General features: G+C 71.6%; 50 protein-coding genes, 1 tRNA gene and 1 pseudogene (2 of these 52 running past the window's edge). 24 read left to right on the forward strand and 28 right to left on the reverse strand.

What is annotated here, in order from left to right:
* The 8 genes from tmk to bldG all read right to left on the reverse strand — a co-directional run.
* Window positions 1–2,277, reverse strand: the 5' portion of a protein-coding gene (gene tmk, locus DBP14_RS15070) for a dTMP kinase (protein ID WP_129307718.1). It extends 1,029 nt beyond the left edge of the window; 2,277 of the gene's 3,306 nt are visible here — the first part of the coding sequence; the start codon lies at window positions 2,275–2,277; its stop codon lies beyond the left edge, outside the window.
* A gap of 188 nt (window positions 2,278–2,465) precedes the next feature.
* On the reverse strand, window positions 2,466–5,306 hold the full coding sequence (gene topA / locus DBP14_RS15075) for a type I DNA topoisomerase (RefSeq protein WP_129307719.1): 2,841 nt from the start codon (window positions 5,304–5,306) through the stop codon (window positions 2,466–2,468).
* 269 nt (window positions 5,307–5,575) lie between these two features.
* On the reverse strand, window positions 5,576–5,773 hold the full coding sequence (locus DBP14_RS15080; RefSeq protein WP_129307720.1) for a hypothetical protein: 198 nt from the start codon (window positions 5,771–5,773) through the stop codon (window positions 5,576–5,578).
* A gap of 351 nt (window positions 5,774–6,124) precedes the next feature.
* The gene (locus DBP14_RS15085; protein WP_129307721.1) at window positions 6,125–7,645 is read right to left on the reverse strand and encodes a class I SAM-dependent methyltransferase; all 1,521 of its coding nucleotides are present in this window, start codon (window positions 7,643–7,645) and stop codon (window positions 6,125–6,127) included.
* 448 nt (window positions 7,646–8,093) lie between these two features.
* Window positions 8,094–8,714, reverse strand: a complete 621-nt coding sequence (locus tag DBP14_RS15090; protein ID WP_129307722.1) for a small secreted protein — start codon at window positions 8,712–8,714, stop codon at window positions 8,094–8,096.
* Between the two features lie 260 nt (window positions 8,715–8,974).
* Window positions 8,975–11,380: a sodium-translocating pyrophosphatase gene (locus DBP14_RS15095; protein WP_129307723.1), complete on the reverse strand. Its 2,406-nt coding sequence runs from the start codon at window positions 11,378–11,380 to the stop codon at window positions 8,975–8,977.
* A 580-nt stretch (window positions 11,381–11,960) separates the two neighbouring features.
* A complete protein-coding gene (locus DBP14_RS15100) occupies window positions 11,961–12,398 on the reverse strand; it encodes an ATP-binding protein (RefSeq protein WP_129307724.1) in 438 nt (145 codons plus the stop codon).
* A 296-nt stretch (window positions 12,399–12,694) separates the two neighbouring features.
* Window positions 12,695–13,036 carry an anti-sigma factor antagonist BldG gene (gene bldG / locus DBP14_RS15105; protein WP_009189842.1) on the reverse strand — a complete coding sequence of 114 codons (342 nt, stop codon included), beginning with the start codon at window positions 13,034–13,036 and terminating at the stop codon, window positions 12,695–12,697.
* An 81-nt stretch (window positions 13,037–13,117) separates the two neighbouring features.
* Here bldG and DBP14_RS15110 point away from each other — a divergent pair, with 81 nt between their 5' ends.
* Window positions 13,118–15,736, forward strand: a complete 2,619-nt coding sequence (locus DBP14_RS15110; RefSeq protein WP_241740920.1) for a DEAD/DEAH box helicase — start codon at window positions 13,118–13,120, stop codon at window positions 15,734–15,736.
* A gap of 75 nt (window positions 15,737–15,811) precedes the next feature.
* On the opposite strand, the gene DBP14_RS15115 is transcribed toward DBP14_RS15110, so the two are convergent.
* From DBP14_RS15115 to ssd, 7 genes are all read right to left on the reverse strand, one after another.
* Window positions 15,812–16,225: an Rv3654c family TadE-like protein gene (locus DBP14_RS15115; RefSeq protein WP_129311877.1), complete on the reverse strand. Its 414-nt coding sequence runs from the start codon at window positions 16,223–16,225 to the stop codon at window positions 15,812–15,814.
* 188 nt (window positions 16,226–16,413) lie between these two features.
* Window positions 16,414–16,788 (reverse strand): TadE family type IV pilus minor pilin, encoded by a 375-nt coding sequence (locus DBP14_RS15120; protein WP_164992332.1) that lies wholly within the window; start codon window positions 16,786–16,788, stop codon window positions 16,414–16,416.
* Between the two features lie 22 nt (window positions 16,789–16,810).
* Window positions 16,811–16,990 carry a DUF4244 domain-containing protein gene (locus tag DBP14_RS15125; RefSeq protein WP_129307726.1) on the reverse strand — a complete coding sequence of 60 codons (180 nt, stop codon included), beginning with the start codon at window positions 16,988–16,990 and terminating at the stop codon, window positions 16,811–16,813.
* A 208-nt stretch (window positions 16,991–17,198) separates the two neighbouring features.
* Window positions 17,199–17,984, reverse strand: a complete 786-nt coding sequence (locus DBP14_RS15130) for a type II secretion system F family protein (protein ID WP_129307727.1) — start codon at window positions 17,982–17,984, stop codon at window positions 17,199–17,201.
* Window positions 17,981–18,832, reverse strand: coding sequence for a type II secretion system F family protein (locus DBP14_RS15135; protein WP_129307728.1), 852 nt, complete (start codon window positions 18,830–18,832; stop codon window positions 17,981–17,983). Before DBP14_RS15135 ends, DBP14_RS15130 begins: the two co-directional genes overlap by 4 nt.
* A 1-nt stretch (window position 18,833) precedes the next feature.
* The gene (locus tag DBP14_RS15140; protein ID WP_241740922.1) at window positions 18,834–20,198 is read right to left on the reverse strand and encodes a TadA family conjugal transfer-associated ATPase; all 1,365 of its coding nucleotides are present in this window, start codon (window positions 20,196–20,198) and stop codon (window positions 18,834–18,836) included.
* Entirely contained in the window at window positions 20,195–21,301 is a 1,107-nt protein-coding gene (gene ssd / locus DBP14_RS15145) for a septum site-determining protein Ssd (RefSeq protein ID WP_129307729.1), read from the reverse strand. The genes DBP14_RS15140 and ssd overlap by 4 nt, the downstream gene beginning before the upstream one ends.
* A gap of 582 nt (window positions 21,302–21,883) precedes the next feature.
* Here ssd and DBP14_RS15150 point away from each other — a divergent pair.
* Window positions 21,884–22,717 carry an HAD-IB family hydrolase gene (locus DBP14_RS15150; protein WP_129307730.1) on the forward strand — a complete coding sequence of 278 codons (834 nt, stop codon included), beginning with the start codon at window positions 21,884–21,886 and terminating at the stop codon, window positions 22,715–22,717.
* A 458-nt stretch (window positions 22,718–23,175) separates the two neighbouring features.
* On the opposite strand, the gene DBP14_RS15155 is transcribed toward DBP14_RS15150, so the two are convergent.
* Window positions 23,176–24,000: an oxidoreductase gene (locus DBP14_RS15155; RefSeq protein WP_129307731.1), complete on the reverse strand. Its 825-nt coding sequence runs from the start codon at window positions 23,998–24,000 to the stop codon at window positions 23,176–23,178.
* Between the two features lie 101 nt (window positions 24,001–24,101).
* On the opposite strand from DBP14_RS15155, the gene DBP14_RS15160 reads away from it, so the two are divergent.
* A complete protein-coding gene (locus DBP14_RS15160) occupies window positions 24,102–25,094 on the forward strand; it encodes an ATP-binding protein (RefSeq protein WP_129307732.1) in 993 nt (330 codons plus the stop codon).
* A 40-nt stretch (window positions 25,095–25,134) separates the two neighbouring features.
* Here DBP14_RS15160 and DBP14_RS15165 read toward each other — a convergent pair whose 3' ends face one another.
* Window positions 25,135–26,400 carry a hypothetical protein gene (locus DBP14_RS15165; protein WP_129307733.1) on the reverse strand — a complete coding sequence of 422 codons (1,266 nt, stop codon included), beginning with the start codon at window positions 26,398–26,400 and terminating at the stop codon, window positions 25,135–25,137.
* A gap of 299 nt (window positions 26,401–26,699) precedes the next feature.
* Here DBP14_RS15165 and DBP14_RS15170 point away from each other — a divergent pair.
* The 6 genes and pseudogenes from DBP14_RS15170 to DBP14_RS36865 all read left to right on the forward strand — a co-directional run.
* Window positions 26,700–28,220: pseudogene (locus DBP14_RS15170) on the forward strand (SulP family inorganic anion transporter); the annotation flags it as partial.
* A 171-nt stretch (window positions 28,221–28,391) separates the two neighbouring features.
* On the forward strand, window positions 28,392–30,347 hold the full coding sequence (gene acs / locus DBP14_RS15175) for an acetate--CoA ligase (protein ID WP_129307734.1): 1,956 nt from the start codon (window positions 28,392–28,394) through the stop codon (window positions 30,345–30,347).
* A 204-nt stretch (window positions 30,348–30,551) separates the two neighbouring features.
* Window positions 30,552–31,988, forward strand: a complete 1,437-nt coding sequence (gene nhaA, locus DBP14_RS15180) for a Na+/H+ antiporter NhaA (RefSeq protein ID WP_129307735.1) — start codon at window positions 30,552–30,554, stop codon at window positions 31,986–31,988.
* Window positions 31,989–32,065: 77 nt separating this feature from the next.
* Window positions 32,066–32,554, forward strand: coding sequence for a phage holin family protein (locus DBP14_RS15185; protein WP_129307736.1), 489 nt, complete (start codon window positions 32,066–32,068; stop codon window positions 32,552–32,554).
* Window positions 32,551–33,486, forward strand: a complete 936-nt coding sequence (locus tag DBP14_RS15190) for an alpha/beta hydrolase (RefSeq protein WP_129307737.1) — start codon at window positions 32,551–32,553, stop codon at window positions 33,484–33,486. Before DBP14_RS15185 ends, DBP14_RS15190 begins: the two co-directional genes overlap by 4 nt.
* A gap of 166 nt (window positions 33,487–33,652) precedes the next feature.
* Window positions 33,653–33,832: a hypothetical protein gene (locus DBP14_RS36865; protein WP_129307738.1), complete on the forward strand. Its 180-nt coding sequence runs from the start codon at window positions 33,653–33,655 to the stop codon at window positions 33,830–33,832.
* Window positions 33,833–33,893: 61 nt separating this feature from the next.
* On the opposite strand, the gene DBP14_RS15200 is transcribed toward DBP14_RS36865, so the two are convergent.
* From DBP14_RS15200 to nth, 3 genes are all read right to left on the reverse strand, one after another.
* Window positions 33,894–35,093 (reverse strand): MarP family serine protease, encoded by a 1,200-nt coding sequence (locus DBP14_RS15200; protein ID WP_129307739.1) that lies wholly within the window; start codon window positions 35,091–35,093, stop codon window positions 33,894–33,896.
* A gap of 98 nt (window positions 35,094–35,191) precedes the next feature.
* Window positions 35,192–35,980, reverse strand: coding sequence for a CoA pyrophosphatase (locus DBP14_RS15205; protein ID WP_129307740.1), 789 nt, complete (start codon window positions 35,978–35,980; stop codon window positions 35,192–35,194).
* Between the two features lie 103 nt (window positions 35,981–36,083).
* The gene (nth, locus tag DBP14_RS15210; RefSeq protein WP_241741237.1) at window positions 36,084–36,878 is read right to left on the reverse strand and encodes an endonuclease III; all 795 of its coding nucleotides are present in this window, start codon (window positions 36,876–36,878) and stop codon (window positions 36,084–36,086) included.
* A 344-nt stretch (window positions 36,879–37,222) separates the two neighbouring features.
* Here nth and DBP14_RS15215 point away from each other — a divergent pair, with 344 nt between their 5' ends.
* On the forward strand, window positions 37,223–37,897 hold the full coding sequence (locus DBP14_RS15215; RefSeq protein ID WP_129307741.1) for a Crp/Fnr family transcriptional regulator: 675 nt from the start codon (window positions 37,223–37,225) through the stop codon (window positions 37,895–37,897).
* Between the two features lie 170 nt (window positions 37,898–38,067).
* Complete coding sequence (locus DBP14_RS15220) at window positions 38,068–38,817, forward strand: nucleotidyltransferase domain-containing protein (protein WP_241740923.1); 750 nt, start codon at window positions 38,068–38,070, stop codon at window positions 38,815–38,817.
* Window positions 38,818–38,892: 75 nt separating this feature from the next.
* Here DBP14_RS15220 and DBP14_RS15225 read toward each other — a convergent pair whose 3' ends face one another.
* From DBP14_RS15225 to DBP14_RS15240, 4 genes are all read right to left on the reverse strand, one after another.
* Complete coding sequence (locus DBP14_RS15225; protein WP_129311879.1) at window positions 38,893–39,723, reverse strand: MBL fold metallo-hydrolase; 831 nt, start codon at window positions 39,721–39,723, stop codon at window positions 38,893–38,895.
* Window positions 39,720–40,703 carry an NUDIX hydrolase gene (locus DBP14_RS15230; RefSeq protein WP_129307742.1) on the reverse strand — a complete coding sequence of 328 codons (984 nt, stop codon included), beginning with the start codon at window positions 40,701–40,703 and terminating at the stop codon, window positions 39,720–39,722. Before DBP14_RS15230 ends, DBP14_RS15225 begins: the two co-directional genes overlap by 4 nt.
* 450 nt (window positions 40,704–41,153) lie before the next feature.
* The gene (locus tag DBP14_RS15235; RefSeq protein WP_129307743.1) at window positions 41,154–41,618 is read right to left on the reverse strand and encodes a RidA family protein; all 465 of its coding nucleotides are present in this window, start codon (window positions 41,616–41,618) and stop codon (window positions 41,154–41,156) included.
* Window positions 41,615–41,776: a DUF4177 domain-containing protein gene (locus tag DBP14_RS15240; protein WP_129307744.1), complete on the reverse strand. Its 162-nt coding sequence runs from the start codon at window positions 41,774–41,776 to the stop codon at window positions 41,615–41,617. Before DBP14_RS15240 ends, DBP14_RS15235 begins: the two co-directional genes overlap by 4 nt.
* 162 nt (window positions 41,777–41,938) lie before the next feature.
* On the opposite strand from DBP14_RS15240, the gene DBP14_RS15245 reads away from it, so the two are divergent.
* Window positions 41,939–42,916: an ArsA-related P-loop ATPase gene (locus DBP14_RS15245; protein ID WP_129307745.1), complete on the forward strand. Its 978-nt coding sequence runs from the start codon at window positions 41,939–41,941 to the stop codon at window positions 42,914–42,916.
* Window positions 42,913–44,358: an ArsA family ATPase gene (locus tag DBP14_RS15250; RefSeq protein WP_241740924.1), complete on the forward strand. Its 1,446-nt coding sequence runs from the start codon at window positions 42,913–42,915 to the stop codon at window positions 44,356–44,358. The genes DBP14_RS15245 and DBP14_RS15250 overlap by 4 nt, the downstream gene beginning before the upstream one ends.
* A 79-nt stretch (window positions 44,359–44,437) precedes the next feature.
* Here the strand turns inward: DBP14_RS15250 and wblA are convergent, their stop codons facing one another.
* Window positions 44,438–44,776 (reverse strand): transcriptional regulator WblA, encoded by a 339-nt coding sequence (gene wblA / locus DBP14_RS15255; protein WP_206739447.1) that lies wholly within the window; start codon window positions 44,774–44,776, stop codon window positions 44,438–44,440.
* Between the two features lie 550 nt (window positions 44,777–45,326).
* On the opposite strand from wblA, the gene DBP14_RS15265 reads away from it, so the two are divergent.
* Complete coding sequence (locus DBP14_RS15265) at window positions 45,327–47,657, forward strand: transglycosylase domain-containing protein (RefSeq protein ID WP_129307746.1); 2,331 nt, start codon at window positions 45,327–45,329, stop codon at window positions 47,655–47,657.
* A 417-nt stretch (window positions 47,658–48,074) separates the two neighbouring features.
* On the opposite strand, the gene DBP14_RS15270 is transcribed toward DBP14_RS15265, so the two are convergent.
* Window positions 48,075–48,542, reverse strand: coding sequence for a GatB/YqeY domain-containing protein (locus tag DBP14_RS15270; RefSeq protein WP_129307747.1), 468 nt, complete (start codon window positions 48,540–48,542; stop codon window positions 48,075–48,077).
* 116 nt (window positions 48,543–48,658) lie between these two features.
* On the opposite strand from DBP14_RS15270, the gene DBP14_RS15275 reads away from it, so the two are divergent.
* From DBP14_RS15275 to DBP14_RS15300, 6 genes are all read left to right on the forward strand, one after another.
* Window positions 48,659–49,585 (forward strand): metallophosphoesterase, encoded by a 927-nt coding sequence (locus DBP14_RS15275; protein WP_129307748.1) that lies wholly within the window; start codon window positions 48,659–48,661, stop codon window positions 49,583–49,585.
* 72 nt (window positions 49,586–49,657) lie between these two features.
* The gene (locus DBP14_RS15280; RefSeq protein WP_129307749.1) at window positions 49,658–50,449 is read left to right on the forward strand and encodes a Pr6Pr family membrane protein; all 792 of its coding nucleotides are present in this window, start codon (window positions 49,658–49,660) and stop codon (window positions 50,447–50,449) included.
* A gap of 32 nt (window positions 50,450–50,481) precedes the next feature.
* Window positions 50,482–50,555 (forward strand) — tRNA-Pro (locus DBP14_RS15285).
* Window positions 50,556–51,557: 1,002 nt separating this feature from the next.
* A complete protein-coding gene (locus DBP14_RS15290) occupies window positions 51,558–51,872 on the forward strand; it encodes a hypothetical protein (RefSeq protein ID WP_129307750.1) in 315 nt (104 codons plus the stop codon).
* A 142-nt stretch (window positions 51,873–52,014) separates the two neighbouring features.
* A complete protein-coding gene (locus tag DBP14_RS15295; protein WP_129307751.1) occupies window positions 52,015–52,236 on the forward strand; it encodes a hypothetical protein in 222 nt (73 codons plus the stop codon).
* Window positions 52,237–52,535: 299 nt separating this feature from the next.
* Entirely contained in the window at window positions 52,536–52,970 is a 435-nt protein-coding gene (locus DBP14_RS15300; protein ID WP_129307752.1) for a VOC family protein, read from the forward strand.
* Window positions 52,971–53,002: 32 nt separating this feature from the next.
* Here DBP14_RS15300 and DBP14_RS15305 read toward each other — a convergent pair whose 3' ends face one another.
* On the reverse strand, window positions 53,003–53,473 hold the full coding sequence (locus DBP14_RS15305) for an ATP-binding protein (protein WP_241740925.1): 471 nt from the start codon (window positions 53,471–53,473) through the stop codon (window positions 53,003–53,005).
* A gap of 210 nt (window positions 53,474–53,683) precedes the next feature.
* Between DBP14_RS15305 and DBP14_RS15310 the strand changes: the two genes are divergently transcribed.
* The 3 genes from DBP14_RS15310 (at window position 53,684) to DBP14_RS15320 (ending at window position 55,842) form a co-directional block, all read left to right on the forward strand.
* A complete protein-coding gene (locus DBP14_RS15310; RefSeq protein ID WP_129311884.1) occupies window positions 53,684–54,598 on the forward strand; it encodes a helix-turn-helix transcriptional regulator in 915 nt (304 codons plus the stop codon).
* Window positions 54,561–54,692: a DUF397 domain-containing protein gene (locus DBP14_RS36870; protein ID WP_241740926.1), complete on the forward strand. Its 132-nt coding sequence runs from the start codon at window positions 54,561–54,563 to the stop codon at window positions 54,690–54,692. Before DBP14_RS15310 ends, DBP14_RS36870 begins: the two co-directional genes overlap by 38 nt.
* A gap of 283 nt (window positions 54,693–54,975) precedes the next feature.
* Window positions 54,976–55,842: a hypothetical protein gene (locus tag DBP14_RS15320; RefSeq protein ID WP_129307754.1), complete on the forward strand. Its 867-nt coding sequence runs from the start codon at window positions 54,976–54,978 to the stop codon at window positions 55,840–55,842.
* Window positions 55,843–55,885: 43 nt separating this feature from the next.
* Here DBP14_RS15320 and tsaA read toward each other — a convergent pair whose 3' ends face one another.
* Complete coding sequence (gene tsaA / locus DBP14_RS15325; RefSeq protein WP_129307755.1) at window positions 55,886–56,290, reverse strand: tRNA (N6-threonylcarbamoyladenosine(37)-N6)-methyltransferase TrmO; 405 nt, start codon at window positions 56,288–56,290, stop codon at window positions 55,886–55,888.
* 118 nt (window positions 56,291–56,408) lie between these two features.
* Here tsaA and DBP14_RS15330 point away from each other — a divergent pair, with 118 nt between their 5' ends.
* On the forward strand, window positions 56,409–57,227 hold the 5' portion of the coding sequence (locus DBP14_RS15330) for a phosphorothioated DNA-binding restriction endonuclease (protein WP_129307756.1). Its footprint extends 81 nt past the window's final position; 819 of the gene's 900 nt are visible here — the first part of the coding sequence; the start codon lies at window positions 56,409–56,411; the stop codon falls past the right edge of the window.

Below are 57,227 nucleotides of genomic sequence, written 5' to 3' on the forward strand. Positions count from 1 at the left end.
GCGCAGCTTGGCGAGCTGCTCCTGGCGCTCGCGCTCCAGGCGCTCCTCCTCGGCCTTGCGGGCGGCCTCTTCCTCGGCCTTGCGGCGGGCCTCTTCCTCGGCCCGCTTGCGCGCCTCCTCCTGGGCCTTGATCTCGGCCTCGGAGAGCGGCAGGACGGTGTCGAGCCGGTGCCGGATCACCGTGGTGACGGCTTCGGGTTCCTGGGCGGCGTCCACGACCAGGTAGCGGCCGGGGTCGGACGCGGCGAGCGTGAGGAAACCGGCCCGCACGCGCGCGTGGAACTCGGCCGGCTCCGACTCCAGCCGGTCCGGCGCCTCGGTGAACCGCTCGCGGGCGGCCTCCGGCGCGACGTCCAGCAGGACGGTGAGGTGCGGGACGAGCCCGTCGGTCGCCCAGCGGTTGATCCGGGCGATCTCCGTCGGGGACAGGTCGCGGCCGGCGCCCTGGTAGGCGACGGAGGAGTCGATGTACCGGTCCGAGATGACGATCGCGCCGCGCTCCAGGGCGGGCCGTACGACGGTGTCGACGTGCTCGGCCCGGTCGGCGGCGTAGAGCAGGGCCTCCGCGCGGTGGGACAGGCCGGCCGAGGACACGTCCAGCAGGATCGAACGCAGCCGCTTGCCGACCGGGGTGGCGCCCGGCTCCCGGGTGAGGACGACCTCGTGGCCCTTGGCCCGGATCCACTCGGCGAGGGCTTCGGCCTGGGTGGACTTGCCGGCGCCGTCGCCCCCCTCCAGGGCGATGAAGAAACCGTTCGACGCGGGGGCCTGGACGGGGTCGTCGCCGCCGAGCAGCGCGTCCCTGAGATCGTGCCGCAGCGGGACGCCGGAGCGGTCGTCGACCTTGGCGAGGACCAGTGCGGCGACCGGCAGCAGCAGCGCGCCGACCAGCATCAGGGTGAAGGCGGCTCCGCCGTGCGCGAAGACGAATTTGCCGTTCTCCAGGCGGTGCGGGCCGATGAGGGCGGCTACCAGGGGCGCGATGAGGACGCCGAGCGCTATGAAGACGCGGACCACCGCGTGCAGGTGCTCGGTGGTGCGCGCCCTGCGGTGGTCCTCGGTCTCCTGGTCGAGCAGGGTGTGCCCGGTGTTGGCGGCCACGCCCGCGCCGATGCCGGCCAGCGCGACGATCAGCAGGACCGTGGTGACGTCGGGGACGAGGCCACCGGCCAGGAGGGCGACGCCGGTGAAGGCGATCGCCAGGGCCAGCAGCCGGCGGCGCGAGAGCGAGGGCAGCATCGAGGGCGCCGTACGGATGCCGACGGCGACGCCGCCGGTCAGCGCGAGGACGAGCAGGCCGTACAGGACCGGGCCGCCGCCCAGGTCCTTCGCGTGCAGCACGCACACGGAGACGGCGGCGGAGATGGCTCCCGCGACGGCGGCGCAGGCCGGGACGAGCAGCGGGATGGCGCCCGTACGGCCCTTGTCCACACCGGCGCCGGTGCGCGGGCGGCGCAGGCCCTCCAGCGGGGACCGCGCGCGCGGGGTGCGGACGCCGGGCAGCTCCAGGGCGGTCAGCACCGACAGGGAGGCGGCGAACAGACCGGCCGCCACGTACGACGCGAGGGCCGCCTGGTGCTGGTCGAACCAGTCGACGCCGGTCCCGAGCAGGTTGTTGAAGAGCGCGGCGACGACGAGCGTGGCGGCGGCGAGCGGGATCGCCAGGAACGTGGTGCGCAGCGCCAGGCGGCGCAGGGCGTCCATGTGGTCCGGCAGCGGCCGTACGGTCGCTCCTTCCGGGGGCGGGGCGGGCAGCAGCGCGGGGGCCGCGCTCTCCCGGCACACCGTCCACAGGCGCTCGGCGACTCCGGTGACGAAGGCGGTGACGAGCAGATACGCCAGCGCGTTCTGCGGCGTCCAGTCGATCCAGAGGGGCGCGATGATCAGCAGCACGGCGCGCAGACCGTCGGCGCCGACCATGGTCCAGCGGCGGTCGAGCGGGCCTTCCTTGTCGGTCAGCGCGCTGAGCGGGCCGAGGAGGACGGCCCCGAAGAGCAGCGTGGCGAGGACGCGGGCCGCGAAGACGGTCGCCACCGCGAACGCGACGCCGCGGTATCCACCGCCGAAGGAGCTCTCCGCGATGGCCGCCTGGAGGGCGAGGACGACCAGCACCAGGACGGCGAGGGTGTCGCCGACACCGCTCACGAGCTGGGCGCTCCACAGGCGCCGCAGCTCCGGTCGGCGCAGCAGGGAACGGACGGCACGCTCGCGTGAGTCCGCGACGAGGGCGTCGTCCGGTGCTGGAGTGGGGGCCGTTGGCTGCTCGGCTCGCGTCATGCGTTCAGCCTATCCGCAGCCACTGACACCACACCTCGGCCGTCCGGATGCGCGACCGCCCCGACACCAAAGCGATGCCGGGGCGTTCGTTTCGCGACGCGGCGGTGACGATCCGTCGGAGCCGACGACCGGCCGGCCGGGCCGTGAGAAGCGGACTCGGCTGGGGCTGACGGTCACCCGACGGAGTGTCAGTCCTCCGTGGAGGAAGCCGTCGTCTTGGCGGCGGCCGCCTTCTTGGTGATCGTCTTCGTCGCCGTCTTCTTGGCCGTCGTCTTCTTCGCGGCGGTCGTCGTCTTCTTCGCCGCCGTCTTCTTGGCGGCCGCCTTCTTCGCCGGGGCCTTCTTCGCGGCGGCCTTCTTCGCCGTCTTCTTGGCGGGCCCCTTCGCCCGTTTCTCCGCGAGCAGTTCGAAGCCGCGCTCCGGGGTGATCTCCTCCACGCTGTCGCCGGAGCGCAGGGTCGCGTTGGTCTCGCCGTCGGTGACGTACGGACCGAAGCGGCCGTCCTTGACCACGACGGGCTTCTCGCTGACAGGGTCGGTGCCCAGCTCCTTCAGCGGCGGCTTGGCGGCGGCCCGGCCCCGCTGCTTGGGCTGGGCGTAGATCGCCAGCGCCTCTTCCAGCGTGATCGAGAAGAGCTGCTCCTCGGCCTGGAGCGAGCGCGAGTCCGTGCCCTTCTTCAGGTACGGGCCGTAGCGGCCGTTCTGCGCGGTGATCTCCACGCCCTCGGCGTCGGTGCCGACGACGCGCGGCAGCGACATCAGCTTGAGCGCGTCGTCCAGGGTGACCGTGTCCAGGGACATGGACTTGAACAGCGAGGCCGTGCGCGGCTTGACGGCGTTCTTGCCGGTCTTCGGGGTGCCCTCGGGGAGCACCTCGGTGACGTAGGGGCCGTAGCGGCCGTCCTTGGCGACGATCTGGTGGCCGGTCGTCGGGTCGGTGCCCAGCTCGAAGTCGCCGCTGGGCTTGGCCAGGAGTTCCTCGGCCAGCTCGACGGACAGCTCGTCCGGGGCGAGGTCCTCGGGGATGTCCGCCCGCTGGTGGCCTTCGGCGTCCTTCTCGCCCCGCTCGATGTAGGGGCCGTAGCGGCCGACCCGCAGGACGATGTCGTTGCCGACGGGGAACGAGGACACCTCGCGCGCGTCGATCGCGCCGAGGTCGGTCACCAGTTCCTTGAGGCCGCCGAGGTGGTCCCCGTCGCCGTTGCCGGCGTCGGCGGCGGCGCCCGCCATCGTGCCCTCGCCGAAGTAGAAGCGCTTCAGCCACGGCACGGCCTTGGCCTCGCCGCGGGCGATGCGGTCGAGGTCGTCCTCCATGCGGGCGGTGAAGTCGTAGTCGACGAGCCGCCCGAAGTGCTTCTCCAGGAGGTTGACCACGGCGAAGGACAGGAAGGACGGGACGAGCGCGGTGCCCTTCTTGAAGACGTAGCCGCGGTCGAGGATCGTGCCGATGATCGACGCGTACGTCGACGGGCGGCCGATCTCGCGCTCTTCCAGCTCCTTGACCAGGGAGGCCTCGGTGTAGCGGGCCGGGGGCTTGGTGGCGTGGCCGTCGACCGTGATCTCCTCGGCGGACAGCGCGTCGCCCTCGGCGACCTGGGGCAGCCGGCGCTCGCGGTCGTCCAGCTCGGCGTTCGGGTCGTCGGCGCCCTCGACGTAGGCCTTCAGGAAGCCGTGGAAGGTGATCGTCTTGCCGGAGGCGCTGAACTCGACGTCCCGGCCGTCGGCGGCGGCACCGGCGATCTTCACCGTCACGCTGTTGCCGGTCGCGTCCTTCATCTGGGAGGCGACGGTCCGCTTCCAGATCAGCTCGTAGAGCTTGAACTGGTCGCCGGTCAGTCCGGTCTCGGCGGGCGTGCGGAAACGGTCACCCGAGGGGCGGATCGCCTCGTGCGCCTCCTGGGCGTTCTTGACCTTCCCGGCGTACGTCCGCGGCTGCGGCGGCAGGTAGTCGGCGCCGTACAGATGCGTGACCTGGGCGCGGGCCGCGGTGACGGCGGTCTCGCTCAGCGTCGTGGAGTCCGTACGCATGTACGTGATGAAGCCGTTCTCGTACAGCTTCTGCGCGACCTGCATCGTGGCCTTCGCGCCGAAGCCGAGCTTGCGGCTGGCCTCCTGCTGCAGCGTCGTCGTACGGAACGGGGCGTACGGCGAGCGGCGGTACGGCTTGGACTCGACGGACCGCACGGAGAAGCGGGTGTTCTCCAGGGCGGCGGCGAGGGCGCGGGCGTTCGCCTCGTCGAGGTGGAGGGTGTTCGCGCTCTTGAGTTGTCCCAGGGAGTCGAAGTCGCGGCCCTGGGCGACCCGCCTGCCGTCGACGGTCTGCAGGCGGGCGACCAGCGACGACGGGTCCGAGGGGTCCCCCGCGCGGCCGGTCGCGAAGGTGCCCGTCAGGTCCCAGTACTCAGCGGAACGAAAAGCGATGCGCTCGCGTTCCCGCTCCACCACGAGCCGTGTGGCGACCGACTGGACGCGCCCGGCGGACAGCCGCGGCATGACCTTCTTCCACAGCACCGGCGAGACCTCGTAGCCGTAGAGGCGGTCGAGGATGCGGCGGGTCTCCTGGGCGTCGACCAGCTTCTGGTTGAGCTCGCGCGGGTTGGCCACGGCCTCGCGGATCGCGTCCTTGGTGATCTCGTGGAAGACCATCCGCTTGACGGGGATCTTCGGCTTGAGGACCTCCTGGAGGTGCCAGGCGATCGCCTCGCCCTCCCGGTCCTCATCGGTGGCGAGGAACAGCTCGTCGGAGTCCTTCAGCAGGTCCTTGAGCTTCTTGACCTGGGCCTTCTTGTCGGCGTTGACCACGTAGATCGGCTGGAAGTCGTGCTCGACGTCCACCCCGAGGCGGCGGACCTCGCCGGTGTACTTCTCGGGGACCTCGGCGGCGCCGTTGGGAAGGTCACGGATGTGCCCGACGCTCGCTTCGACGACGTAGCCGGGGCCGAGGTAGCCCTTGATCGTCTTCGCCTTGGCAGGCGACTCGACGATGACGAGTCGGCGGCCGCCCTGTGCGGTCTCGCTGGTCGGGGACAACTTCGCTCTTCTCTCCGGTCGACGCTGGGGGCCTCCCCAGGCATGGTCCCGGGGTCGCGGCGTGCATGGTGGCTCGTGTGACGCTGCGGAGTGTGACGGTACATCCCGCCCCCGTGTCAAACGGGAAAAGCCCACAACGGCCACTCGAACGGTAACCCGACTACCGCCATTCCTGCCGCCCGGACCACCCGGCAGTCCGCGGCCCCTGTCCGGAGGGTGACGCTCCCCTTACTCTCGCGGCACTTCCGCGGAAGACGCGCCCTCCGACGTCAGAGGCGGGTCAGGCAGTATGCGCCCAGGCCGAGCGAGGCGATTCCGGCGGCGCTCGCGAGGGTGGCCGATGCGATCCGGTTCACACCGAGCGCCACGGGTTCGTGCCGCCACAGCCGCACCGTCGTCCACAGGCTCACGGCAGCCCCGAACAGGCAGAACGCCACTCCTCCGAAGATCGCCGACTCGCTCTCCATGGCGTGCGCCCCTTCCCCCGTCGTCCCGGTGTGCCCAGGGCGGGGAGGGTGGCACGCGCGGGAGACGGGCGGGCGACGGCCGGGTGAACGGGAGGGCACATCACAGTCGAACACGTGATCGACGTAAGGTCGGTGCGCCCGCCCAGCCGTGTTTTTCTGGTCTTTTTCCGGCCTTTTTCCGCTGGGAGGTGCCGGCGGCCCGTGCCTCCGGCATGTCCCGTGCGCTACGACGCCCTGCCACGGGTGCGCTACGACGCCCGCCGGAGCACGCGCTACGACGCCCCGCGCATCCGGCGTACGGCCGCGAGGCGGCTCGGGAGCGAGGCGGCTCGGGAGCGCGCGGCGCCGTCGTCAGGCCAGGGGCTCCAGAAAGCCCTGTTCCACGAGCAGCCGGATCTGCGCGGGCGTGCGGTCGCGCAGCAGCACCGGGTCCTCGCCGACGAGCTGGGCGATGGCGTCCAGGATGCGGCCCGCGCTCAGCGTGCCGTCGCAGACGCCCGCGAAGCCGGCGCCCACAGTGTCCACCTTCGTGGCCCGGCGCATCCCGCGGTGCTGGCGCAGCACCACGTGCTCCGGGTCCTCGGCGCCGGGCAGACCGACCTGCTCCTGGACGACCTCGGCGGCGAGCCTGAAGTGGCCCTCCAGGAGCGCGGCGTCGTCGTGCTCGCGCAGGTGGTCGACGCGGTCGAAGTGCGCCCGGATCGTCTCCCCGAGGGGCTGCTCGACCGGGTGCGGCCACTCCTCCACGACGACGGACGGCTCGGCGGCAGCCGTCTTGCGCAGGGTGATCCAGCCGAAGCCCACGGCCTTGACCTTGCGCGCCTCGAACTCGTCGAGCCAGGCGTCGTACCGGGCCTGGTACTCCGCCGGGTCGGCGCGGTGGTCACCGGCGTCCCGGAGCCACAGCTCGGCGTACTGCGTGACGTCCTGCACCTCGCGCTGCACGATCCAGGCATCGCAGCCGCGCGGCACCCATGACCTGATCCTGTCCTGCCAGTCCTCTCCTGCCACGTGCTGCCAGTTGGCGAGGAACTGCGCGAACCCGCCCTCGTTGAGCCGTTCCCCCGCCTGCTGAACGAGCGAGCGGCACAGATCGTCCCCGCCCATCCCGCCGTCCCGGTACGTCAGCCGGGCGCCCGGGGAGATCACGAAGGGCGGGTTGGACACGATCAGGTCGAACGTCTCGTCGTCCCTGACGGGCTCGAACAGCGAACCCTCGCGCAGGTCGGCGGCCGGTGCGCCGGAGAGGGCGAGGGTGAGCGCGGTGAAGTGCAGCGCGCGCGGGTTGACGTCGGTCGCCGTCACGCGCGTGGCGTGCTGGGCGGCGTGCAGGGCCTGGATGCCGGAGCCGGTGCCGAGGTCGAGCGCCGCGGCGACGGGCGTGCGGACGGTGATCCCGGCGAGGGTGGTGGAGGCGCCGCCGACGCCCAGGACGACCCCCTCCGCGCGCTGTCCGACACCGCCGGCGCCGCCGACCGCGCAGCCCAGGTCGGACACGATGAACCAGTCCTCGCCGTCGAGCCCGCCGTACGGCCGTACGTCCACGGTCGCGGCGATTTCGTCACTACCCACGCGCGTGAGCCACCCGGCCTCCAGGGCCTCCTCGACCGGCAGAACGGCCGCCACGCGCGCGTGGGGCACCGGTTGCTGCAGCAGGAAGAGCCGTACGAGCGTCTCCAGCGGGGTATCGCCCCGGGTCACCCTGAGGGCGGGCACGATCTCGCTGCGGGCCAGCGCCGCGTACGCGGGGGCGCCGAGCAGGTCGAGCAGCCCGTCGGCGGTGAAGGACGCGGCGAGCAGCGCGTCCCGCAGCCGGGCGGTGACGTCGGGACGGTCGGAGTCGGGCAGAGGGGCGAGGCCGGAGTCAGTCACGCCCCCATTGTGTCCCGCGAGGACCTCCCGGGTCGGCCACAGCACGGCCTGCCCGGACTCTCGGCCGCAGGGCACCGGTGCACCGAGAGGCACGGCGGAGCCGCCGGAAGCACGGGGCAGAGGGAAGCACCCTCTCGTGCGCACAGGTGCGCGGGGCTGCGGCGTCCGCCTCGCGTGGCGGCCCACGCGCGTGGGCTGTCAGGCAGCGCCGGCCCGCCTCACTCCCGGCGGCTCCGGGCGGGGGCGGTACGCCGAGGAGGAGGCCGGGACCGCCGCAAGCGTGCGGCCGTGTCCTGGGGCGGTCGTCGGCCCTTGCGCACTCCTCCGGCGCCTTCGAGAAGCCGACCTCAGCCCGGCGAGCACCGTCCTTGCACCGCGAGCACCGTCCTTGCACCGCGAGCGCCAGCCTTGCCCCGCGAGCACCGTCCTTGCCCCGCGAGTGTCGGCCTCAGCCCTTCGTCGACGCGCTCGGGGCCGCCGCGCTGGACGCCGTCGCGGATGCGGCGACCTTGCAGCTCGGCTGCTCGGCCATGGCCGCCTTCACATCGCCCTGCTCCAGCCGCTCCAGCGTCTTGGTGCCGGTGTCGCTCTGCTTGCCGACCTTCTTCGTCTGGCTGGCGGCGACCTCCTTGAGGCCTGCGGCGAACTTGCCCTGGTCCTTGGTGTCGAGCCCGTCGACCTGCTTCTTCAGGTCGGCGTACGACGTGGAGAGGCCGGTGAAGGTCTGCGCGGCGTCCTTCTGGCGCTTGGCGGCGTCGTCGACGCCGGGGGGCGCTCCGGCCTTGTCGAGGGCGGCGGCGAGCGCCTTGTAGCCGTCGGACATGTCCTGGAAGGCCTTCGAGTAGGTCTTCTGGGCGTCCTTGGGCGGCAGGTTGCTGTCCGTCGCGATCGAGGCGATCGACGCGTTCGCCGACCGGATCTTCGCGTCCTGCGCCGGAACCGCGTCGCACACCGTCTTCGCCCAGGCGACCAGCTTGGGGTCGGGGCCGCTGTCCTTGGTGCTGCATCCCGACAACGCCACTACCAGTACCGCACCGCCGGACAGTGCGGCCGCGAGCTTCTTGTTCACCGGATCGGTCCCTTCCATGGCTCTCGGCCCCCGGAATCTACCGGCATACCGGGACCGTCCACACGCCGAACGCCCTATAAATAGGCTTGTGCGATGATTTGCTCCGTAGGAGAGAAGGCTCACCATGGGCACGGCCGGGGCGGCGGGACGGACACACGAACGGGCGGGCGGCACGTCAGCACGCGCCGCCCGCCCGCCCGTTGAGCAGGACTCCTTGGGGGAACCCTTTGACGGGCCCTCGAAGGGCTCCTTGAGACCGCCTACGAAACCACCGCCGGATCCGCCGAGTTGGCGACCCGTTCGGTGCTCTCGTCGTCGCCGACGGAGACCCCGCGTCGCTTGGAGACGTAGACCGAGCCGGCGATCACCAGGAATGAGAGGATCGCGATCAGGATCCGTACACCGATGTTCTTGTCGTCGCCGTAGGAGAACTTGATCACCGCGGGTGCGATGAGCAGCGACACCAGGTTCATGACCTTCAGCAGCGGGTTGATCGCCGGTCCCGCGGTGTCCTTGAACGGGTCGCCCACCGTGTCGCCGATCACCGTCGCCGCGTGGGCCTCGCTGCCCTTGCCGCCGTGGTGGCCGTCCTCCACGAGCTTCTTGGCGTTGTCCCACGCACCGCCGGAGTTGGCGAGGAACACCGCCATGAGCGTGCCCGCGCCGATCGCGCCCGCCAGGTAGGAGCCGAGGGCGCCCACCCCGAGCGTGAAGCCGACGAAGATCGGCGCCATGACGGCGAGCAGACCAGGGGTGGTCAGCTCCCGCAGGGCGTCCTTGGTGCAGATGTCGACGACCTTGCCGTACTCCGGCTTCTCGCTGAAGTCCATGATCCCGGGCTTCTCGCGGAACTGCCGCCGCACCTCGAACACCACCGAACCCGCCGACCGGGACACGGCGCTGATGGCGAGTCCGGAGAAGAGGAAGACGACCGCGGCGCCCGCGATGAGGCCGACGAGGTTGCTGGGCTGCGAGATGTCCAGCGACAGACTCAGCGGCGCGCCCGGCCCGGTGAGCTTCTCCCCGACGTCCTGCACGTTGGTGGTGATCGCGTCGCGGAACGACCCGAACAGCGCCGACGCGGCGAGTACGGCGGTGGCGATGGCGATGCCCTTGGTGATGGCCTTGGTGGTGTTGCCGACCGCGTCCAGGTTGGTGAGCACCTGCGCGCCGGCGCCCTCGACGTCACCGGACATCTCGGCGATGCCCTGCGCGTTGTCGGAGACCGGCCCGAAGGTGTCCATGGCGACGATCACTCCGACCGTGGTGAGCAGGCCGGTGCCGGCCAGCGCCACGGCGAACAGCGCGAGCATGATCGACGTACCGCCGAGCAGGAACGCGCCGTACACGGACAGAGCGATCAGCAGCGCCGTGTAGACCGCCGACTCCAGGCCCAGCGAGATGCCGGACAGGACGACCGTGGCCGGGCCCGTCAGGGACGTCTTGCCGATGTCCCTGACCGGGCGGCGGTTGGTCTCGGTGAAGTAGCCGGTCAGCTGCTGGATGACCGCGGCGAGCAGGATGCCGATGGCCACCGCGACCAGGGCGAGGATCCGCGGGTCGCCGTCCTTGCCCCGGATCGCCGCGTCGGTGACGCCGTCGAGGTCGGAGTACTTCGCGGGCAGGTAGACGAAGACCGCGACCGCGACCAGTACGAGGGAGATCACCGCGGAGATGAAGAAGCCGCGGTTGATCGCGGTCATGCCGCTGCGGTCGGCGCGCCGCGGGGCGACCGCGAAGATGCCGATCATGGCGGTGATCACGCCGATGGCGGGCACGAGCAGCGGGAAGGCGAGCCCGGAGTCGCCGAACGCCACCTTGCCGAGGATCAGTGCGGCCACCAGGGTGACGGCGTACGACTCGAACAGGTCGGCCGCCATGCCCGCGCAGTCGCCGACGTTGTCGCCCACGTTGTCGGCGATGGTCGCGGCATTGCGCGGGTCGTCCTCCGGAATGCCCTGCTCGACCTTTCCGACCAGGTCGGCGCCGACGTCGGCGGCCTTGGTGAAGATGCCGCCGCCGACACGCATGAACATCGCGATGAGGGCGGCGCCGAGGCCGAAGCCTTCGAGCACCTTCGGCGCGTCGGCCGCGTACACCAGCACCACGCAGGAGGCGCCCAGCAGGCCGAGTCCCACGGTGAACATGCCGACGACGCCGCCCGTACGAAATGCGATCTTCATCGCGGTGTGCGAAACGGTGGTGAGATCCTTTTCCGGTTCGCCTTCGGCCGGAGTGGCTTCGCGCGCCGCCGCGGCGACGCGCACGTTGCTGCGCACGGCGAGCCACATGCCGATATAACCGGTGGCCGCCGAGAAAGCGGCTCCGATCAGGAAGAACACCGACCGGCCGGCACGCTGATTCCAGTCATCCGCGGGCAGCAGCATGAGCAGGAAGAACACCACGACGGCGAATACGCCGAGCGTGCGCAGCTGCCGGGCGAGATACGCCTTGGCGCCCTCCTGGACCGCCTCGGCGATCCGTTTCATGCTGTCGGTGCCCTCGTCCGCCGCCAGGACCTGGCGTACCAGGATGCCCGCGACCACGAGTGCGGCCAGGGCGACGGCCGCGATGACCGCCACGATGATCCGGTTGTCGTCGGTCAGGACCGCGGCTGCGAGGGATGTGGGGTGACCCAACTGCTGAGGGGAAGAAAGCCCCGCCATTCGTCCTCCTTGACGCTTGGGCTGAGCTCAAGATGTGGACGGATTCTAGGTACCCCGACGTGATCTAAACAGGGCGCGGTAAACGGAATTAGCCTTGACTCGCTCTTCAGCAAATGATCGAGATCCCGCCATGGAACCCGAAAGAGGTAATGCCCCAAAGGCATTGACGGCCACATTGATGCTTGATCAAATTATCGGGGTATTGATCGTGAATTTCTTCACGAATTCTGAGGGGTTGGGGAAACAACAGGAAGGGCCCTGCTCAGCAGGGCCCTTCAATGATGCGCTGGGCGCGGTGGTTCGGCGAGCACGACGGCTCGGGCGTAGCGCCGAGGGGTTGCCGGCGGGCCGCTACGGCGAGGGTGCCGGGGGCTGCAGATAGGGGGCCGAGGGCTGCCGACCGGGCTGCACCGCACGGCGGGGGGGCCGGGGGCTGCCGACGGCCGGGCCCTGCGGGGTGCCGAGGAACTGCCGATGCATTGCGGAGAGCCTGCCGGGGGACTTCGGCCGGTCTGCCGAGGGAGTGCGGACGGCCTGTCGACGACCTGCCGACGGCCTGCCGAGGGCGCTCAGGAGCGCGTCAGACCAGGGCGACGGGCGGCGGGGTGGTCGGCCAGGTCATGCGGATCAGCCCGCCGTCCTCGCCGGTGCTGACCTCCACGTCGTCGACGAGGCCGCTGATGACCGCGAGGCCCATCTCGTCCTCCTCGGCCTCCACGTCCGCGTCGGCGGAGGCGCCGCCGGCCACCCGCGCGGTGGGGGTCGCGTGCGGGGCCTCGTCGCCGACCTCGATGGAGAACTGTTTCTCCTCCTCGATCAGCGCCACCTTCACGGGCGCCGTGACGCCGCTGCTCTGGTGCAGCCCCACGGCTCGGGAGCAGGCCTCGCCCACGGCGAGGCGGACCTCGTCGAGAACGGCCTCGTCCACTCCGGCCCTGCGCGCCACCGCGGCCGCCACCAGGCGGGCGGTCCGGACGTGCTCGGGCAGTGCGCTGAAGCGGAGCTCGACGGTGGCCATGCATCCCCCTCACAAGTACGGGCGTGCGGTGCGGGGGCGGGGCCGCATGGCAGCCCACGCCCCGTGTGTGAACTTCTCTACCCCGGACGGCCCCGGAAGACCCTCGAACGCCCCCGGAAGATCCCGCGGGGCGGCTTCTACATCCCGCGGGCCCGCAGGAGGCCACACGGGTGAAGGCCCGCCGAGATCACGCACGGGCCGCCGCGCGAGGACCCGTACGGGCCGTCGCGGGACGGGTTCCACCGGTCCCCGGACCGCCGAAGGGCGGCCCGGAGTGGCCGGTTACCGGCATCGGGTCAGTCGGTGGCCGCCACCGCTTCATCGACCGAGGTGTGAATCGGGAACACCTTGGTGAGGCCGGTGATGCGGAAGATCTTCAGAATGCGCTCCTGGTTGCAGACCAGGCGCAGGGAGCCCTCATGGGCACGCACCCGCTTCAGGCCGCCGACCAGCACGCCGAGCCCGGTGGAGTCGAGGAAGTCCACGCCCTCCATGTCGACGACGAGGTGGAAATTCCCGTCGTTCACCAGCTCGACCAGCTGCTCGCGCAGCTTGGGCGCGGTATATACGTCGATTTCGCCACCGACCTCGACGACCGTACGATCGCCGACGGTACGGGTCGACAGGGACAGGTCCACGGATCCTCCAGCACCTTGCTATCGAGCGGTCGTCCCTCGGGCACCGTCACTTGCGGCCCCCGGGACGCAACGCCAGCCGCGATGGCATTCAATCACTTACCGGCAGGCGTGCACGACGCCTTGGCTCCATTGTCCGTCACGCCGGTGACACACTCGGTGCCGATGGCCAAGAATCACCGATCCGATCGACCCCCGGCGGACCCGGCGTCCCGCCCGTCTCCGGGCATGGTCCTGGACCGGCTCGCCTCCGGGCCGAGCCGGGCTGCGCGCATCACTCATACGGAGCACTTGCCCCCACGTGCGGGCCGGCATGCCGTCTGGCCCGACCGGATTCGCTCCGAGGTGATCGCCGCCCTGCACGCCTGCGGCATCGAGCATCCCTGGGCCCACCAGGCGCTGGCCGCGGAGCACGCCCTGGACGGCGATTCGGTCGTCGTCGCCACCGGCACCGCCTCCGGAAAGTCCCTCGCGTATCTCGTACCCGTGCTGTCCACCCTTCTGAGCGGTTCCGAGGCGCCCACCCAGTGGGCGCAGCAGCGCGAAGCGCTTCCGCGGGGTGGTGGCGGGCGACGGGTGGGCGGCCGTGGGGCCACCGCCCTGTACCTGGCTCCCACCAAGGCGCTGGCGGCGGACCAGTGCCGCTCGGTGAAGGAACTTTCACAACCGCTGGGCTCCGGGATCCGCGCCGCCGTGTACGACGGCGACACGCCGTTCGAGGAACGCGAGTGGGTCCGCCAGTACGCGAACTACGTGCTCACCAACCCCGACATGCTGCATCGCGGCATCTTGCCGTCCCACGCCCGCTGGTCCTCCTTCCTGAAGTCCCTGAAGTACGTCGTCGTCGACGAGTGCCACACCTACCGGGGCGTCTTCGGTTCGCACGTCGCCCAGGTGCTGCGCCGGCTGCGCCGCCTGTGCGCCCGCTACGGCGCCTCGCCCGTCTTCCTGCTCGCCTCCGCGACCGCCGCCGAGCCCGCCGTCGCCGCCCGCCGGCTGACCGGCCTGCCAGTGGTCGAGGTCGCCGACGACGCCTCCCCGCGCGGAGAGCTGGTCTTCGCCCTGTGGGAGCCGCCGCTCACCGAACTGCATGGCGAGAAGGGCGCGCCCGTACGGCGTACCGCCACCGCCGAGACCGCCGATCTGCTCACCGATCTCGCCGTGCAGGGCGTGCGGTCGGTCGCGTTCGTACGCTCCCGGCGCGGCGCCGAGCTGATCTCGGTGATCGCCCAGGAGCGGCTGGCCGAGGTGGACCGCTCGCTGTCCCGGCGTGTCGCCGCCTACCGCGGCGGCTATCTCCCCGAGGAGCGCCGCGCCCTGGAACGCGCCCTGCACTCCGGCGAACTCCTCGGGCTCGCCGCCACCACCGCCCTGGAGCTCGGCATCGACGTCTCCGGCCTGGACGCGGTCGTCATCGCCGGCTACCCGGGCACCCGCGCCTCCCTGTGGCAGCAGGCCGGCCGCGCGGGCCGCGCCGGACAGGGCGCCCTGGCGGTGCTGGTGGCCCGCGACGACCCGCTGGACACCTTCCTGGTCCACCATCCCGAGGCCCTGTTCGCCCAGCCGGTGGAATCCACCGTCCTCGACCCCGACAACCCCTACGTCCTCGCCCCGCACCTGTGCGCCGCCGCCGCGGAAGTCCCGCTGACCGAGGAGGACCTGGACCTCTTCGGTCCCGCGTGCGCGGAGCTGCTGCCGCAGCTGGAGGCCGCGAAGCTGCTGCGCCGCCGCACCCGGGCCTGGCACTGGACGCGCCGCGAGCGGGCCGCCGACCTGACCGACATCCGCGGTGCCGGCGGCCGGCCGGTGCAGGTGGTCGAGTCCGGCACGGGACGGCTGCTCGGCACGGTCGACGCGGGCGCGGCGCACTCCACGGTGCACGAGGGCGCCGTACACCTGCACCAGGGCCGCACCTACCTGGTGCGCGCCCTCGACCTGGAGGACTCGGTCGCCCTGGTCGAACAGGCCGACCCGCCGTACTCGACGGTCGCCCGGGACACCACCGCGATCTCCGTCCTGGACACGGACACCGAGATCCCGTGGGGCTCCGGCCGCCTCTGCCTCGGCTCGGTCGAGGTCACCAACCAGGTGGTCTCTTTCCTCCGCAGACGGCTGATCACGGGTGAGGTACTGGGGGAGACGAAACTCGACCTCCCTCCTCGTACGCTGCGCACGCGCGCGGTGTGGTGGACGGTCACCGAGGACCAGCTCGACGAGGCGCGGATCAGTCCCGAGATCCTCGGCGGCTCCCTGCACGCCGCCGAACACGCCTCCATCGGCCTGCTACCGCTGTTCGCCACGTGCGACCGCTGGGACATCGGCGGCGTCTCCGTCCCGCTCCACCCGGACACCCTGCTGCCGACGGTCTTCGTGTACGACGGCCATCCCGGCGGCGCGGGATTCGCCGAGCGCGCCTTCCACACCGCGCGTGCCTGGCTCACCGCCACCCGGGAGGCCATCGCCTCCTGCGAGTGCGACGCCGGCTGCCCGTCCTGCATCCAGTCCCCCAAGTGCGGCAACGGCAACGATCCGCTGCACAAGAGGGGCGCGGTACGGCTTCTCACGGTGGTGCTGCGCGGGGCACCGGAGGAGAAGCCCGACGAGCGGCCGGCCGAGCAGTCGGCCGAGCGGCCGACGGAGCAATCGGTTGAGGGGCCGGTCGAGCAGTCGGTTGAGCAGCCGGTTGAGCAGCCGGAGCCGTAGCGGGGGGCCTCCGGCCCCGACCCGGCCCCTCAGCCGGGCCTGCGGCTTTCCCCGGGGCTCGCGCGCGGCGCCCCGCTAAGGCCCCCGCCCCGGCACCGGCTCCGGCACCGGACCGGCGGGTCCGGCCCTGGCCCGTACCGCCGCCGTGAACGGCCCGCGCCCCGAGGCCGCCGTCACGTCCGCGATCTCGCCCTCGACCGCGCACCGCACCAGCCGCACCCCCTGGGCCGCGGCCACCCGCTCGGCCCGGGCGCAGGCACCGGTGGTGCCGTCGGCCCAGTGGTCCGCTGCCGCGAGGGCCGCCAGATCGGCCCCGCCCGCCGCCCGATGCCGGACCACGACGGCCTGCCCGAGGGCGAGTACGGCCCCGAACACCACGCAGAGCACGGCGACGGCGCCGAGACCCCAGACGGTGGCGGAACCCCGGTCCCCCGGCCGGGAACACCTCTCACCCGCCCAGCGTCGAAGGGCTGCCGCGCGGGCACCCAGGACCGCGACGGCATCACGGTCGGCCCGCCGGGCACACCTGCCGGGCAGGCGACGCCACAGGCGTTCGGCGAGGATGCCCCGGACGGTGGCGGACGGCCGGTCGCCCGGCTCTGGGCTCCCGCCTCCGGGCCCGTGGCTCGGCCCGCCCGCGCGGGGCCGGAGCCGAGAACCAACGAAATACCCGCGCCTCACCGCTCCCGCCCCCTCGACCGGCTCCCCGGCGGTGGCTGCGCCGCCGTCGACGCGCCCACCGTGTCCTCCGCCGCCGCCACGGCCTCCTCCCGCACCTCGAAGGGCAGCCCCGTCAGGACCGGCGGATTCGCCACGACCGTCACGTGGACCTCGTCGCCCTCGCGTCGCACCGTCACCTCCGCCCCGCGTGGCGCCGCCTCCCGGGCCACCTTCACGACCGCGCCCGCGGGGTCCTGGCGGGCGGCGGCCCGGGCGCCGGCGCGGGCGGCGTCCACGCACTTGATCTGTGCCGCCACGACGAGCAGCGCCCAGACCAGCGCCATGGTGAACGCCACCAGCACGCACAGCGCCATGGCCGCCTCGGCGGTCACGAAGCCCCGGTCCGCCCCGCGCTCACATCCGCGCACTGAGGGCCCGCTTCACGATGGACTGCAGCTCCGCCTTGACCTGGCCGCTGGTGACGACCTCGTAGAGCAGCAGCGCGAAGCCGACCGCTGCGACGATCCCCATCGCGTACTCGGACGTCACCATGCCCGTGTCCCGGCGCCACAGTCCACGTAGTCGTGCCGCCATGTCCCTTGCCTTCTTCTTCATCTCAACCCCCGTGAGGTTCAGTCCTGTTGATCACTGGTATGCGTTGATGAGTGATGTGTGCTGTCTTCGAGCACGTCCGTGTGGGACCACGTCCGTGTCCGAGCACTGCCGTCGTGGATCCGTGCCGTCTGCCCGATCACCTCCGTCCGCCATGTACCGGTGGCCCGCCTCAGCCCCCGCCCCCTCCTCAGCCCCCACCGCCTCCCACCACGCCGCTCGCCAGTCCGATCACCACGGGCAGTACGCCGACCGCGATGAAGGCGGGCAGGAAGCACAGGCCCACCGGGGCGGAGACCAGCACGGACGCCCGGCGCGCGCGGGCCGTGGCGCCGCGGGCCCACTCCGCCCGCGCGTCGGAGGCGAGGCGGGCGACGGGGCCCGCCGCGGGCAGCCCGGACTCGTCGGCGCGCTCCAGCAGCCGTGCCAGGGCCCGGGCGCCGGGCAGCGCGCCCAACGACCGCCAGGCGTCGGCCGGTTCACCGCCGAGCCGCACCTCGGCCGCCCCGCGCGCCAGTTTCGCCCCCACAGGTCCGCCGAGCGCCTCCCCCACGGCCTGAGCGGCGACGACGGGGCCGGCGCCGGCCGCGATACAGGCGGCCAGCAGATCGGCGGCGAGCGGCAGTTGGCGTGCGGCCAGGGCGCGGTCCGCCTCCCCGGTCCGGCCCGTGTCTCCGGTACGCCGACGCCAGTGCCACAGCCCCGCCGCGACGCCCAGACCCACCAGGACCCCGGTGAAACCGCCGACCAGCACCCACCCGCCGCCCAGCGCACCGGCCAGGGGCAGCCACCGCCGGCAGGCACCCCGGGTGTCGAATCCCGGCGCGGGCGCCACCGCCGGCGCGGTCAGTAGTTCGGCGAGCCGGCGCCGCGCCCGGCGCCGGTGCCGGGCCGCCGCGAACCGCCGTGCGGTCCAGCCGAGAAGCAGCGTGACGGCCACGGTCATCCCCAGCCTGTGGACGACGTCCCCGCTCATACCGCCTCAGCTCCCCGCACGATCCGGGCGACCCACCACACACCGGCGGCCTCGAACACTGCTCCCGCCACCAGGCAGCCCAGTCCGGCGCCGGTGTGCAGCAGCACGTGCAGCGGATCGGCGCCCATGGCCGAGCCGAGCAGGACACCCAGGGTGGGCAGTGCGGCCAGCAGTAGTGCCGTCGCCCGTGCGCCCGCCAACTGGGCCCGGAGATCGGCGCGCTGGTCCCGCTCGGCGCGCAGGGCACCGTCCAGCCGGTCCAGACCGTCCGCGAGCCCGGCTCCCTGGTCCACGGCCACCCGCCAGCAGGCGGCGAGCCCGAGGAGCCCCTCGGCACCGGGAGGCCCGGCCGCGACGGCGAGCGCGCCCGGCACGTCGCCGCCGAACCGCGCCGCCGCCACGACAGCCGCCTGCCCGTCCCCGAGCCCGCCGGACTCCCGCGCGGAGCGCAACAGCGCCTCGCCCGGCTGCCGTCCGGCGCGCACCTCCCCCGCGAGGGCCTCGCACAGGGCGATCACCGCGTCCGCGCGCCGCTCCCGGACCAGCCGGGCCTCCCGGGCCAGCCGCACCCGGCGCAGCACGGGCACCCCGGCGGCCCCCGCGACGACCGGAATCAGCGAGGTCCCCAGCACCGCGAGCACCAGCCCGGCGACGAGGGACCACCACTCGGCGCCCAATCGGCCGCGCAGGCCCCGTAGTTCGCCGAGTGCCTTCTCCCACGGGGGCGGCCCGATCGGCACCACTCCCCCACCCGCGAACAGCAGCCGCGCCCGCCGCGCCCCTGAGGGCCGCCCGCCCAGCAACAACACCGCCGCGCCGGCGCACGCCACCGCAGCACTCCAGGACATCTCACCCACCGCTTCCCTCACCCCTCTCACACCCCGTCCCTCGCACTGGCCCGGCCGTCCCGGCCACCGCAGCCGCCTCCCGCGCGGGCGTTTCCTCCTCGCCGGGTCCGCCCGCGCTCCTCGCACTCCACCCACCCGCACTCACCGGTCCGGCGGACACGGCCCGCGCGGGCGCGGCCTCCGGGAGCGGTGTGCCCGCGGTCCCGAGCAGTTCCCGCAGCCGGGGCCACCCCCGCTCCCGGGCGAACGCCCTTGCGTCCCAGCGCAAAGCCGGTACCGTCCGGACCAGCCCCGACCCGTCCCGTTCCAGCACGTGCACCTCGGCGATCCGGCGCCGTCCGGACCGGTCCCGTACGAGGTGGACGACCACCGACAGCGCTGCCGCCAGTTGGCTGTGCAGTGCGGCCCGGTCCAGTCCGGCGGCCGTGCCCAGGGCCTCCAGGCGGGCCGGGACATCGGCCGCCGCGTTGGCGTGGACGGTGCCTGAGCCGCCCTCATGGCCGGTGTTCAGGGCCGCCAGGAGGTGCACCACCTCGGGGCCGCGGACCTCGCCCACGACCAGCCGGTCCGGCCGCATCCGCAGGGCCTGCCGGACGAGGTCCTCCAGGGTGACCAGGCCGGCTCCCTCCTGGTTGGCCGGTCTGGTCTCCAGCCGTACGACGTGCGGATGGTCGGGCCGCAGCTCGGCCGAGTCCTCGGCGAGCACGATCCGCTCACCCGGCCCGACCAGGCCGAGCAACGCGCTCAGCAGGGTCGTCTTCCCCGTCCCGGTACCTCCGCTGACCAGGAAGGAGAGCCGGGCGTCCAGGAGCGCCCGCAGGACGCGGTCCCCGCCGGGCGGCACCGTGCCGGCCGCGACGAGTTCGTCGAGCGTGAACGCCCGGGGCCGTACGACCCGCAGGGAGAGGCACGTGCAGCCGACGGCCACCGGGGGCAGCACCGCGTGCAGCCGGGTTCCGTCGGGCAGCCGGGCGTCCGCCCAGGGCCGTGCGTCGTCCAGCCTGCGTCCGGCCACGGCGGCCAGGCGCTGCGCGAGGCGTCGTACGGCCGCGGCGTCGGGGAAGGTCACCGCGGTCAGCTCCAGGCCGCCGCCCCGGTCCACCCAGACCCGGTCGGGCGCCGACACCAGGACGTCGGTGACGGCCGGTTCGGCGAGCAGTGGTTCCAGCGGGCCGCTACCGACGAGTTCGGAGCGCAGGTGTTCGGCCGCGCCGAGGACTTCGGCGTCGCCGAGCACCCGGCCCTGTTCGCGCAGGGCCTGGGCCACGCGCGCGGGAGTGGGTTCGGCGCCGCTCTCGGCCAGTCTTCGCCGGACGCCGTCGAGCAGGGCGGCGCCGTCCGCCCGGTCGAGTCCGGGGAGGCTCATCGGGGGCCTCCCGCCTCGGCGAGGGTCCGTTCCCAGAAGTCCGCGCAGAACCGGGCCAGGGGGCCGCGTCCGTTCGCGCCGGGTGGTTTCGCCGTGCCGTGCGCGCGCAGCAGGGCCGGTTCGACGGGCACCTCGCCGGCCAGGGGGAGGCCGAGCAGGCGGGCCACCTCGCGGTCGTCGAGCCCGGGTGCGTACGGTCCGCGTACCGCGACGCGCAGGTCCCGTACGACCATGCCGACGGCGGACGCGACCCGTCCCGCGGCCGCCACCGCGCGCAGTTCGGCGGGGACGACGAGCAACGCCAGGTCGAGTTGGGCGAGCGCCTCGGCGACGCCTTCGTCGAGGCGGCGCGGCAGGTCGACGACGACTGTGCCGCCTCGGCGGCGGGCGGCGGCCAGCACGGCGCGCACGGCGGGGGCGGGGACGGCCACGCAGTCGCCGCGGTCCCAGCTGAGGACCCGCAGGGCGTGCAGTTCGGGCAGCGACTCCTCCAGGGCGCCGCCGCCGACCCGGCCGCGGGAGGCGGCGAAGGCGGGCCAGCGCAGTCCCTCGGCGCTCTCGCCGCCGAGGAGGACGTCGAGCCCGCCGCCGAGCGGGTCGGCGTCGACCAGCAGGGTGCGCAGTCCCTCGCGGGCGGAGGCGACGGCGAGGGCGCAGGCCAGGGTGGAGGCCCCGGCTCCGCCCCGGCCTCCGATGACGCCGACGGTGAGGGCCGGGCGCCCGACGCCCTCGGCGACGTCGGCGATGCGGTCGACGAGCCACTGCTCGCCATCGGGGAGCATCAGGACGTGGTCGGCGCCGATCTCGACGGCCCGCTTCCACACCTCGGAGTCGTCCTGGTCCCGGCCGACCAGCACCACCCCGCCGCGCCGCACGGCGCCGCGGACCCGGCGGGCGGCGTCATCACCGACGAGGACGAGCGGGGCGGCTTCCCAGCCACCGCCCGGTTCCGGCACGCCGTGGTGCACCTCGGGGGTGGCGCCGGCGGCGGCGCACAGGCGCAGCAGGTCGTCGAGGAGGCCGGCGTCCTCGGTGACGATGAGCGGCTGTCCGGGCCGCCCGGCCGTGGCGGACGACGGGTCGTGGGTGACGGTTCCGGTCATGCGTGTTCCCCCTTCGCTGCGTGGGCGGCGCGACCCCATGGCCACGCCATTCCCCACCGTGTGGAGAACCGGCGAGCGGCCTCCATATGAGCGGCCGGCGGAAACCGGCCATACGCGCTCCGGCATTCGGAACCGGCCATGAACTCGCCGTCGCCGGAGTGCGCTGGAATCACGGTGCAGCGATCCTGGAAATCTCGTGGATCTTGGTCGAAAACTGTGGACAAGTCGTCCCTTGTGGAAATCGCCTTCACCCATACCGGTGACCTCGGCGCGGTTCGCCGTACGACTTCCGGAGAGCAGCCTGTGGATTACCTTCAGTAATCAAACATGGGCATGACAGATCGCCGCACGCGGAGGGACCGCCTCCGGCCATACGGCCACGCGGAATGCTGGAAAACCCACCCGGACATGCGACGACCCCCGCCGGGGGGGAGAGCGGGGGTCGTCCCCACGGCCGACTCGGGGGGGGAGGAGCCGGACCGGGTTAGCACGGTCGCGAACGATCCGTGACTTCCATGGTGTACCCGAGAGCCTTCTCAGGCAAACCCACGCGCCCCACCTTACGCCGAATGGTGGGCGCCTATGCTCAGAGGCGTGGAAAACCACTCCTTGCCTCGCGCGGCAGCCTTCTTCGACCTGGACAAGACGGTCATTGCGAAGTCGAGCACGCTCACCTTCAGCAAGTCCTTCTACCAAGGCGGACTGATCAACCGCAGGGCGGCACTGCGTACCGCATATGCCCAGTTCGTCTTCCTGGTCGGCGGCATGGACCACGACCAGATGGAGCGCACCCGCGAGTACCTGTCCGACCTCTGCCGGGGCTGGAACGTCCAGCAGGTGCGGGACATCGTCGCCGAGACCCTGCACGACCTGATCGACCCGATCATCTACGACGAGGCGGCCTCCCTCATCGAGGAGCACCACGCGGCCGGGCGCGACGTGGTGATCGTGTCCACGTCGGGCGCCGAGGTGGTCGAGCCGATCGGTGAACTGCTCGGCGCCGACCGGGTGGTGGCCACCCGCATGGTCGTCGGCGAGGACGGCTGCTTCACCGGCGAGGTCGAGTACTACGCCTACGGCCCGACCAAGGCGGAGGCGATCAGGGAACTGGCCGCGTCCGAGGGGTACGACCTCGACCGCTGCCACGCCTACAGCGATTCGGCGACCGACCTGCCGATGCTCCAGGCCGTCGGCCACCCGCACGCCGTGAACCCCGACCGCGCACTGCGCCGCGAGGCCTCCGCGCGCGGGTGGCCGATTCTGGAGTTCCGCCGGCCGGTCCGGCTGAAGCAGCGGCTGTCCACCTTCTCCGTGACACCCCGCCCGGTCCTGGTGGCCGCGGCGGCCGTAGGTGCGGCAGCCGCCACCGCGGGCCTCGTCTGGTACGCGAGCCGGCGCCGCGCCACGGTCTCCTGAGGCCGTTTCCGACGAGCGGACCGGCATCGGACCGGTGCGAGACCAACGTCGGAACCGATGTCCGGTTCGCACCTGTTTGAACCTACAAGTAAAGAAGTGCGAGCAGGGGTTCCGCTCGGTGCCCGACGTGCAGTACAAAGGTTTTAACGGCCCGCGAGACCAAAGGACATCCGAGAGGATCCCCTACCACTACGCAGTTGGCCCCACGGACCCCGTATGAACACCGGGCACCCACGCGACGTCGACCCGTCGATTACGGGCCAGCCGCACCAGGTGACGGGCAAAGTCCCCGACCTGATGGGCAACACATCGAGGACGCTTGGTAACCCGGTGCTCATACCAGCGGCGGTACGAGAACTCGTACCGCCGCAACCCGTTCCGGGCCGCCCTCACGCCGCCTTCATGCCGCGCCGCGGTGCAGCGCCGCCTTCATGCCGCGCCGCGGTGCAGCGCCGCCTTCACGCCGCGCCACGCTGCAGCGCCTCGCACACCGCCGTCGACTCGCGCACACCCAGCTCGACCGCCTTGCCGCAGTGCTCGATCCACGCCGCCATGCCCTCCGGGGTGCCCGAGACGTATCCGTCCAGGGCCGCCAGGTAGGAGGCGCGGCCCAGTTCGGCGTAGCCCACCTCGGCCGGGCAGACCGCCTTCGGATCGAGGCCGCTGCCGACCAGGACGATCCGCTCCGCCGCGCGCGCGATAAGGCCGTTGTACGAGACGAAGGGGCGCAGAGCGAGCAGCTCGCCGTGCACCACGGCGGCCGTCACCAGCGCGGGCGCGGAGGTCCCCGCGATGATCAGGTCCGCCAGGCCCTCCAGCCTGCCGGTCACCTCCCGCGCGTCCGGCAGCGGCAGCTCGATCAGCGGTTCGTCGGCCTCCTCGCCCGCCTGACGCGGCCGGCCCACATCGTCCCCGTCGGTCGCCGCCGCCACCAGGTGCAGCCTGGCCAGCACCCGCAGCGGTGACTGCCGCCAGATCGACAGCAGCTGGCCCGCCTCGGCGGTCAGCCGGAGGGCGGCGCCCATCACCCGCGCCTCGGCGCCGGCACCGAAGTCGGTGCGCCGCCGCACCTCCTCCAGGGCCCAGTCGGCACCGGACAGCGCCGCCGAGCCGCGGGACGCGCGCAGCGCCGCCTCGGAGGTGATCTCGTTGCTGCGGCGCCGCATGATCCGGTGCCCGTAGACCCGGTCCACGGACTTGCGCACGGACTCCACGGACTCGGCCACGCCGGGCAGCGAACCCAGGGCCGCGAGCGGATCGGCGGATGCGCCTGTCGTACTCATGAGTACGACCCTACGCATGTCCGGGTCGCACCCCACGAAGGAGTGGTCTTCTTCACTTCCATCTGCCACATACAGCTATCAACCGACTACTCTTCGTGAACATGAAAATTGCTTTCGTCGGAAAGGGCGGCAGCGGCAAGACCACGCTCTCCTCCCTCTTCGTCCGCCACCTCGTGGCGGCGGGCGCGCCTGTCGTCGCCATTGACGCCGACATCAACCAGCACCTGGGCCCCGCGCTCGGCCTCGACGAGGCGGAGGCGGCGGCCCTGCCCGCGATGGGCGAGCGACTGGCGGTGATCAAGGACTACCTGCGCGGCAGCAACCCGCGGATCGCCTCCACCGCCATGATGATCAAGACGACTCCGCCGGGCGAGGGCTCGCGACTGGTCCGGGTGCGGGAGCCCAATCCGGTGTACGACGCCTGCGCCCGCCCGGTGGAACTCGACGGCGGCGCCGTCCGTTTGATGGTCACGGGCCCCTTCACGGACGCCGACCTGGGGGTCGCCTGCTACCACTCCAAGACGGGAGCGGTGGAGCTGTACCTGAACCACCTCGTCGACGGCCCCGACGAATACGTCGTGGTCGACATGACGGCGGGTTCGGACTCCTTCGCCTCCGGCATGTTCACCCGCTTCGACATGACGTTCCTCGTCGCCGAGCCGACCCGGAAGGGGGTCTCCGTCTACCGCCAGTACAAGGAGTACGCCCGCGACTTCGGCGTCGCCCTCAAGGTCGTCGGCAACAAGGTCCAGGGGCAGGACGACATCGACTACCTCCGCGCGGAGGTGGGGGACGACCTGCTCGTGACGGTCGGGCACTCGGACTGGGTGCGCGCCATGGAGAAGGGCCGGCCGCCCCGGTTCGACCTCCTGGAGGAGGACAACTCCCGCGCCCTGCACGCGCTTCGGGCCGCCGCCGACGGCACGTACGGGATGCGGGACTGGGAGCGCTACACCCGGCAGATGGTGCACTTCCACCTGAAGAACGCGGAGTCCTGGGGCAACGAGCGCACCGGGGCCGACCTGGCGGCCCAGGTCGACCCGGCCTTCGTGCTCGGCGAGGACGTCCGGTCCCCCGCCACCGCTCCCGCCTGACGGCGGCCGCCGGACCGGCTGTCCGGCGGCCGCCGGGCGGCTACTTCTTCTCGGCCGGCGCCCCGGGCACGCCCTTGGGCGCCGGTGCCGGCTTGCCGGAGAGGAAGGACGCCCAGCCCTGCCTGGGGGCCTCGCCCACGTTCAGGGTGCGCAGCTTCTTCAGGGTCTTGGGGTCCTGTACGTCCAGCCAGTCGGACAGCTCGTGGAAGGAGACACAGCGGACGTCCGGCTTGCCGCAGACGCTTTTCACCACGTCCTCCACGGCGCGCATGTAGGTGCCGCCGTTCCAGGACTCGAAGTGGTTGCCCATGATGAGGGGCGCGCGGTTGCCGTCGTAGGCCCGGTAGAAGCCCTTGAGCAGGCCGTCGCGCATCTGGTCGCCCCAGTACTCGAACTTGTCGGGGTCGCCCTGGGTCCTGTTGCCGGACTGGTTGACCATGAAGTTGTAGTCCATGGTCAGCTGTTCGTAGGTGTGGCCCGGGAACGGGACCAGCTGCATGGACAGATCCCAGAGGCCGTCCTTCTTCTTGGGCCACACCTGATCGTCGACCCCGCTGGAGTCGTAGCGGAAGCCCATCTGGCTCGCCGCCTTCATGAAGTTCTTCTGCCCCTCCAGGCAGGGAGTGCGGCCGCCGATCAGCTCCTTGTCGTAGTCGAAGGGCAGCGGAGCCGCGTTCTTCAGGCCCGAGTTGGTCTTCCAGGTCTTCACGAACTGCTTGGCCTGGTTGATCTCGCTCTTCCACTCCTTCACCGACCAGGTGCCGACGCCGCCGTCGGGACCGCAGAAGTGGCCGTTGAAGTGGGTGCCGATCTCGTTGCCGTCCAGCCAGGCCAGCCGCGCCTGCTTGGCCGTGTCGGCGATGCCCTGCAGGTCGTTGAAGCCGATCTCCGAACTGCCCGGCGAGTGCTTCGGCGGGTGGTACAGGTCCCGCTTGTCCTTCGGCAGCATGTAGACGCCGCTGAGGAAGAACGTCATGTGCGCGTTGTTCTCCTTGGCGACCTCGCGGAAGTGGGAGAACAGCTTCTGACTGTCCTCGCCCGCCCCGTCCCAGGAGAACACCACGAACTGGGGCGGTTTCTGGCCCGGCTTCAGCCGCTCGGGGTTCGCCAGGTGCGGCTGCGCGCCGGTATACGCGGTGGATCCGTCACCGATCAGACGGAACACGTGCTTGGGTGCCTGCGCCGCCTGCTGCGGGCCGTGCGCCCCTACCTTCGAACCACTGGAGCCGGTCGCGCAACCGGCGAGAGACGCGGCACAGGCCGCGGCGACCATGGCACCAATGGCGATCCTCTGGGTGGCGGCCATGTTCCGCCCACCTTCTTCCTTCTCTCAGACCTACGCCGACGAGGGCGTTTTCTGGCGGTGTGCCGGGTTTGCCGACAACGCGGTCAAGGTCGCACGGGGTCGAGAAGGAATTAGTACGACAAGCCGATCAACTGCCCGGTTCACCCACCCGAGGGAAGAAATGCGCTGTTCGCCCGGAAAACCTATGCGCGATTTTTACTTTGCGTTACGATTCGTTTACCGATCGTTGAACTATTTCCGGCCTGCTCGTGCCCGTACGCCGTGACGCGCGTCCATCGAGGATCTGAAGGAGGCGACCTATGCCGACCCCCGCACCGTGCCGCACCCCGCACCCTCATCCGCCGCACGGCCCGCCCGAGGCCCGGCGTCGCCGCCGGCTCGTCGAAGGCGCCGATCTGTCCGCCTCGCTCGCGGTGTTCCTGATCGCCCTGCCCCTCTCCCTCGGCATCGCCCTCGCCACCGGCGCACCACTGAGGGCCGGCCTCGTCGCCGCCGCCGTCGGCGGGATCGTCGCGGCACGGCTCGGCGGCTGCCCCCTCCAGGTCAGCGGACCCGCAGCCGGTCTCACCGTGGTCACCGCCGACCTCATCCACCGCTATGGATGGCGGGCCACGTGCGGGATCACCGTCCTCGCCGGGCTCGCCCAACTGGGCCTCGGCTGCCTGCGGGTGGCGCGCGGCGCACTCGCCGTCAGTCCGGCCGTCGTGCACGGCATGCTCGCGGGCATCGGCATCACCATCGCCGTGGCCCAGCTGCACATCGTGCTCGGCGGCACCCCGGACAGCTCCGTCCTCGCCAACCTCCGGGCATTGCCGGCACAGTTGGCCGACCCGCACCCGGCCGCCGTGGCGATGGGCGCGCTGACCCTGGCCCTGCTGACGGCCTGGCCCCGCGTTCCCGGCCGCGCGGGACACGTGCAGGGCAGGATCCCGGCCGCCCTCGTCGCCGTGGCCGGTGCCACCGCCGTCGCCGGGCTCACCGGGCTGGGCCTGCCCCGGGTCGACCTGCCGTCCTGGAGCAGCCACGCCCTGGCGGGACTGCCCGACGGTCCGGCGTTCGGGATCGCCGCCGCCGTCCTGACCACAACGCTGGTGTGCAGCGTGCAGTCGCTGCTCGGCGCGGTGGCGGTGGACAAGCTGGTCGCCGGCCGGCCCGGTCCCCCGGTCCGCGGCGGCCGGGTCGGCCGTGCCGACCTGGACCGGGAGCTGCTGGGCCAGGGCGCCGCCAACATCGTCTCCGGCGCGCTGGGCGGGCTGCCGGTCGCGGGGGTGGCCGTGCGCAGTACGGCGAACGTGAAATCCGGTGCGGTGAGCCGGAACTCCACGATGCTGCACGGCGTTCTGGTAGTAGCCGCCGCACTGCTGATGGTCCCTCTCCTGGAGCGGATCCCGCTCGCCTCCCTCGCCGCCCTGGTGATGGCCGTCGGCATCCGGATGGTCTCCCTGCTCCACATCCGTACGGTGACCCGCCACCGCGAGGTGCCGGTGTACGCCGCCACCACAGTCGGGGTGGTCTTCCTCGGCGTCCTCCAGGGCGTGGCCGTCGGGGTGGCCACGGCGGTCGCGCTCGCCCTGCACCGCCTCGCCCGTACCCGCATCACGCACGAAGAGAAGGAAGGAGTCCATCACGTCCAGGTCCGCGGCCAGCTGACGTTCCTCGCGGTGCCCCGGCTCAGCCAGGCCCTGCATCTCGTGCCCCAAGGAGCCCACGCCGTCGTGGAGTTGCGCGGCTCGTTCATGGACCACGCGGCGTACGAGTCACTGCACGACTGGCGGAGCACCCACACCGTGCGGGGCGGCACCGCCGAGCTGACCGGCCGGCACAGACCGCTGGGCCCCGCCGGCCAGGGCGTCTCCCTCGGCTGAGCCGGTCCCGCTCCGGTTCACCCTACAGGTCTAAACCAATTTTGCCGTCGACCCTTGTCATCGGGCCCCCCGGTCTGATGAGCTGTGGCCTGGGACACAACGGACACCCTTGGAAAGGGAGATGTCGTGAGCAACGAGAGCCTGGCCAACCTGCTGAAGGAAGAACGCAGGTTCGCGCCCCCCGCCGACCTGGCCGCGCACGCCAACGTCACCGCGGAGGCGTACGAACAGGCCAAGGCTGACAGGCTCGGCTTCTGGGCCGAGCAGGCCCGCCGGCTGACCTGGGCCAAAGAGCCGACCGAGACGCTGGACTGGTCCAACCCGCCGTTCGCCAAGTGGTTCAAGGACGGCACGCTGAACGTGGCGTACAACTGCGTGGACCGGCACGTCGAGGCCGGGCACGGCGACCGCGTGGCGATCCACTTCGAGGGTGAGCCGGGCGACAGCCGCGCGATCACCTACGCCGAGCTGAAGGACGAGGTCTCCAAGGCGGCCAACGCCCTGCTGGAGCTGGGCGTCCGCAAGGGCGACCGGGTCGCCATCTACATGCCGATGATCCCCGAGACCGCGATCGCGATGCTGGCCTCGGCCCGGATCGGCGCCGCCCACTCGGTCGTCTTCGGCGGCTTCTCCTCGGACGCGCTCGCGACCCGTATCCAGGACGCGGACGCCAAGGTGGTGATCACCGCCGACGGCGGCTACCGGCGCGGCAAGCCCTCCGCGCTGAAGCCGGCCGTCGACGAGGCGGTCGCCAAGGCCGGCAACGTCGAGCATGTGCTGGTGGTGCGCCGGACCGGCCAGGAGGTGGCCTGGAACGGCGAGCACGACCAGTGGTGGCACGAGCTGGTGGGTCGCCAGTCCGCCGAGCACACTCCGGAGGCGTTCGACGCGGAGCACCCGCTGTTCATCCTCTACACCTCCGGTACGACGGGGAAGCCGAAGGGCATCCTGCACACCTCGGGCGGCTATCTGACCCAGTGCGCGTACACCCACTGGGCGGTGTTCGACCTCAAGCCGGAGACGGACGTCTACTGGTGCACGGCCGACGTCGGCTGGGTCACCGGGCACTCGTACATCGTCTACGGCCCGCTGGCCAACGGCGCGACGCAGGTCATGTACGAGGGCACGCCGGACACCCCGCACCAGGGCCGCTTCTGGGAGATCATCCAGAAGTACAAGGTCACGATCCTCTACACCGCCCCGACGGCGATCCGGACGTTCATGAAGTGGGGCGACGACATCCCCGCGAAGTTCGACCTGTCCTCGCTTCGGGTGCTGGGTTCGGTGGGCGAGCCGATCAACCCCGAGGCGTGGATCTGGTACCGCAAGCACATCGGCGCCGACAGGACGCCGGTCGTGGACACCTGGTGGCAGACCGAGACCGGCGCCATGATGATCTCCCCGCTGCCCGGTGTCACGGACGCCAAGCCCGGCTCGGCGCAGCGCCCGCTGCCCGGCATCAGCGCGACCGTCGTCGACGACGAGGCGAACGAGGTGCCCAACGGCGGCGGTGGTTACCTGGTCCTGACCGAGCCGTGGCCCTCGATGCTGCGCACCATCTGGGGCGACGACCAGCGGTTCCTCGACACCTACTGGTCGCGGTTCGAGGGCAGGTACTTCGCCGGTGACGGCGCGAAGAAGGACGACGACGGCGACATCTGGCTGCTCGGCCGGGTCGACGACGTGATGCTCGTGTCCGGGCACAACATCTCCACCACCGAGGTGGAGTCGGCGCTCGTCTCGCACCCCTCGGTCGCCGAGGCGGCCGTCGTCGGGGCCAACGACGAGACCACCGGCCAGGCGATCGTCGCCTTCGTCATCCTGCGGGGCACGGCCTCCGAGGACGACTCGCTGATCGGCGCGCTGCGCGACCACGTCGGTGCCACGCTCGGGCCGATCGCCAAGCCGAAGCGGACCCTGCCGGTGGCCGAGCTGCCCAAGACCCGCTCCGGGAAGATCATGCGCCGGCTGCTGCGCGACGTGGCCGAGAACCGCCAACTCGGTGACGTCACCACGCTGACCGACTCCACGGTCATGGACCTCATCCAGGCCAAGCTCCCGGCCGCGTCGAGCGAGGACTGAGCGGAAGCACGAGGGGCACCCGGCCTGGCGAGGCGCGGGTGCCCCTCTGCGTCTTCCGCCCGCGGTGCCTATCGTGAGGATCCCCGGTACCGGCCCCCCAGCACATTAGGTAAACTAAACAAAGCGTCGAGAACAGCAGTATGGGTGCGCCGGGAAGTCTGGTCGGCATGTGAGCCGTCCTGCCCATCCACCGGAGGTCTCCCCGTGACCGCGCCCCGTCTGTCCCCCCGCAAGGCCCTCGGCCGTCTGTCCCTGCCCGAGCGGACCTTCGTCGTGGACGCGCTGCGCACCGAGACCGTCGGCGGTGTCCTCCTCCTGGTCGCCGCCGTCGCCGCCCTCGTCTGGGCGAACATCCCGGCCCTGCACCACGGCTACGAGACGGTCAGCGACTTCCACTTCGGACCCGGCGCCCTCGGCCTGCACCTGTCCGTCGCGCACTGGGCGGCCGACGGACTCCTGGCGGTGTTCTTCTTCGTCGCCGGCATCGAACTCAAGCGGGAACTCGTCGCCGGCGACCTGCGCGACCCCAAGGCCGCCGCGCTGCCCGTGGTGGCCGCGCTGTGCGGGATGGCCGTACCCGCGCTCGTCTACACCGTCACCGGCCTCGCCGGGCACGGATCGCTGCAGGGCTGGGCGGTGCCCACCGCCACCGACATCGCCTTCGCGCTCGCCGTCCTCGCGGTCATCGGCACCTCGCTGCCCAGCGCTCTGCGCGCGTTCCTGCTCACCCTCGCCGTCGTCGACGACCTGTTCGCGATCCTCATCATCGCGATCTTCTTCACCGACCGGATCGACTTCGCCGTACTCGGCGGGGCGGTCGCCGGCCTGGTGGTGTTCTGGCTGCTGCTGCGCTGGGGTGTACGCGGCTGGTACGTGTACGTGCCGCTGGCCCTGGTCATCTGGGCGCTGATGTACAACAGCGGTGTGCACGCCACCATCGCCGGCGTGGCGATGGGCCTGATGCTCCGCTGCACCACCCGCGAGGGTGAACGGCACTCCCCCGGCGAGCGCATCGAACACCTGGTGCGCCCGCTGTCCGCCGGGCTCGCGGTGCCGCTGTTCGCCCTGTTCAGCGCGGGGGTGTCGGTGTCCGGCGGGGCGCTCGGCGACGTGTTCACCAAGCCGGAGACGCTGGGGGTCGTCCTCGGTCTGGTCGTCGGCAAGACGCTCGGCATCTTCGGCGGCACCTGGCTGACCGTGCGGTTCACCCGTGCCTCGCTCGGCGAGGGGCTCGCCTGGCCCGACGTGTTCGCGGTGGCGTCCCTCGCCGGGATCGGCTTCACCGTCTCCCTGCTCATCGGCGAACTGGCCTTCGACGGCGACGCCGTGCTGACGGACGAGGTGAAGGCCGCCGTCCTCAGCGGGTCGCTGATCGCCGCGGTGTGCGCGACGGCGCTGCTGAAGGTGCGCAACGCCAAGTACCGCCGGATGTGCGAGGAGGAGGACCGCGACGAGGACCTCGACGGCATCCCGGACGTGTACGAGCAGGACGACCCGGCGTACCACCTGCGCATGGCCGAGATCCACGAGCGCAAGGCCGCCGAGCACCGCCGTATCGCCGCCGAGCGGGCGGAAGAGGCGCGCCACAAGCTTGCCGAAGTACCGGGCGGGGCAGGCGAGGAGGGCGGCCGTCCGGCATGATCTGACGGGACGGTACAAAATCAAGAGCCCCGACAGCCCCGTAGACACGGCTTGAAAGACCTCAGAGGGAGACCGCGATGAGCGCACCCGACGGCAGCCCGGTCGGCGCCGAACGCAGCATCGGCCAGCTGTTCGCCTCGGCGACGACCGAAATGTCGGCGCTGGTGCACGACGAGATCGCGCTGGCCAAGGCCCAGCTGAAGCAGGACGTCAAGCGCGGCGCGGTGAGCGGTGGCGCGTTCTCGGTGGCCGGCGCCGTACTGGTGTTCTCCCTGCCGATGCTCAACTTCGCGCTGGCGTACGGCATCCGGACCTGGAGCCACTGGAACCTGGCGGTCTGCTTCCTGCTGTCCTTCGCGGCGAACGTGCTGGTGGCCGGCGGGCTCGGCCTGATCGGCGTGGTGTTCGCGAAGAAGGCCAAGAAGAGCAAGGGCCCGCAGAAGGTCGCCGCGTCGATGAAGGAGACCGCGGGCGTCCTGCAGAACGCCAAGCCGCACCCGCGTCCCGAGCTGCCCGAGGACCGGACGCCCGCGGCGATCGAGGCTGTGGCACGCTCGTCCTCATGACCGAGCCCGCCGCGCCCGCGGCCGTACGGATCGACGTTCCCGGCGGACGAAAAGTGAGCCACCGGGACGTCGCGGCCAACGGTGCCCGCTTCCACATCGCCGAACTCGGCGACGGCCCGCTGGTGCTGCTCCTGCACGGTTTCCCGCAGTTCTGGTGGACGTGGCGGCACCAGCTGGTCGCGCTCGCCGACGCCGGGTTCCGGGCGGTCGCCATGGACCTGCGGGGCGTCGGCGGCAGCGACCGCACCCCGCGCGGCTACGACCCGGCCAACCTCGCCCTGGACGTCACCGGCGTGATCCGCTCCCTCGGCGAGCCGGACGCCGCGCTGGTCGGGCACGACCTGGGCGGCTATCTGGCGTGGACGGCGGCCGCGATGCGCCCCAAGCTGGTACGGCGGCTCGCCGTGGCCTCGATGCCGCACCCGCGCCGCTGGCGCGCGGCGATGCTCCGGGACGCCCGGCAGACCGCCGCCAATTCCTACATCTGGGGCTTCCAGCGGCCCTGGATCCCCGAGCGGCAGCTCACCGCCGACGACGGCGCGCTGGTGGGCCGGCTGATCCGGGACTGGTCCGGGCCGCGCCCGCCGGAGGACGCGGCGGTGGAGGCGTACCGGCGGGCGATGTGCATCCCGTCCACCGCGCACTGTGCGATCGAGCCGTACCGCTGGCTGGTGCGCTCGCTCGCCCGGCCGGACGGCATCCAGTTCAACCGCCGGATGAAGCGGCCCGTCCGGGTGCCCACCCTGCATCTGCACGGCTCACTGGACCCGGTGACGCGGACGCGCAGCGCGGCCGGTTCGGGCGAGTACGTCGAAGCGCCGTACCGCTGGCGGCTGTTCGACGGACTGGGGCACTTCCCGCACGAAGAGGACCCGACGGCCTTCTCCGGCGAGCTGATCAACTGGCTGAAGGACCCCGAACCCGACCGCTGAGCCCGGCCGGCGGGCCGTCCCGCGCCACCCATTGTGACGGTGCCACAGCCTGCCGTAGGCGTCTGCTGGAACACCTGTCCCTCGAACGGCCACATGCCTGCCGCATAGGCCAATTGGGGGGCGCGGAAGCGGTTATCGACCTTGGGGCGGGGGCAGACGTCGGGGTATGGGCTGGACGCACGACTACAGTGACGCACCCCGCAACCGTCGCTCGGCCGCCGGGCTGAGCACCCCTCAGCGCGGCACGCCGCAACTGGCGGAAGCGGACCTCCGCGTGGGGATCCCGCGCATCCTGCGCCGCCGGGCACGCTGGGTCTCCATGCGCCTGCGTCACCCGCGCGGCTGAACCGCCGACCGCGCCGGACCACCCGCGCGAGGCGTCGTACGACCCCCGCACCACCGCCCGCTCACAGGGCGCAGCTGTCGGTACCCACCTGCTCGTTCGCCGTACGGCCGCGGGTGATGTCGGGTCGGATCTCGTCCGCCGTCAGGGCGTAGCCGGTGTCGGCGTCGTCGAGGGACTTGGCGAACACCACGCCGTAGACGCGCCCTTCGGGGGTCAGCAGCGGTCCGCCGGAGTTGCCCTGACGCACGGTCGTGTAAAGGGAGTAGACGTCTCGACGGACGGTTCCGCGGTGGTAGATGTCGGGGCCGTTGGCGGTGATGCGCCCGCGCACGCGTGCGGCGCGGACGTCGTACGACCCGTTCTCCGGGAAGCCGGCGACGATGGCGCCGTCGCCGCTGGCCGCGTCCTGGTCGGACAACCGCAGGGCAGTCGCCCTCAGGTCCGGTACGTCGAGGACGGCGATGTCGCGCTTCCAGTCGTACAGGACGACCTTCGCGTCGTATCTGCGGCCGACCCCGCCGATCTGCACGGTGGGCGCGTCGACGCCGCCGACGACGTGCGCGTTGGTCATGACCCTGCGGTCGGCGAAGACGAAGCCGGTGCCTTCGAGGACCTTGCCGCAGCTCTGGGCGGTGCCGGTGACCTTGACGATGGACCGCTGGGCGCGGGCGGCCACCGGGCTCGCGGCGAGTGCCGGGTCGGGCGGCCGGACGTCGGTGATGGGCTCGTCGGAGAACGGGCTGAAGACCTGCGGGAAGCCGTTCTGCGCGAGCACGGAGGAGAAGTCGGCGAACCAGGTGTCGGCCTGGGCGGGCAGCGCCCGGGAGACGCCGAGGAGCACCTTGGAGCCGCGGACCTCCTTGCCGAGCGTGGGCAGGGTCGTCCCGGCGAGCGCGGAACCGATCAGCCAGGCGACCAGCAGCATGGCGACGACGTTGACGAGGGCGCCGCCGGTGGCGTCGAGGGCGCGGGCCGGGGTCCAGGTGATGTAGCGGCGCAGCTTGTTGCCGAGGTGGGTGGTCAGGGCCTGCCCGATGGACGCGCAGACGATGACGATGATCACGGCGACCACGGCGGCGGTGGTACCGACCTGCGCGTTGTCGGTCACGGCGTCCCAGATCACGGGCAGCGTGTACACGGCGACGAGTCCGCCGCCGAGGAACCCGATCACCGACAGGATGCCGACGACGAAGCCCTGGCGGTAGCCGACGACGGCGAACCACACGGCCGCGACCAGCAACAGGATGTCCAGCGCGTTCACTGTTTCGGGCCTCGCCTCATCGCTTCGCGGTCACTCCGGTCGGCCGCGGGCCGGGAGGTTTCGTCGGCCCGGGCGGCCACAGCACGGCAGACACCCTGTCATGACCGCCGGTCGAGCGGGACCAGCTTCTCCCTGTCCCAGGGCCGCTCCCAGCCCGCGAAGTGCAGCAGACGGTCGATGACGCCGGCGGTGAAGCCCCAGACGAGGGCCGATTCGACCAGGAATGCCGGACCTCGGTAGCCGCGGGGGTGGACGGCCGTGGCGCGGTTGGCGGGGTCCGTGAGATCCGCCACGGGGACGGTGAAGACCCGCGCCGTCTCGTTCGGATCGACGACGCCGACCGGGCTGGGCTCGCGCCACCAGCCGAGCACGGGTGTGACGACGAATCCGCTGACCGGGATGTACAGCCGGGGCAGCACACCGAACAGCTGTACGCCGGCGGGGTCGAGCCCGGTCTCCTCCTCGGCCTCGCGCAGCGCGGCCCGCAGCGGGCCGTCGGCCTGCGGGTCACCGTCCTCGGGATCGAGAGCACCACCGGGGAAGGAGGGCTGCCCGGCATGGGAGCGCAGCGACCCGGCCCGCTCCATGAGCAGCAGCTCGGGCCCGCGGCTGCGCTCTCTCGGGCGTCGGCCGCCGCTCGGGGGTGTGCCGTCGTCCGCACGACCACCGCCGTCCGCGGGGGCGCCTCCGGCCGGGCCCGCGCCGCCCTCGCCGAACAGCACCAGGACGGCCGACTGCCGGCCCGAGCCGTTGGCCGGGGGGAGGAAGCTGCTGAGCTGGAGCGGCTCGACCGTCTCCGCGGCGTGCACCACCGGGTCCAGCCAGCCCGGCAGGCCCTCCTTGCTCAGCGTCACGGGACCGTCCTGGGTCTTGCTCGTGTGCCTCATGCCCACCCCCGTCCTGCCGTGTCCAACGCCCGGGGGTGCCGAGATCGTTCCGCGTCCGGGCCGGATTCACCCGGCAGAGCGGGACCGGGCCCCGCTCCACCCGTCATGCGGACCCCAGCGGCGGCGCCGGCTTGCCGCCCGCGTCCAGGTAGGCCTGCGGGGGCTTCAGCCGCTGTCCCGGGAAGCCGCCCTTCTCGTACTTCAGGAGCTTCGCCGCCTTGTCCGGATCGGTCTCGCCCTCGCCGTACGCCGGGCACAGCGGGGCGATGGGGCAGGCGCCGCAGGCGGGTTTGCGGGCGTGGCAGATCCGGCGGCCGTGCCAGATCACGTGGTGGGACAGGTCCGTCCAGTCGCTCTTGGGGAACAGCGCCCCGACGGCCGCCTCGATCTTGTCGGGGTCGGTCTCCCCGGTCCACTGCCAGCGCCGCACCAGCCGCTGGAAGTGCGTGTCCACGGTGATCCCGGGCCGCCCGAACGCGTTGCCGAGGACGACGAAGGCCGTCTTGCGGCCGACGCCGGGCAGCTTGACCAGGTCCTCAAGACGGCCCGGCACCTCGCCGCCGAAGTCCTCGGTGAGCGCCTTGGACAGCCCTATGACCGACCTCGTCTTGGCCCGGAAGAAACCGCAGGGCCGCAGGATCTCCTCGACCTCCTCGGGGTTGGCCGCGGCCAGCTCCTCGGGGGTGGGGTACTTGGCGAACAGCGCCGGGGTGGTCTGGTTGACCCGCAGGTCGGTCGTCTGGGCGGACAGCACCGTGGCGACGAGGAGCTGGAAGGGGTTGTCGAAGTCCAGCTCCGGGTGGGCGTACGGATACACCTCGGCGAGCTCGCGGTTGACCCGGCGGGCCCGGCGGACCAGGGCGGTACGGGACTCGCCTGCCGGGGACTTCACGGCGATCTTCTTGACGGGCGCCTTCTTATCCGTTTTGACGGTTTTCCTACTTCCGCCCGGGCCCTGTTCGCCCACAGCGGAATCACGACGTACAACCACCCGCCCAGCCCCCTTGGCCTGTGCTCTCACCGGCGATTTGGACACCCGGCCAGCCTAAAGCCCGGCACCGACATCCGCCCCGGACCCGGAAGATCAGCCCCCGATTGGACCCCTGCCGCTTACCTTGGGACACCTGTGCGGCATCCTTGTGACAGATCACACTGTTTGGACCGTCCGGCAAAATGGGGAACACGGTCCCCTGGCACGTGGGGGAGCAAGATCCCCTGAGCAGGTCGACAAGGAGAGAACTCGTGGACGACGTTCTGCGGCGCAACCCGCTCTTCGCGGCTCTTGACGACGAGCAGGCCGCGGACCTTCGCGCCTCGATGAACGAGGTGACCCTCGCGCGCGGCGACTCGCTGTTCCACGAGGGCGACCCCGGTGACCGGCTGTACGTCGTCACCGAAGGCAAGGTCAAGCTGCACCGCACCTCGCCCGACGGCCGCGAGAACATGCTCGCCGTGGTCGGCCCCAGCGAGCTGATCGGCGAGCTCTCCCTGTTCGACCCGGGCCCGCGTACGGCGACCGCGACCGCGCTGACCGAGGTCAAGCTGCTCGCCCTCGGCCACGGCGACCTCCAGCCCTGGCTGAACGTGCGGCCCGAGGTGGCCGGCGCCCTGCTGCGCGCCGTCGCACGCCGGCTGCGCAAGACCAACGACGCCATGTCCGACCTGGTCTTCTCCGACGTCCCGGGCCGTGTCGCCCGCGCCCTGCTGGACCTGTCCCGCCGCTTCGGCGTGCAGTCCGAGGAGGGCATCCACGTCGTCCACGACCTCACGCAGGAGGAGCTGGCCCAGCTGGTCGGCGCCTCGCGCGAGACGGTCAACAAGGCGCTGGCGGACTTCGCCCAGCGGGGGTGGCTGCGCCTGGAGGCGCGGGCGGTCATCCTGCTGGACGTGGAGCGACTGGCCAAGCGGTCCCGCTGATTCCGGGTTTGGACCCGGCCCCGGATCCGGCCGGCCGGTCCCTCGGGACGCCCGGCTCAGGGACGCCCGGATCAGCGCTTCGCGGCTCAGGGACGCCCGGTTCAGGGCTTCCCGTTCCGCACGGGCTCGACGCCGGCGGGTGGTTCCTGCGGGAGGGCTCCCTCGCGCGCGTGCAGGACGTTTTCCGGCCGGTCGTCGGCGCCGCGCGCGGCCGCCTGCTGAGCGCCTTCGGGGCGCGGATGCACAGTGCGTACCTCTACGGCTCGATCCCGCGCGGCACCGCGCGCGTGGGGCGCAGCGATCTGGACCTGCTGATCGCACTCCGGGAGGAGCCCGGCGACGGCGACCGTAAGGCCGTACGGGATCTCGGTACCGCCCTCGACGCGGAGTTCCCGCAGATCGACGGGGTCGGCGTACTGCTGGAGAGCCGCGACCGGCTGCTGAGCGAGCGGGAGACGTACGACCTCGGATGGTTCGTGGCCTGCCTGTGCACGCCCCTCCTCGGGGAGGACCTCGCCGAGTGCCTGCCCCGCTACCGGCCCGACTCCCTGCTGGCCCGCGAGACCAACGGCGACCTCGCCCTCGTGCTCCCCCGCTGGCGCGACCGTGTCGCGTGTGCGGCCGGCACCGAGGAGGCCCGCAGGCCCCTGGTCCGCTTCATGTCCCGGCACCTGGTCCGCACCGGCTTCACGCTCGTCATGCCCCGCTGGCGGGGCTGGACCAGTGATCTGCGGGAGATGGCGGAGGTGTTCGGCGCGTACTACCCGGAGCGGGCGGACCGGATGCGCGCGGCCGCCGAGTACGGCTGCGAGCCGGTCGGCGACCCGGACGTCCTGCGGTGCTACGTCGACGACCTCGGGCCGTGGCTGGCGCGGGAGTACGCGCGCGTGCACGGCGTGAAGGCAGCGAGGCCCGCATAGGCGGCGCGCATAGGCGTGCGCGCATAAGGCCTGCACACGCCTGCACAGGCCTTCCGGCGCGGACCGGAGCGCGGACTAGATCAGGCCGTGCTCGCTCAGGTAGTCCAGTTGTGCGCGTACCGAGAGTTCCGCGGCCGGCCACAGGGAGCGGTCGACGTCGGCGTACACGTGGGCGACGACGTCCTGAGGGCTGCGGTGGCCGTCCTCCACGGCCGTCTCCACCTGGGCGAGGCGGTGGGCGCGGTGGGCGAGGTAGAACTCGATGGCGCCCTGGGCGTCCTCCAGCACCGGCCCGTGGCCCGGCAGCACCGTGTGCACGCCGTCGTCGACGGTCAGGGAGCGCAGCCGCCGCAGGGAGTCCAGGTAGTCGCCCAGACGGCCGTCGGGGTGCGCCACGAGCGTCGTACCGCGGCCGAGGACGGTGTCGCCGGTCAGCACCGCGCGGTCGGCCGGGAGGTGGAAGCTCAGGGAATCCGCCGTGTGCCCGGGGGTCGGTACGACCCTCAGCTCCAGGCCGCCGACCCGGATCACGTCCCCCGCGGCCAGGCCCTCGTCTCCGAGGCGCAGCGCCGGGTCGAGGGCACGCACGCGTGTACCGGTCAGTTCGGCGAAGCGGGCGGCACCCTCGGCGTGGTCTGGGTGACCGTGGGTGAGCAGGGTGAGGGCGACCCGCTTGCCGGAGCGCTCGGCCGAGTCGACGACGTTCTTCAGGTGTCCCTCGTCCAGCGGGCCGGGATCGATGACCACGGCCAGGTCGGAGCCGGGTTCGGAGACGATCCAGGTGTTGGTGCCGTCCAGGGTCATGGCGGAGGCGTTGGGCGCGAGGACGTTGACGGCGCGTTCGGTGGCGGGGCCGGAGAGGACCCCGCCCCGCGGCTGCCCGGGCAGATCGGCGGCGGCGGTCATGCGGGGCCTCCACCGGTGCTTGGGGTGCGCGGGGTGCCCGGAGCGGCCGGGGACGCGGCGGGCGATGCGGTGGGTGACGCGGTGCCCGGCGTGGTCGGGGGCGCGGCGGGCGATGCGGTGCCCAGCGTGGTCGGGATGTGCTTGGTGAACTCGTCGTGGCCCGGCCAGGACAGCACGATCTCGCCGTCCACCAGGCGGGCGCCGGCGATCACCGGGGTCATGTCGCGCGCGAGGGCGGCGGCCAGCGCCTCGGCGCCGGTGGCGTACGGCAGGAGCTGGCGCAGGGTGGCGATGGTGGGCGGCATCATCAGCAGCTCGCCCTTGTCGTACCCGGCGGCGGCCTCCTCGGGCCGGATCCACACCGTGCGGTCGGCCTCCGTGGAGGCGTTGCGGGTGCGCTGCCCCTCGGGGAGGGCGGCCACGAAGAACCAGGTGTCGTAGCGGCGGGCCTCGAACTCCGGGGTGATCCAGCGGGTCCAGGCACCCAGCAGGTCGGAGCGGAGCACCAGCCCGCGGCGGTCCAGGAACTCCGCGAAGGACAGCTCGCGCGCGACCAGGGCGGCGCGGTCGGCCTCCCAGTCGTCGCCGGTGGTGTCGCCGACGACCGAGGCCGCGTCGGGCCCGGCGAGCAGGACGCCCGCCTCCTCGTACGTCTCCCGGACGGCCGCGCAGACGATCGCCTGGGCGCCGGCCTCGTCGACACCGAGCCGCTCGGCCCACCACGCGCGCGTGGGGCCCGCCCAGCGAACGGTGTGGTCGTCGTCGCGCGAGTCGACCCCGCCGCCGGGGTACGCGTACGCGCCCCCCGCGAAGGCCATGGAGGCGCGTCTGCGCAGCATGTGGACGACCGGGCCGGCGTCGGTGTCCTTCAGGAGCAGCACGGTGGCCGCGCGCCTCGGGGACACCGGAGTGAGGGTGCCGTCCGCGAGCGCGCGAATGCGGTCCGGCCACTCCGGTGGATACCACTGCCCATTCGCCATGGCCGGAGGCTATCCCGAGTAGGGCGAATGTTCGAGAGGTGCCCGAGGTCAGCGGGACGAGGGCGGCCCTGTGGCGCCTCGCCAGGCCGCCTCGACCGCACCGCCCCAGGGTGGTCCCGGTGGTCCCGGTGGTCCCGGTGGTCCCGGTGGTCCCGGTGGTCCCGGTGGTCCCGGTGGTCCCGGTGGTCCCGGTGGTCCCGGTGGTCCCGGTGGTCCCGGTGGTCCCGGTGGTCCCGGTGAGCCCTGTGGTCCCGGTGAGCCCTGTGGTCCCGGCCATGTCGTACGGCACCGGGTCGCCGAGCCTCGGCCATACGACAGAAAACGCGACCCTCGCGGGCGCAGGGCGCGCCGACAGGCCCACCCCGCCGAACCGCCTGCGGGATCCAGCACCAGCACCAGCGACGGGTCCGCTCGTCGGCGGCCGTCCCCCGGCGGCGCCCCGTCCGCCGGCTACTGCGCCAGTTCCACCTGGATCTCGACCTCCACCGGGGAGTCCAGCGGCAGCACCGCCACGCCGACCGCGCTGCGCGCGTGGACGCCCTTGTCGCCGAGGACCTCGCCGAGGAGTTCGCTGGCGCCGTTGATGACGCCGGACTGTCCGCTGAAGTCGGTCGCCGAGGCGACGAAGCCGACGACCTTCACCACGCGCGCGACGCGGTCCAGGTCACCGGCGACGGACTTGACGGCGGCCAGTGCGTTCAGCGCGCAGGTGCGGGCCAGGTCCTTGGCCTCTTCCGGCGTGACCTCGGCGCCCACCTTGCCGGTCACCGGCAGCTTGCCCTCGACCATCGGCAGCTGCCCGGAGGTGTAGACGTACACCCCGGAGCGCACGGCGGGCTGGTACGCGGCCAGCGGCGGTACGACCTCGGGCAGGGTCAGACCCAGTTCGGCCAGCTTGGCCTCGACCGCGCTCATGCCTGCTTCTCCCGCTTCAGGTAGGCGACCAGCTGCTCGGGGTTGTTGGGCCCGGGCACGACCTGGACGAGCTCCCAGCCGTCCTCGCCCCAGGTGTCCAGAATCTGCTTCGTGGCGTGGACGAGCAGCGGCACCGTCGCGTATTCCCATTTGCTCATGTGGCCGACTGTATCCGCTGTCGGTGGCCGTCCCGTGGCCGACTTCCGCCGCCCCCGCCCACGCGACGGAACCCCTGTCGGCCGGGCATGTGACCGACCCCGCCCCCTGTTTGTCCACAGCCTGCCACGTGACTGTCGGCCGGACTGGTTAGGCTCGATGACGTGAGCAGGCTCCAGGTCGTCAGCGGCAAGGGCGGGACCGGAAAGACGACGGTCGCCGCCGCCCTCGCGCTGGCCCTCGCGACCGAGGGGAAGCGGACGCTTCTCGTCGAGGTGGAGGGCCGGCAGGGCATCGCACAGCTATTCGAGACCGAGGCGCTGCCCTACGAGGAGCGGAAGATCGCGGTCGCTCCCGGGGGCGGCGAGGTGTACGCCCTCGCCATCGATCCCGAACTGGCCCTTCTGGACTACCTCCAGATGTTCTACAAGCTCGGCGGCGCGGGCAGAGCCCTGAAGAAGCTCGGCGCGATCGACTTCGCCACCACGGTCGCGCCGGGCCTGCGGGACGTCCTGCTGACCGGCAAGGCGTGCGAGGCGGTGCGCCGCAAGGACCGCGCGGGCCGGTTCGCGTACGACTACGTGGTGATGGACGCCCCGCCGACCGGCCGCATCACCCGCTTTCTGAACGTCAACGACGAGGTGGCGGGCCTCGCGAAGATCGGCCCGATACACAATCAGGCGCAGGCCGTGATGCGGGTGCTGAAGTCCGAGGAGACGGCGGTCCACCTGGTGACGCTGCTGGAGGAGATGCCCGTCCAGGAGACCGCCGACGGCATCGCGGAGCTCCGCGCGGCGCGGCTTCCGGTGGGCCGTGTCGTGGTCAACATGGTCCGGCCGGAGGTGTTGGACGCGGCCGATCTGGAACTCGTACGGACCGCGACTCGTTCTTCGGTGGCACAGGCACTGTCCGCCGCCGGCCTGGGCGGGGCGCGGCGGGGCGGGAACGCCGAGCGGCTGGTGGACCCGCTGCTGGAGCAGGCCGCGGAGTACGGCGCGCGGTTCGCGCTGGAGCAGGAGCAGCGCGCGGTCCTCGGCGAGCTGGACCTGCCGCTGCACGAACTGCCGTTGCTCGCCGAGGGCATCGACCTGGCGGGCCTGTTCGAACTCGCCACCGAGTTGCGGAAGCAGGGGTTGTCATGAGTCCGGACCCGGCCGAGGCACAGGGACAGCCGGCACAGGGGCAGCCGGCACAGGGACAGCCGGCACAGGGGCAACCCGATGGCCAGAACCGGGCCGACGGCGGGGCGCCGACGGTCGGCCGGGAGCAGGCCGACGGGCAAGAGCCGGCCGACGGCCAGGAGCAGACGCGGCACTCCCTCTCACCCGCGCGCGTGCTCGACGTCGATCCGCTGCTGGACGACCTGAATACCCGGATCGTCGTGTGCTGCGGCTCGGGTGGCGTCGGCAAGACGACGACGGCGGCGGCGCTGGGCCTGCGCGCGGCCGAGCGCGGCCGGAAGGTGGTCGTCCTCACCATCGATCCGGCCCGCAGGCTCGCCCAGTCGATGGGCATCGACTCGCTCGACAACGTGCCGCGCCGGGTGAAGGGCACCGAGAGCGACGGCGAACTGCACGCCATGATGCTCGACATGAAGCGCACGTTCGACGAGGTCGTCGAGGCGCACGCGGACCCCGAGCGGGCGGCCGCGATCCTGGCCAACCCCTTCTACCAGTCGCTCTCCGCGGGCTTCGCCGGCACGCAGGAGTACATGGCGATGGAGAAGCTGGGTCAGCTGCGGGCCCGGGACGAGTGGGACCTGATCGTGGTGGACACCCCGCCGTCCCGCTCGGCGCTGGACTTCCTGGACGCGCCCAAGCGGCTCGGCTCGTTCCTGGACGGCCGGCTGATCCGCCTGCTGACCGCTCCGGCGAAGCTCGGCGGCCGCGCGGGCATGGCCTTCCTCAACGTCGGCATGTCGATGATGACCGGCACGCTGGGCAAGCTGCTCGGCGGTCAGCTGCTGAAGGACGTCCAGACGTTCGTGGCGGCGATGGACACCACGTTCGGTGGGTTCCGTACGCGCGCGGACGCCACGTACAAGCTGCTTCAGGCGCCCGGCACGGCGTTCCTGGTGGTGGCGGCCCCGGAGCGGGACGCGCTGCGCGAGGCCGCGTACTTCGTGGAGCGGCTGGCCGCGGAGAACATGCCCCTCGTGGGGCTGGTGCTCAACCGCGTCCACGGCAGCGGCGCCGAGCGACTGTCGGCCGAGCGGGCACTGGCCGCCGCGGAAACCCTCGACACGGAAGACGCGGAAGACGCGGAAAATCTTGAGGACCCCCGCATTGTGGATCAGGGGGACGGGAAAGCTGGACTTCGTAACTCCCCTGACCCGTCCGGCACTTCACCCGAACCCGACACCACGGAGCGCTCCGTGGAACAGCTCACCGCGGGCCTGCTGAGGCTGCACGCCGAGCGCATGCACCTGCTCGCCCGCGAGCAGCGCACGCGGGACCGCTTCACCGCCCGCCACCCCGAGGTGGCGGTGGTCGAAGTCCCCGCGCTGCCCGGCGACGTCCACGACCTGGCCGGCCTGCGGGACATCGGGGCACGCCTGGCGACCGGGGGCGCGCAGGGGTCGTAGCCGCAAGCAGGGGTCGTAGCCGGAAGGAGTCCTCGGAAGGAGTCCTCTCCTCAGCCCTCGACCCTCAGCCCCTCACCCCTCAGCCGACCGCCGCGTAGTTCTCGTACACCTCGTCGTTGTCGAGGGGGACGATGCCCATGCCGCGCTCGTACTCGGAGCGGGCGGTTTCCAGCAGTCTGCGCCACGAGGTCACGGTGGGCCGCCTGCGCAGCAGTGCGCGGCGCTCCCGCTCCGTCATGCCTCCCCACACGCCGAACTCAACGCGGTTGTCCAGCGCATCGGCCAGGCATTCGGTACGTACCGGGCATCCGGTGCACACCGCCTTGGCCCTGTTCTGCGCTGCTCCTTGAACGAACAGTTCATCCGGATCAGTAGTGCGGCAGGCGGCCTGCGCACTCCAGTCGGTTACCCAGCCCATACCGGCGCCGTCCTCTCCCGAATCGAGGCTCCCCCACGGCGGCAGCGGCATATTCACCGCCGCCAGTTGAGGACGTTACGGAAGGTGGGGGCAGCGCAACACCCCCTTCGGGCCCAATCTTGAATGGCCCGAACGGACTATGGGTTAGCGGCAGATCACCCGCGGGAGTGAGCTGGCGACATACGCGATCATCCCGGCAAACCGGGACAGCTGTGCTGCGTCACACCGGACGCCAGGTGACACACAAGGCGGATTCGGGCACTCGCCTGTGTGAAAGTCGGGGTACTTCCGGAACGATTCGGGGTCGCCGGACGTATTGATACGTGGCCGCAGTGCTGTGACAGTTGAGAGCAGCTTAGGCCAAGGCCTGCGCGCGTGTCCGGCGAATGAGAACGTAGGCGTCTCCTTTGCCGTGCCGTGACATGCCGTACGAGCGGCACTCCGCAGTGCCTGGCAGCCGTACGAGCGGCGCCGGCCGTGACATGCCGTGCGTGCCGCGCCGTACGGCGGCTCCATCGGAACCCCGACAGGGACGGATTAGGCTGCCCCCATGGCAAAGAAGCGCTCGGGCGGTGGTCTGTCGCCAACGCAGCAGGCCGCGAAGTTCCTCGGTGTCAGTGTGCTCGCGGGAGCCGTGATGGCGGGCATCGCGCTGCCCGCGGCCGGCGCGCTGGGCCTCGCGGCCAAGGGCTCGGTCAAGGGCTTCGACGAGATCCCGGCCAACCTCAAGAGCCCGCAGCTCAGCCAGCGCACGACGATCCTGGACAGCAAGGGCAACCAGCTCGCGACCGTCTACTCCCGTGACCGCACGGTGGTGGACCTCAAGAACATCTCGCCGTACATGCAGAAGGCGATCGTCGCGATCGAGGACTCGCGCTTCTACCAGCACGGCGCGATCGACCTCAAGGGCGTCCTGCGCGCCCTGAACAAGAACGCGCAGAGCGGCGGGGTCGCCCAGGGCGCCTCCACGCTCACCCAGCAGCTGGTGAAGAACTACTTCGTCGAGGAGGCGGGCGACGACCCGACGAAGGTCGCCCAGGCCACCCAGCAGACCCTCGGCCGCAAGATCCGCGAACTGAAGTACGCGATCCAGATCGAAGAGAAGCTCGGCAAGAAGAAGATCCTGGAGAACTACCTCAACATCACCTTCTTCGGCGAGCAGGCCTACGGCATCGAGGCGGCCTCCGAGCGCTACTTCTCCAAGCCGGCCAAGGACCTGAACCTGCAGGAGTCGGCGCTGCTGGCCGGCATCGTGCAGTCCCCGAGCCGCTACGACCCGGTCAACGACGAGGCCGAGGCCACCAAGCGGCGCAACATCGTCCTGGAGCGGATGGCCGAGGTCGGCGACATCTCGCAGCAGGAGGCCGACCAGGCGAAGAAGGCGCCGCTCGGGCTGCACGTCAGCCAGCCGAAGAACGGCTGCATCACCGCCACCAAGGGCTCCGCGTTCTTCTGCCAGTACGTCGAGCACGTCTTCCTCACCGACCCGGTCTTCGGCAAGACCCGCGAGGAGCGCGCCAAGCTCTGGAACCGCGGCGGCCTGACGATCCGTACGACTCTCGACCCGCAGTCCCAGGAGTCGGTGGAGCAGTCCCTGAAGGACCACGTCAACAAGTCGGACAAGGTCGCCGCCGCGTCCACGCTGGTCGAGCCGGGCACCGGCAAGATCCTGGCGATGGGCCAGTCGAAGCCGCTCGGTTACAGCAAGAACGAGACCGAGTACAACTACTCGGTCAACCACTCCATGGGCGGGTCGAACTACGGCTTCCCGACCGGTTCGACGTTCAAGCCGTTCGTGGCCGCCGCCGCGATCGAGGGCGGCAAGCCGGCGACCCAGAAGTACTCGTCGCCGAACAAGATGACGTACCCGAGCCCGGTCCAGACCTGCTCCGGCAAGCCGTGGGTCAACCAGAACAACGAGTCCGTGGAGAACGAGAGCGCCTCGGAAAAGGGCCCGTACGGCATGAACGAGGCGATGGCCAAGTCGGTCAACACCTACTTCGTGCAGCTGATCTCCGACATAGGGCTCTGCCCGGTCGTGAAGATGACCGACAACCTGCACGTGGTCCAGGGCAGCGGCGCCAAGCTGCCCGAGGTGCCCTCCATCGCGCTGGGCTCGAAGGGCCTCACCCCGCTGACCATGGCCAGCGCCTACGCCGCGTTCGCCTCCCGCGGCATGTACTGCACGCCGGTCGCGATCGAGTCGATCACCCGGAAGGAGGGCGACGAGCAGAAGTCGATCCCGGTGCCGAAGTCGACCTGCTCGCGCGCGATGAGCGAGAAGACCGCCGACACCGTCAACACCCTGCTGCGCGGCGTGATCGACTCCGGTACCGGCCAGAAGGCGGGCCTGAGCGACCGTGAGAGCGCGGGCAAGACGGGTACGACGGACGGCCGCCGGAACGCCTGGTTCGTCGGCTACACGCCCAATCTGGCGGGCGCGGTCTGGGTGGGCAGCGCCACGCAGAAGGTCAGCATGACCAACATCACCATCGGCGGGGTCTACCACGACGTCGTCTTCGGCGCGGATGTCCCCGGCCCGATCTGGCGGGATGCGATGAACGGCGCGCTGCAGGGCAAGGACGCGCCGGACTTCAACCTGGTGAACATCCCGGACGACAAGGGTGACAAGGGCGGCGACAAGGGCAAGGGCCGGCACCGCGGCCACGACGACGGGAACAACGGCGACACCATCGGCGGCCTCATCGGCGGGCTGATGGGCGGCGCGAACGGTGGTGCGAACGGCGGCACGCTGGGCGGCACCACCGGCGGCACGACGGGTGGCCCCGTCCCCGACCCGACGTTCACCCTCCCGGGCAACTTCATCCAGGGCCAGGGGGACGGCGGGACCAAGGGGAACGGCAACGGGGGCCGGCGCTGAGGCACTGACCGTTCCGTACGCATACGGCGGCGGGGCCGCACCCGGGAGAAGGGTGCGGCCCCGCCGCCGTATCAGCGCGGTCGAACCGTCAGACCTTGTTTTTCAGAGCGGTCAGCCCTGCCGAAGCAGTCAGCCCGGTCGAACCTGTCAGCCCTGCCGGACCGGTCAGCCCTGCCGGACCGGTCAGCCCTGCCGAAGCAGTCAGCCCGGTCGAACCTGTCACCGCTGCCGGAGCAGTCAGCCTGGTCGAACCTGTCAGCCCTGCCGGACCGGTCAGCCCTGCCGAAGCAGTCAGCCCGGTCGAACCTGTCACCGCTGCCGGAGCAGTCAGCCTGGTCGAACCTGTCAGCCCTGCCGGAGCAGTCAGCCTGGTCGAACCCGTCAGCCCTGCCGAACCCGTCAGCCCTGTCGGAGCGGTCAGCCCTGGATCAGCTTCTTCACCGCGGCGGCGACGCGGCCGCCCTCCGCCTGGCCGGCCACCTTCGGGTTCACGATCTTCATCACGGCGCCCATCGCCCGCGGCCCCTCGGCCCCGGCCGCCTTCGCCTCCTCGACGGCCTGGGCGACGATCGCGTTCAGCTCGTCGTCGGACAGCTGCTTGGGCAGGTACGCGGCGAGGACCTCGCCCTCCGCCTTCTCCCGCTCGGCCGACTCCGCACGACCACCCTGCGCGAAGGCGTCCGCCGCCTCCCGACGCTTCTTGGCCTCCTTGGTGATCACCTTGAGGACCTCGTCGTCGGAGAGCTCGCGCTTCTCCTTGCCCGCGACCTCCTCCTTGGTGATCGCGGCGAGCGTCAGCCGCAGCGTCGAGGAGCGCAGCTCGTCGCGCTCCTTGATCGCGGCGTTGAGGTCGGCCTGCAGCTTCGACTTGAGCGTGGTGGTCATGGCTCGATTGTCGCAGGTGTGCCGGCCCGAACGCCCGCTGATTTACGGCCCGGTGCCGCACCCGGGCCGTCGGACACCCGTCCGGGAACGCCTGCCGGGTCTGACACGATGGACATATGCGCGCGCGATACGGAGTACCCCTGGGAATCGTGGCGGCCGGCGCCGCCGGCCTCGTCTACTCGGCGGCGTTCGAGGTCCGCTCCTTCCGTCTGCGACGGGTGACGGTCCCGGTGCTGCCCCCCGGTATGGGCCCGCTGCGCGTGCTGCAGGTCTCCGACATCCACATGGTCGGCGGCCAGCGCAAGAAGCAGCGCTGGCTGCGCTCGCTGGCCGGGCTGCGCCCCGACTTCGTGATCAACACGGGCGACAACCTGTCGGACCCCGAGGGCGTACCGGAGGTGCTCGACGCCCTGGGCCCGCTGATGGAGTTCCCGGGGGCGTACGTCTTCGGCTCCAACGACTACTACGGCCCGAAGCTCCGCAACCCCGCCCGCTACCTGCTGGAGAAGACGAGCGGAAAGCACGGCCTGAACGGCAACGCCCCGGCGGTCGGCGCGATCCACAACCCCTGGGAGGACCTGCGGGACGGCTTCGACGCGGCCGGCTGGCAGAACCTGACGAACACGAGGGGCGTGCTGAAGATCGAGGGCGTGTCGATCGAGCTGACGGGCCTGGACGACCCCCACATCAAGCGGGACCGCTACGAGCGGGTCGCGGGCGGCCCGTCCGGCACGTACGACTTCTCGATGGCCGTCGTCCACGCGCCCTACCTGCGCGTCCTGGACTCCTTCACGGCGGACGGCTACCCCCTGGTCCTGGCCGGCCACACCCACGGCGGCCAGCTCTGCATCCCCTTCTACGGCGCCCTGGTCACCAACTGCGACCTGGACACGGACCGGGTGAAGGGCCTCTCCACGCACACGGCGGCGGACCACACGTCCTACCTGCACGTCTCGGCGGGCTGCGGCACGAACCGCTACACACCGGTACGGTTCGCGTGCCCGCCGGAGGCGACGCTGCTGACGCTGGTGGGGCGCGAGTAGAGGCAGGCACACCCCACCCACCCGGCTTACCCCAAATGGCCCGATCCCTCCCCCCTGCCTAGCGTGAGGGGCATGACCGCCCCGATACCCAGGGACATCCCGGACCTGCCCGCGGTCCCGGGCTCGCCCGTGCTGCTGCCCTCGTACGTCCCCGCCACGGCCGTGGTGGCCCCGGTCCGCCGCCCCTTGGCGGGGATGTTCCGTCTCCTGACCGCCGCGCTGGCGGCAACCGCCGTAGCCCTGGAACTGCTCCTGGGCTCGCCGGCGCGCACGCTGAGCTACTTCAGTGTCCAGACGAACATCCTGATCGCGGTGACGATGCTCCTGTCAGCGACGAGGGCGTGGCGGGCGCGCCGCCCCCTGTCGGCGTCCCTCACAGGAGCCACACTGCTCTACGCCCTCATCACGGCCCTCACCTACCACCTGCTGCTGGCGCAGACGACGCCCCCGTTCTCCATGACGGCCGCGACGACGCCGCCGGAACGCTGGCACGCCCAGTGGGCGGTTCTCCAGGTCCTCCATACGGCGGTCCCGGCGGCGGTCCTCGTCGACTGGCTGTTCCTCACCCCGGCGGCCCGCCTGCACGCCCGCCAGGCAGCGAGCTGGCTCCTGTACCCCTTGGCCTACCTGGCCTTCACCCTCGCCCGCGCCGAGTTCCTCAACGAGACCAACCCGGCGCGCTACCTCTACCCCTTCCTCGACGTCCAGGCCCACGGCTACCGCCACACCCTCGCGAACGCCCTCCTCCTGGGCCTCGCCTGCTACGCCCTGGCCATCCTCCTGATCGCCCTGGACCACGCCCGCCCGAACCCGACCCGCCGCCGCACCAAAACCGGATTTCGTCTCCAGCCACCGGTGGGCTAAAGTAAACGACGTCGCCGCGACAGCAGCGACATCGGGGTGTAGCGCAGCTTGGCAGCGCGCTTCGTTCGGGACGAAGAGGTCGTGGGTTCAAATCCCGCCACCCCGACGCTGGTCAGAGGCCACATACCGCATTCGGTATGTGGCCTCTGTCGTGCCCGGGGGCCGAAACAGGGAGCCAACCGAAGTTGATCAGGCCACCGCGCCGCCCCGCTTCTGGTAGACGGCCTCGGTCGTCGTCTGGTGCTGCTACCGACCAGCAGCGCGACGATCTCCCGTGGGATGCCGTGATCAAGGTCAAGAGCAAGTGCCACACCTGGACCGGCACCATCAGCGGCTCGATCTCCTACGCGAGGACCACCCCCGTAGCCCTCGGGGGCGTGGCACTGGCCGGGGAGTCTGCGGGGCCGATGGCTCTGCCCTGGTTCGACCGGAAGTTCCTTCTACCCGGAGCGAGGTTCCCGCAACGGCCGCTGCAAGTGGATCGTCTCGAATCACGGGGCCGCCAAGGTTCCGGCGCTCTCGCCCTGTATGGGCCACTCGTGAGTTGAGGACAATCCGGTGAAACCTTCTCTGCCGGCCGTTGGTCTGGCGGCCCTGGTGTTTGTGTCGGGCCGTTCCGGCGGTACCGACCACCAGGCAACCGCCACTCACGGGACGAAGGCGGGGGCCGGCGCGGCCCCCGCCCCGGTGCGGACGCCGACGAGCCCGGGGCGGCTTCCCGATCCGCTCCAATCTCCGCTCCCCGTCGGCTCGAAGACGCTGTACGCGGGGCCGGGTCGTGGTGAGGGCGGTGTCACGCTCCCTTCGTCAGCTGGGAAGGCCTCGTCCATCACGGTGATATGGACATGCGCCGGCCCCTCGAAGTTCGACATCATCGCCGCCGGAAGGCTCCTCGCCGGGTCCCAGTGCGGTGATGGGACCGGCGTGTTCACCGCCGAGATACCGCACTCCCACTTGCACGACCTGGCTTGGAAGTTCTCGGCAGCCGGTTCGGTGGTCTGGCGGATCGTCGTCGCACAGCCTCCCAAGCAATAGGTGCCAGTGGGCCGTTGTGAAACGCGGAGGACAGGTTCCGCCCCTGCCGTCAGAATCCGAGCATGTCCCCGACATGAACGGAATGATCGAGTGCAGGCCGGGTGCCCGGCCGTTGGCCGACCATCGTGGTCTGCCGGAGGACGTGTCGGACGAGGTGCGCGCCGCCTTCACCGCGTATGGCGGGCCCGAGGACGCCCATGGGACCACCTGGATCACCTGGGCCGAACTGATCGACACCGACTGGGACGAGACCGACGGTTCTGGCCGGCAGAGCCGTCGCGCGGTCGCCGGTGACACGACGCACTGGGGGCCCGTGTGGCAGGTGATGCGAACCCTGGGCGGGCTGCACGGCCCCGAGAACGTGCGGCTCGTCGTCTGGTTCGGCTGATCGTCCCGCGTTTGTTGACGGGGGGATTCCGGTTTTATGGGTTCTTAAAAGGGCAGGTCAGAGGCGGGTCAAGGGGGTGGGGGCGGGTGGATCTGTGCTGATGGCCACAGCGGGGCGGATGTTTGGAGGCGCATACTGAGCCATGACAAAGCCTGCCGCGCCGAAGCGCCATCTGCCTACCAGCCCCTTCCGTGCGCCGGTTCCGCCGGCGCCCAAGCACTTCGCTGTGGGGGACCAGGTCTCGCACGACATGTACGGCCTCGGCCGGGTCATCGGTGTCGAGGACGGAGTCGCCGCGCTCGTGGACTTCGGGTCGGCGCAGATGCGGATCTTGAGTCCGTACGCCAAGATGGCCAAACTGTAGAACCGCCGTGCCCGGTTACGGCACACCAGTCCCTTCCGGGGGCTGAAGCGAAAGAGAGTCCCCTCATCGAACCGACATCGCTGTTCTCCGCCCTGGAGGAGCAGCCCCGCTGCTCCGCCGCCGCGTCGCCGCCCCCGGCGACCAATCCCTTCCAGGCCCCCGACATCCGGGAAGACGACCATGAGAGGGAGCCCGCCGGCTCGGACGCCGGATCCGCGGGGGTCGAGGCGGCCTAGCCGTCGCCGTGGCCCATTTTTATTGGTTGCTCCTGCCTCGGGGTCCCGCCCTACGATGGCGCGATGACGTCGATCAAGCAGGTCCAGGTCACCTTCGACTGCGCGGAACCCGAGCGCGTCGCTCGTTTCTGGTGCGAGGTCCTGGGGTACGTCGTGCCCCCGCCCCCTAAGGGGTTCGCCAGCTGGAGCGAGTACGACCAGTCGCTCCCGCCGGAGCGTCAGGGCGCCGGGTTCGTCTGCGCCGATCCGTCCGGCGTGGGCCCGCGGCTGTACTTCCAGCGGGTTCCCGAGGGCAAGGTCGTCAAGAACCGGGTGCACCTCGACGTACGGGTCGGCCCCGGGCTCCGGGGCGAGGAGCGCGTGGCCGCGCTGGAGGCCGAATGCGCCCGGCTGGTCGCACTCGGCGCCGTACGCGGGAAGCTGCTGCTCGCCGACGAATACAACGAGTCGTGCCTCGGGATGCAGGACGTCGAGGGCAACGAGTTCTGCCTCGACTGAGTGACCGGGGGCCGGCCTTCCCGCCCGCGCCGTCAGCGGGCCGGCTCCCCCAGCGCCACCTCCGCCCAGACCGTCTTGCCCATCGGACGCCGGGGCGCCGAACCCCACCGCACCGCCAGAAAATCCACGAGCAGCAGTCCCCTCCCGGACTCCCCCTCGGGACACGACACCGGCGGCGTCAGCGGCGGGCGCTTCCCCGACGCCGCGTCCGCGACCTCGATACGGACCACCCCCTCGTCGGCGTCCAGTGACAGCCGCAGCCCGAACTCGTGCCCTGGCAACCGCCCGTGCTGTACGGCGTTCGCCGCGAGTTCCCCTACGACCAGGGCCACCGCGCCCGACTCGTCCGACTCCGGCGGCCAACCCCACTCCTCCATGCGCCGTACGGCCGTCCACCGAGCCAGCCGCGCGCCCTTCGGCGTCGACGCGAACTGCCCCGTGAAAGCGCGGGGTTCGGAGGCCTCGGGTGCCCCGGATGCCGAAGTCGTCGTTCCTGTCAGCACTGCGCTTCCGTCCTTGTCTGTCGAGCCCGAGCGGCCGTACGTCCGTCGTACTTCCGTCATACGTCCGTCGTCCGTCGTGTACGAGTCGTCACGTTCCGTACTCAAGACTCGTCCGCTCGCCCTACGCTCGACAGGTGACGCAGCCTTACTTTTCACCCCGTAAGGAACGGAAGTGACGCTTTGGCCAACGCAATCGACCCCAGCGCGTCCATGGCCGTCCTCTTCGGAGCGCGTGTCCGCAGACTCCGTATCGCCGCCGGACTGACCCAGTCCGAACTCGGCGCCCTGGCCCACGTGGTGAGCAGCCGCATCACCCAGATCGAGCGTGCTTCCGGGGCCAAACCGACCCTGGAGTTGACCCGTTCCCTGGATGTGGCCCTCGGGGCGGACGAGTTGCTCATCGAGCTCTGGCCCTACGTCTACCGAGAGGCCTTCCCCGATTGGTCCCGCCGGTTCATGGAGTACGCCGAGCGAGCCGTCATCATTCGGCAGTACGCCGCCCACGTGGTGCCCGGTCTTTTGCAGACCGAGGACTATGCCAGGGCTGTACTCAGTCTGGACGCGCTGCTGGATGGTGAGGAGCAGTTGGAGGAGCGGCTCTCAGCCCGCATGGGCCGTCAGGAAAGGCTCAGTTCACCGGACCGGCCGGAGCTGTGGGTGATCCTGGACGAAGCAGTGCTCAGGCGCCCGATCGGTGGCAGCGCCGTGATGCGCAAGCAGTTGGTCCGGCTCCTCGACGCGGCGACGGAGCACCACATCACGGTGCAGGTCCTGCCGTTCGACCAGGGCGGGCACGAGTCCATGGGCGGATCACTGACGCTCCTGACCATGCCGGACGGCACGGACGTGGCCTACACGGAAGGCGCGGACTACGGCCAACTCATCGAAGAACCGGCCGATGTCAGCCGCTACACGGTGATTTACGATCGGCTGCGGGCGGCAGCCCTGCCCCCGCTCATGTCACTCGACGTGATCCGGTCCACGATGGAGGGCAACTACCGTGGCGCGAATCTCCCGTCCCGATCTGACCGTCGCCGTCTGGCGCAGGAGCAGCTACAGCAATCAGGCGGGCGGCGACTGCGTGGAGGTGGCCGACGGGTTCCCGGCCGTCGTCCCCGTCCGTGACAGCAAGGTCCCGGCCGGTCCGGCGCTGTGCTTCGACGCCGCTTCCTGGGCCGTGTTCATAGGCGAGTTGAAGGCCGTACGCCACCGTCACTGAGGCGGGCCGGGCGCCGGTCGCCGTCCGCCTTCCGGGCTCACCGGACCCTTGTCCGCGAGGGTCCGGCGGGCCACGGACCTCCTCAAAGAACCGGGAGAAAGAACTACCCGCCCACCCACCCTCCCCGGCCCAAAAGCCCACGTCACCCGTCCGAGTGACCAGCTTGCGGGGGCGGGAGACGGACGGCTACGTTCGCCGCGACAACCGCACACAGACGACGGCCCCCGCCGGGACTGGCATCCCGAACGAGGGCCTGACCGATCAGGAAGCAAACCTCTTCCCGATGGCTGACTCGCAGTTTAACGCGCGCCTGCGCGCCGACGCCGGAGCTCCCACTTCCGGCGTGATTCACGTACGCACCCGGCTGACGGCCGACTTCACCGTGATCTCCAACGCCCTCGCCCAGCGGCGCGGCAGCGCGGTCACGATCGGCGTCGCGGCGTACATCGCCTCGCTCCCCGACGGCGCCCCCGTGACCGTCTCCGCCCTGTGCGCGCACTTCGCCGAGGGCGAGATCCTGATCTCGCGGGCGCTGCGGGAGCTGGAGGGCGCCGGGTACCTGGAACGCCGCCGCGAGCGACTGGCGAGCGGGCAGATCCGGACGCGGACGTTCTTCTACGACGTACCCGGCGGCGCCGCCCCCGACCCCGGTACCCCACCGAAGCCGCCCCGGCCCCGAAGCTCCCCGAGCACGGAGAAGGCCGTACCCGAAGTCGTCGTACGGGAAGCGGCCGCGCCCCCGGAGGCACGGCCCTCGCTCGCCTCGCTCTCCGACGCCGATCCCGAGGCAGTCGACGTGCTGCGTTCGCTGCGCCGCGTGGATCCGCGTCTGGTGCTGTCGGAGCGGGAGGCCGTACGGCTGGCTCCGGCCGTCGGCGCGTGGCTGGCGGCCGGGGTCGGGCGTTCCCAGATCATTTCGTTGCTGACCGCCGGGCTCCCGGACCACCTGCTGGTCCGCCCGGCCGGCATCCTCGCCTTCCGCCTCCGCGAGACCCCGCTCCCCGCACCCCCACCGCTGCCCCCGGCCCCGTCCCGGCCACCGGTACGTCCCCTGCAGACCTGCGAGGGCGGCTGCGAACGCGCCATCCGCGCGGGCGGCCCCGACCGCTGCCGCGACTGCCGGACGGCCGCAGCGACCCGTGCTGCCTGACTGAGGGGGCCGTGGCCTTCGGGTCGGCCCGTGCTCTACGTCCTCAACGTTCCGGTGTCAGCAGGGGTTTGATGTCCAGGATCGGGGTTCCGTCGAGGGTTTCCAGGCCGTTGACGTGGACTCGGGTGCCGGTGATGGCGGTGATGTGGACGGTGTGCAGGCCGATCGGGTTGGGGCGGTCCGGGGAGCGGGTGGCGAAGACGCCGGTGCGGGGGCGGGTGAGGTCGCCGCGCGGGTGGACGGTGAGCGTGTCGCGGTCGGCGCGGTCCAGCCAGGTGAGGAGCAGGACGTCCGTTCCGGGGGTGAGGCCGTCCAGGGCGGGGGCGTACCGCTCGTCGAGGACCAGCCAGGCGTCCGGGGCGCCCTCGTCGGGCTGCCGGGGTGCGTCGGCCAGGTCGGTCAGCGTCGATTCCACGCGGCCGATCGGGTGCAGGGTGTGTGCGGTCACGGGGAGTTGATCCCTTCGGGGGCCGGGAGGGGGCTGGTACAGCTTGGTGCAGGGTCCGGTTCGGCGGTCGGGCGAACACGCCGGGGCCTTCGCGAGGGTGGGTTTACGATCAGCCGTCATGGACTGGGTCGAGCGTGCGGCGAAGCTACGGCAGTGGAGCCGGGACGGGGTACGGGCGCCGCACAAGCCCCTGCTGCTGCTCTACGCGCTGGGCCGGTTCCAGGAGGATGCCGAAGGGCGGCTGGTCTACAGCGCGGTGGAGAGTGAGCTGCGGCAACTCCTCGCGGAGTACGGGCCGGTGAGGCCGACGACGCCCGCCTATCCCTTCCATCATCTGGTGAGCGACGGCGTGTGGGAGGTCCGGACCGACCAGGGGCCGGGCAGTCCCGGCACGGGCGTACGGCTGCTGCGGGCGTCCGGGGCCACCGGGCGGCTGGCCCCCGACCTGCGGGCGGCGCTGCTGCGGGAGCCGTCACTGCTGGGCCGTATCGCCCGGGTGCTGCTGGACCTGCACTTCCCGCCCTCCCTGCACCCGGACCTGTGCGAGGCGGTGGGACTGGAACTGGAGTCGGCGGAGGCCGGTGCGCCGGGCACACCCGCACGGCGGCAGCGGGACCGGCGGATGCGGGAGCTGGTGCTGACCGCCTACGAGTACCAGTGCGCCTTCTGCGGCTACGACGGCATGCTCGACTCCGGGCCCGTCGGGCTGGAGGCCGCGCACGTGCGGTGGTGGGCCTTCGACGGGCCGGACGACGTCGACAACGGGGTGTGCCTGTGCTCGCTGCACCACAAGCTCTTCGACAAGGGTGTCCTCGGGATAGGTGAGGGCCACCGGGTCCTCGTCTCGCAGCGGTTCGTCGGGCGGAGTGCGGCCGCTCGCGCCCACGTCACCGCGCTCGCGGGGCGGCCGCTGATCGGGCCGCAGCCCGGCATCGCG

Source organism: Streptomyces sp. L2 (genome assembly GCF_004124325.1).
Taxonomy (GTDB): Bacteria; Actinomycetota; Actinomycetes; order Streptomycetales; family Streptomycetaceae; genus Streptomyces.

Coding starts and splice junctions, on each gene's coding strand:
- DBP14_RS15275 (WP_129307748.1), top strand. CDS start 48,659: ATGCGCGCGCGATACGGAGTACCCCTGGGAATCGTGGCGGCCGGCGCC.
- DBP14_RS15205 (WP_129307740.1), bottom strand. CDS start 35,980: ATGAGGCACACGAGCAAGACCCAGGACGGTCCCGTGACGCTGAGCAAG.
- DBP14_RS15225 (WP_129311879.1), bottom strand. CDS start 39,723: ATGACCGCCGCCGCCGATCTGCCCGGGCAGCCGCGGGGCGGGGTCCTC.
- DBP14_RS15095 (WP_129307723.1), bottom strand. CDS start 11,380: ATGGCGGGGCTTTCTTCCCCTCAGCAGTTGGGTCACCCCACATCCCTC.
- DBP14_RS15140 (WP_241740922.1), bottom strand. CDS start 20,198: ATGAGCCTCCCCGGACTCGACCGGGCGGACGGCGCCGCCCTGCTCGAC.
- DBP14_RS15150 (WP_129307730.1), top strand. CDS start 21,884: ATGCTCAGAGGCGTGGAAAACCACTCCTTGCCTCGCGCGGCAGCCTTC.
- DBP14_RS15080 (WP_129307720.1), bottom strand. CDS start 5,773: ATGGAGAGCGAGTCGGCGATCTTCGGAGGAGTGGCGTTCTGCCTGTTC.
- DBP14_RS15250 (WP_241740924.1), top strand. CDS start 42,913: ATGAGTCCGGACCCGGCCGAGGCACAGGGACAGCCGGCACAGGGGCAG.
- DBP14_RS15125 (WP_129307726.1), bottom strand. CDS start 16,990: ATGGCGGCACGACTACGTGGACTGTGGCGCCGGGACACGGGCATGGTG.
- DBP14_RS15155 (WP_129307731.1), bottom strand. CDS start 24,000: ATGAGTACGACAGGCGCATCCGCCGATCCGCTCGCGGCCCTGGGTTCG.
- DBP14_RS15130 (WP_129307727.1), bottom strand. CDS start 17,984: ATGAGCGGGGACGTCGTCCACAGGCTGGGGATGACCGTGGCCGTCACG.
- DBP14_RS15265 (WP_129307746.1), top strand. CDS start 45,327: ATGGCAAAGAAGCGCTCGGGCGGTGGTCTGTCGCCAACGCAGCAGGCC.
- DBP14_RS15100 (WP_129307724.1), bottom strand. CDS start 12,398: ATGGCCACCGTCGAGCTCCGCTTCAGCGCACTGCCCGAGCACGTCCGG.
- DBP14_RS15240 (WP_129307744.1), bottom strand. CDS start 41,776: ATGAGCAAATGGGAATACGCGACGGTGCCGCTGCTCGTCCACGCCACG.
- DBP14_RS15160 (WP_129307732.1), top strand. CDS start 24,102: ATGAAAATTGCTTTCGTCGGAAAGGGCGGCAGCGGCAAGACCACGCTC.
- ssd (WP_129307729.1), bottom strand. CDS start 21,301: ATGACCGGAACCGTCACCCACGACCCGTCGTCCGCCACGGCCGGGCGG.
- DBP14_RS15110 (WP_241740920.1), top strand. CDS start 13,118: ATGGCATTCAATCACTTACCGGCAGGCGTGCACGACGCCTTGGCTCCA.
- wblA (WP_206739447.1), bottom strand. CDS start 44,776: ATGGGCTGGGTAACCGACTGGAGTGCGCAGGCCGCCTGCCGCACTACT.
- DBP14_RS15310 (WP_129311884.1), top strand. CDS start 53,684: ATGGCCGTCCTCTTCGGAGCGCGTGTCCGCAGACTCCGTATCGCCGCC.
- DBP14_RS15185 (WP_129307736.1), top strand. CDS start 32,066: ATGAGCGCACCCGACGGCAGCCCGGTCGGCGCCGAACGCAGCATCGGC.
- DBP14_RS15295 (WP_129307751.1), top strand. CDS start 52,015: ATGACAAAGCCTGCCGCGCCGAAGCGCCATCTGCCTACCAGCCCCTTC.
- DBP14_RS15300 (WP_129307752.1), top strand. CDS start 52,536: ATGACGTCGATCAAGCAGGTCCAGGTCACCTTCGACTGCGCGGAACCC.
- DBP14_RS15135 (WP_129307728.1), bottom strand. CDS start 18,832: ATGTCCTGGAGTGCTGCGGTGGCGTGCGCCGGCGCGGCGGTGTTGTTG.
- DBP14_RS15190 (WP_129307737.1), top strand. CDS start 32,551: ATGACCGAGCCCGCCGCGCCCGCGGCCGTACGGATCGACGTTCCCGGC.
- DBP14_RS15320 (WP_129307754.1), top strand. CDS start 54,976: ATGGCTGACTCGCAGTTTAACGCGCGCCTGCGCGCCGACGCCGGAGCT.
- DBP14_RS15165 (WP_129307733.1), bottom strand. CDS start 26,400: ATGGCCGCCACCCAGAGGATCGCCATTGGTGCCATGGTCGCCGCGGCC.
- DBP14_RS15270 (WP_129307747.1), bottom strand. CDS start 48,542: ATGACCACCACGCTCAAGTCGAAGCTGCAGGCCGACCTCAACGCCGCG.
- DBP14_RS36865 (WP_129307738.1), top strand. CDS start 33,653: ATGGGCTGGACGCACGACTACAGTGACGCACCCCGCAACCGTCGCTCG.
- DBP14_RS15230 (WP_129307742.1), bottom strand. CDS start 40,703: ATGGCGAATGGGCAGTGGTATCCACCGGAGTGGCCGGACCGCATTCGC.
- DBP14_RS15235 (WP_129307743.1), bottom strand. CDS start 41,618: ATGAGCGCGGTCGAGGCCAAGCTGGCCGAACTGGGTCTGACCCTGCCC.
- DBP14_RS15280 (WP_129307749.1), top strand. CDS start 49,658: ATGACCGCCCCGATACCCAGGGACATCCCGGACCTGCCCGCGGTCCCG.
- DBP14_RS15290 (WP_129307750.1), top strand. CDS start 51,558: ATGAACGGAATGATCGAGTGCAGGCCGGGTGCCCGGCCGTTGGCCGAC.